This window comes from Streptomyces abyssalis, assembly GCF_001751365.1.
GTDB lineage: Bacteria > Actinomycetota > Actinomycetes > Streptomycetales > Streptomycetaceae > Streptomyces > Streptomyces abyssalis.
This window is the reverse complement of sequence record NZ_LJGT01000040.1, coordinates 115,080-171,696: the sequence shown is the minus strand read 5'-3', so window position 1 is coordinate 171,696 and position 56,617 is coordinate 115,080. Positions and strand designations below refer to the sequence as shown.

The following is a 56,617-nucleotide window of genomic DNA, read 5'->3' as shown; positions in this document are numbered from 1 at the left end:
CGGGGCTGACCCGGCTCGGCGAGGTCATGGACCGGCTCCGTCCGCAGCTGCGTGTCTTCCGGAGTGAGAGCGGCAGGGAGCTCTTCGACCTGCCCGACGCTCCGCGGCCCGACCCCGGGCTGCCGCTGCCGGCGCGGTTCGTCGCCGAGTACGACAACCTCATCCTGTCCCACGCGGACCGTACGCGTGTGATCAGCGACGCCACCCGCAAGCTCGTCGCGAGCCGCAACGGCCAGGTGCCCGGCACCGTGCTGCTGGACGGCGAGGTGCGCGGAATGTGGAAGGTGGAGCAGCCGCGGAAGGCGGCGGTGACCCTCACCGTCACCCCCTTCCACCGCAAACTGACCGCCGCCGAGGAGCAGGAGCTGGCAGCCGAGGGCGAGCGGCTGATGTCGTTCGCCCTGCACGGCGGCGAGGAGGTGCAAGCGCCGCCCGGCACGGAGGAGTTCACCGTGATCTTCGCGGACGCGGCGGCCTGAGGGGGCGGGGCACGAGGCGGGCCGGGTTCGCGAACTTACTCACAGATCACACACAACGCGTCCATTTCGATGACACCTCCGTCACAGAGAACCCGGATATCACACCGCTATAGGGACGAACTGCCCCATTTCGCCCTTGCGTTCGGGCCAGTAGTCGGAGAACCTACCGACGTCTACGGCCGACGTGCGGTTCATCGAATCGACGGTCGGCGAGCGGGCACGGCCTCACCCACGGGCCGGCGCCCCAGGCGCCGCCCGGACGGCAAACCGAGCTCTCCGTGGAACCGGGCGCCGCCCACCCGCAGTCTCAGTACGGAGCAGCCGACGCCTGCCGCGCCGGGGGGGCGCGGCAGGGACGCAGGAAGTACGACCACACGCAGCCTGCTGCGTTCAGGGGGAATGACCCATGACCTCGACCGGGTCCGGCGACCGACAGCCAGAGTACGTCGGCGACCGACAGCCGGGACACGCCGGCCACCGAGCGCCGGAACACGTGCAGGCCGACGACGACCCGGCACGGACGACGCAGCTGCGCATTCCCGAGCACGTCAGGCAGAGACGGGGCACGCTCGGCCGGGGGCTGCGCTGGACGCCCAAAGAGCTGCCGCGCTACGACTACGAGCACTACAGCCGCCTCGCCGGTCCGCTCCGGCAGCCCGACAAGGACAAGCCCTACCGCGTCCGCTACCGCAGTCTGCTCTCCGACGAGCCCCACCGAATACGCGCCGCCACCCTGCTCTGCTTGGCACCGCTTCTCTCGGCCGGCCTGCTGGTGTGGCTGATGCAGCCCCAGCACTGGACGCGGCGCGACGACGGCGCCGTCTCCGACCTGGTGCTCAAGCTCGACATCGTGATGCTGGTCTCGATCGGCCTCATCGAGCTCTTCCGTACCCTCAACGTCCTCTCCAACGCGCACGCCACGCTCGTGGCGCGCGACCCCGTGCCCGTCGTGCCGGAGTCCGGCACCCGCGTCGCCTTCCTCACCTCCTTCGTTCCCGGCAAGGAACCGATCGAGATGGTGACGAAGACCCTCGAAGCGGCGGTGAAGATACGCCATCGCGGCCTGCTGCACATCTGGCTACTCGACGAGGGCGACGACCCGGAGGTCAAAGAGGTCTGCCGCCGCCTGGGCGTGCACCACTTCACGCGCAAGGGCGTGCCCCGCTGGAACAAGAAGAAGGGCCCGCACCGCGCGAAGACCAAGCACGGCAACTACAACGCCTGGCTCGCCGCGCACGGCGACCACTACGACTACTTCGCGTCCGTGGACACCGACCACGTGCCGCTGCCCAACTACCTGGAGCGGATGCTCGGTTACTTCCGCGACCCGGACGTCGGCTTCGTCATCGGCCCGCAGGTCTACGGCAACTACGACAACTTCGTCACCAAGGCCGCCGAGAGCCAGCAGTTCCTCTTCCACGCGCTCATCCAGCGCGCCGGGAACCGCTACCACGCGCCCATGTTCGTCGGCACCAGCAACGCCGTACGCATCAAGGCCATCAAGGGCATCGGCGGCCTGTACGACTCCATCACGGAGGACATGGCCACCGGCTTCGAGATGCACCGGGCCAGGAACCCGGAGACCGGCCGCAAATGGCGGTCGGTCTACACCCCGGACGTCCTCGCCGTCGGCGAAGGCCCCAACGCCTGGACGGACTTCTTCACACAGCAGCTGCGCTGGTCACGCGGCACGTACGAGACGATACTCAAGCAGTACTGGCGCGGCCTGTTCACACTGCCGCCCGGCAAGCTCTTCAACTACACCATGCTGATGATCTTCTACCCGATCTCGGCGCTCAACTGGATACTGGCGGCGCTGAGTTGTGCGCTCTTCCTGGGCCTGGGCGCCTCCGGTGTGCAGATCGACCCGACCATCTGGATGGCCCTGTACGGCAACGCCTCGGCGCTGCAGATCGGCCTGTACATCTGGAACCGGCGGCACAACGTCTCCCCCCACGAGCCTGAGGGCTCCGGCGGCCTGGCCGGAATGCTGATGTCCGCGCTCTCCGCACCGATCTACGCCCGTTCCCTCTTCGACACCGTGCTGCGCCGCAAGAGCAAGTTCGTGGTGACCCCCAAGGGCGACTCCGCCAGCCCGGACACCCTCTTCGGCACCTTCCGCATCCACCTCTTCTTCATCATCATCTTCGGCGGCTCGCTGGGCGGTTCGTTCTACCTGGGCCACGACCACCCGGCGATGATCACGTGGGCCGCGCTGGCGCTGCTGATCACGGCCGCGCCGATCATCGGCTGGCGCTCCACCGTCCGCGCGGAGAAGAAGAAGCGGAAACAGCGCAGGCACCGGCACCGCCAGGGCGGCCCGTTGCCGCCGCCGCCCGACCCGGCGGACGGGGGCGGCCAGATGCCCGCGACGCAGCAGCCCGTACCACTGCAGACCGCCCCTGGGGGACGTGAAAGATGAAGTACCGACCGAGCCGGCGTACCCGCCGCACAGCGATAGGCGCGGCCGTGGTGCTGGTGATCGCCGGGTTCAACGGGCCCGCGCTCTACGGCATAGCCTCCGAGAAGTACCACGACTACAAGATCAACCAGCCCGAGTACAAGGCGGAGAACGGCCACTGGAAGACCGTCCAGGTCCCGGAGAAGTACCGGATCAACACGATTCACGCCGCGCTGCTGCACACCGGGAAGGTGCTGCTGGTGGCAGGTTCCGGCAACGACGCCAAGCAGTTCAACGCGAAGACGTTCCGTACGGTCCTGTGGGACCCGGTGAAGAACACCTTCAAGAACATCCCCACGCCCAACGACCTCTTCTGCGCCGGGCACACCCAGCTGCCCGACGGCAAGCTGCTCGTGGCGGGCGGCACCCGCCGGTACGAGAAGCTCGGCGGCGACGTGAAGAAGGCCGGCGGCCTGATGATCATCCACAACGAGAACCCGGACCGCGCCAAGACCGTCAAGGCGGGCACCCGCTTCACCGGCCGCAAGAACGGCAAGACCTTCGAGGCCAAGGACGCCGTCCTCGTGCCGCGCGCCAAGAAGAAGACCAACCCCGCCACCGGCAAGGTCGAGGTGACCCCCAGCGTCGCCCGCGTGTACGTGGAGGCCATCAAGCGCGGCAAGAAGTACCAGACCGGCACCGAGGACAACTACCGGCTGAGCGGGCTGCGCGGCGCCGAGCGCAGGAACATCTACGGCATCGCCCAGAAGCTCTCCTTCGACAAGAAGGACTTCCAGGGGATCAAGGACACTTACGAGTTCGACCCGGTCGCCGAGCGCTACCTCAAGACCGACTTCATGGACGAGGCCCGCTGGTACCCGACGCTGACCACCTTGGAGGACGGCAAGGTCCTCTCGGTCTCCGGCCTGGACGACATCGGCCAGGTCGTCCCGGGCAAGAACGAGATCTACGACCCGCAGACGAAGAAGTGGGAGTTCCTGCCCCGCAAGCGGTTCTTCCCCACCTACCCGGCGCTGCATCTCACCGACGACAACAAGATCTTCTACTCCGGTGCCAACGCCGGCTACGGCCCCGCCGACAAGGGCCGCACCCCCGGCCTGTGGAACCTGGAGACCAACGGCTTCCGCAAGATCCCGGGCATGAGCGACCCGGACAAGCTGGAGACGGCGATGTCCGTGCCGCTGCCGCCAACCCAGAGCCGCAAGTTCATGGTCCTCGGGGGCGGCGGCGTCGGCGAGTCGAAGAAGGCCAGCGAGAAGACCCGCATCGTGGACCTGAAGGACCCCGAGCCGCGCTTCCAGGACGGACCCGACCTGTACGCGAAGGCCCGCTACCCCAGCAGCGTCATCCTGCCGAACGACAAGGTGCTGACCACGAACGGCTCTGGCGACTACCGCGGCCGCAGCGAGAGCAACATCCTCAAGGCCGAGATCTACGACCCGGCGGACAACACCAAGAAGCCCGTCGCCGACCCGATCGTCGGGCGCAACTACCACTCCGGCGCACTGCTGCTGCCCGACGGGCGCGTGATGACGTTCGGCTCCGACTCGCTCTTCTCCGACAAGGCCAACACCAAGCCGGGCAAGTTCGAGCAGCAGATCGACATCTACACCCCGCCCTACCTTCACACGAAGGGCGAGCGGCCCGAACTCGAGAACACCGGCCGGGGCGAGCAGACCGTACGGCTGGGCGGCACGGCCTCCTTCAACAGCAAGGACGCCGGTTCCATCAAGAAGATGCGCCTGGTCAGACCGAGTTCGTTCACCCACGTCACCAACGTCGAACAGTCCTCCGTCGCGCTGAAGTTCAAGAAGAGCGCGGACGGCGTGACGGTGAAGCTGCCGGAGGACCCGTCCCTGGTGCCGCCCGGCTGGTGGATGGTGACGGCAGTCGACGACAAGGGGAAGCCGTCGAAGTCGGTGTGGCTGAAGGTACCCCGCACGGCGAGCGCGCAGGCCCCCACGACGACGCCGCTCTCCCCGCCGTAGGAGCCGGTCCGTCCGCTTCACCCGTTCCCGCAGCGGCACTCGGCGGAAGCGGGTGGAGCGGGGGGCGCGTGAGCACCGCTTCGTCACGGAAAGTGATCGTTTCGGAGCGCTCCGAACCACCCGGACGGAGTGTGAGGCGACCCACGATGCCGTCACGCTCATCAGCCAATATCCTGCTATGAACCGCTTCGGGCTCCCGTTCAGCGGAACATCAAGGCCCGATAACGGTCGCATCAACATTCCCAGGTCTCACATCTCGAGTGATCCAAGCCACTTGTGGTGATCGCTGTCCGTGATATGAACTGGCGATCTGGCTTATGCGCGGCCTACTCCAGCACCTCCGGCCGCAGGCTGAAGCCGACCGAACCCCGGCGCTCTGCCCGTCACGACGGCCCAGTGCGTCCAGCTCACTCGTTACCGCTCTATCTGCCGAAGGTGGCCCATGTCACTCGACTCCATGACGCAAGATTTCGACAAGGCGGTGAACGACCTCTTCGACCCGGTCGCCACCTGGCTGAGTGAACTCGTCTTCTACGCGGTGCCCGTGGCCGGCGCCGAGCTGCCGCTCATCGTGGTCTGGCTCGTCGTCGCCGGACTCGTCTTCACGGTGTGGTTCGGCGTGATCCAGTTCCGCAAGTTCAAGCTCGCCCTCCAGGTCGTACGCGGAAAGCACGACGACAACGACTCACCGGGCGAGGTCAACCACTTCCAAGCGCTGACAGCGGCGGTCTCCGGCACGGTCGGCCTCGGCAACATCGCCGGCGTCGGGGTCGCCGTCAGCATCGGTGGCGCGGGCGCCACCTTCTGGATGATCCTCTGCGGGCTCCTCGGCATGGCCACCAAGTTCGTCGAGGTCACCCTCGGCGTGAAGTACCGCGAGGAGCACGCCGACGGCACCGTCTCCGGCGGCCCGATGCACTACCTGCCCAAGGGCCTCGCCGAGCGCTTCGGGCGCAACGGCAAGATCTTCGGATCGGTTCTGGCGGGCCTGGCCTCCGTCATGATCCTCTTCTTCGGTCTTTTCGGCGGCAACCTCTTCCAGATCAACCAGAGCTACGCCCAGCTCAGCTCCACCACCGGCGGCGAGGACAGCTGGCTCGGCTCCTCGGCAGGCGCCCTCTTCTTCGGCGTGCTGATCGCCGCGCTGGTCGGCATCGTCCTCATCGGCGGCATCAAGTCCATCGCCTCGGTCACCAGCCGCCTCGTGCCGGCCATGGCCATCATGTACGTCCTCGCGTGCCTGACCGTCATCCTGTGGAACGTCGACCAGATCCCCAGCGCGTTCGCCGACATCTTCCAGGGCGCCTTCGCTCCGGAAGGCGTTGCGGGCGGCATCATCGGCGCCCTGATCATCGGCTTCCAGCGCGCCGCCTTCTCCAACGAGGCGGGCCTCGGCTCGGCACCCATCGCACACTCCGCCGTGAAGACGAAGCACCCCGCCAGCGAGGGCCTCGTCGGCCTGCTGGAGCCGTTCATCGACACGGTCATCGTGTGCACCATGACCGCGCTGACCATCGTCATTGCCAAGCCTGCCAGCTTTACGAACGCCGGTGAGGAGGTCGAGGGCGTCACCGTCACCTCCGACGCGTTCGAGACCGTGCTGCCCTGGTTCCCGAACCTGCTGACCGTCGCGGTGCTGCTGTTCGCCTTCTCGACCGTGCTGACCTGGGGCTACTACGGCCTCAAGGCGTGGTCCTACCTCTTCGGCAAGAGCAGGACCAGCGAGACCATCTTCAAGATCATCTACAGCGTGTTCGCAGTCGCGGGCTCGCTGCTCTCCCTGGAGTCCCTGATCAGCATGGCTGACGCCGTGCTCTTCATGCTCGCCGTCTTCAACATCATCGGCCTGTACCTGCTCGTGCCCGTCGTCAAGCGTGAACTCAACTCCTTCGTCGCACACGTCCGCGGTGAACGCACCGGGACGGCGAAGGACACGAGCGAGGGCAGTCAGGCCGGCACGCTCAGCTGATCCGACGCTCACGCAGTACCCATACGCGCGGGCCCGCACCGGTGAAACGGTGCGGGCCCGCGTGCTGTTCGCGGCCGGAGCAGCGGCGCCCCGGACGGGCCCCGGGAGGGACCGGCGGTCACGGCACTAGTTGCCGGCGAGCCCCAGCGCGTACTCGGGCCACCACTGGCCGGCCTTCGGGCCGCCCTTGCACTCTCCGTCCGACTCACCGGGACGCTTGATCCACAGATAGCCGTCGACGATCTCGTCGCCCGTCTTCGTCGTCGGTGCCTCACCGAGGGCGCGGCCCTTCGGGTTGCACCACGCCTCCTCGTCGGCGCCCGCGCCCTCTATGGGGCCGTTGCCGTTGCGGCTCGTGTCGATGACGAAGGGCTTGTTGCCGACCATCGGCGAGAACTTCTTGCCGTACGCCTTGTTCGACGCCGTCGTCTGGTAGTTGGAGACGTTCAGCGAGAAGCCGTCGGCTGTGTCGATGCCCGCGCGCTTCATCGGCTCGACGAGCGCGCCCGGGTCGCGCACCCAGTCCGGGTTGCCCGCGTCGAGATAGACCCGGACGTCCGGGAGGCTCTGCAGCTTGCCGACCGCTTCGTTGAGCAACTGGTAACGCTCTTCGGTGTACTTGGCCGGGGTGCAGCCCTTCATCAGCACGTGCGGGATGGCGTCCGGCTCCACGATCACCGTCGCCGGGCGCTTGCCGATACCTTTCATCACCTTCGCCAGCCAGGCCCGGTAGGCGCCGGCGTCGGCGGCGCCGCCCTTGGAGTACTGGCCGCAGTCCCGGTGCGGCAGGTTGTAGAGGACGAGCAGCGCGTCGCGCCCCGCCTTCGCCGCCGCGCTCGTGACCTTCCGCGTCTGCCCCTCCGGGTCGTCGGTGCCGACCCATTCGGCGACCGGCTGGTCCGCGATCTTCCGCATCAGCTTCGCCTGCCGGCTCTTGCCGTCCTTGCGGAAGGCCGCCGCCTCCTTCGCCGCGTTGCTCTCCGGGTCGACCCAGTACGGGGTCACCGACTTCGGCCGCTGCGCGGTCCCGTCGCCGGCTCCGCCGCCTCCGCTGCCGTCGTCCCCGCCCTTACCGGAGTCCGACGAGCATCCGCCCAGCAGCACGCCCGCGAGCGCAAGTGCGCTGCCCGCCGCGACTCCTGAGCGGACGGGTCTGCGACGCGCGCCGTGTCCGCGGCCGTTACCGTGCCCGCGGTCGCCGCTGGTCCCGCGGCCGCCGCCGGCCTCTCGGTCACCAGATCCGCTCTGGAGAACGTAACTGCCCCTGCCGTACATTCACTTCCCCCTCGGTGGGCCTGCTCCTCCAGCAGGCTTGCCCGGAACCGGACGGCCATCGTGTCACAGCGCCCACACCGGCCGCCTCGGTCTCAAGCGGCCGTTACTGTGCCGTTCCACGCGCGTACCCGTACGAACGTGCGCAGTGATGATGTGCCGGGGGCAGGGATACGCGGGATACGCGGGATACGCGGAGGCCTGCCGCGTGCGGTCAGATCCGTTCGACGAGATCCGCGATGGAGTCGACGACACTGGAGGCCCGGTACGGGAAGCGGTCGACCTCGTCCGGCTTGGTCAGCCCCGTCAGCACCAGGAACGTCTCCAGGCCCGCCTCCATGCCGGCCCGTACATCCGTGTCCATCCGGTCGCCGATCATCGCGGACGTCTCCGAATGCGCCCCTATCGCGTTCAGCCCCGCCCGCATCATCAGCGGATTGGGCTTGCCCACGAAGTAGGGCTCCTGGCCGGTCGCCTTGGTGATGAGCGCCGCCACCGATCCCGTGGCCGGCAGCGCGCCCTCCGCCGAGGGCCCGATCTCGTCCGGGTTGGTGGCGATGAAGCGTGCGCCCGAGTTGATGAGCCGGATCGCCTTCGTCAGCGCCTCGAAGCTGTACGTGCGGGTCTCGCCCAGCACCACGTAGTCCGGCTCGGAGTCCGACAGCACATACCCGATGTCGTGCAGCGCCGTGGTCAGCCCTGCCTCACCGATGGCGTACGCGGTGCCGCCGGGCCGCTGGTCGTCCAGGAACTGGGCGGTCGCCAGCGCCGACGTCCAGATGTTCTCGGTCGGCACGTCCAGCCCGATCCGTCCCAGGCGGGCGTGCAGATCACGCGGCGTGTAGATCGAGTTGTTCGTCAGCACGAGGAAGGGCCGCCCGGACTCCTTCAGACGCTTGATGAAGGCGTCCGCCCCCGGGACGGGAACACCCTCGTGCATCAGCACACCGTCCATGTCGGTGAGCCACGACTCGATGGGCTTTCGCTCTGCCACGTGACGGCTCCTGCCAGGCGTCGGGCGGTCTCTCGGAAGGGACGGGACGGGGCGGCGGGCCGGTGCTCCCGGCTGCCACGTTCAGCCTATCGGGCGGTGGCAGGGGCACCCGGGGCACGTCCGAACAGGGGAGCCAGGACGAGCTGGGCGGCACCGTCCGCGACCGTCCGGCTCCCCTCCGGGACGACTTCCACGCTGACGGGACCGCGCGCCGGGCGATTGTCCGAGTCGTGCGCCGCGCCGTGCGCCGGGCCGCTGACGGCGGCGCCGGCGGTACGGGGGGCGCCGGAGGCGGCACGGGGGGTTCCGCCGGCGGCACGCAGCTGGGCGGCGACGCCGTCGGCATAGGTGTCCGGGTCGGCCAGGACCGTACGGCCGCCCAGCAGCACACGGTCGACGTCGAGCAGGCTGACGAGGTTCGCGGCACCCACGCCCAGCAGGCGGGCCGCCTCGTTCGCCCTGCCGTCCCGCACGGCATCCAGGCACAGCGCCTCCAGACAGCCGTTCCGGCCGCAGCGGCAGGGCGGCCCGTCGAGCTGGATCACCTGGTGGCCGAACTCGCCCGCGCCGTTGCGGTTGCCCCGGTGGATGTGACCGTCAAGCACGAGTCCGGCGCCGAGGCCCGTACCGAGGTGGATGTAGGCCAGTGACTCCTTGCCGCGCAGCGCGAGACCCAACGCGGCGGCGTTGGTGTCCTTGTCGACGACGACGGGCATGCCCAGGCGCCTGGCCAGCGCGTCCCGCAGGGGGAAGCCCGCCCACCGCGGAAACCCGGTGACGTGGCCCAGCACTCCCCGTACGTGGTCGAGGGGGCCCGGGGCGGCGACGCCGACGCCGACGACGCTGCCCCAGCGCCCGCCCTCGCCGGGCGGCCCGGCGCCCTCTTCCGCTTCCGGTCCGGTTCCGGCAGCGGGCTCCGTCCCGGCCTCGGCCCGGGGCTCCGGCTCGGTTCCGGACTCGTCCCTGGGTTCGGGCTCGGCGGCTGCCTCTCCCCCGGCTTCGGCCCCGGTCTCCGCTTCCCCTTCCGCCTCGGCCTCCGCTTCCGCCTCGGCCTCCGTCTCGGCAGCGCGTGCCGCGTCCCGCCACAGCTCGCCCTCCTCCGCGACGGCCCGCCGGGCGTCGGCGCCGAGCGCGGCACGCTCCACCTCCGGCACGCCCCCGGCGCCGGCGCCCGCCGCCGGATGCCTGCCCGCCCACACCTCGCCCTCGGAGGCCTGCTGCCACAGCTCCCCGCCGGCGGCCCCCTCCGGGCCCGGTGCCGTGCCGCTCCTCCGCGCGGTCAGGGCCGGCAGCCCTGCGCCGATCAGTCCGTTCACCGCCGACTCGACCGCGTCGAGCAGCGCGTCCGCCCCGGCACCCATGTCCAGCGGCGCGGTACGGCCCGCCACGACCCCGCCGGACAGGTCGACGAGCACCGCCGTCAGCTGGTCCCGGTCCAGCTGTACGCCCACCGCGTGACGCGCGCCGGGCGCCAGCCGCAGCACCGTGCTCGGTTTGCCGCCGGTCGAGGCGCGACGTCCGGCTTCGGTGACCAGACCGTGCGAGCGCAGCCGGGCAGTGATCTTGCTCACGGCCTGCGGGGTGAGCCCGGTGCGCAGCGCCAGCTCGCTGCGGTTCGCCCCGTCCTGCCCGGCGAGCCTCAGCAGACCGAGGACACGGGCGGCGTTCCTGCCGTACGGCACGGCGAGTCCACCTCCGCGGATGAAGGCGGGGTCGCTGCTGAGGGCGGGTTCGCTGCTCATGGGGCCATTGTCCGCGCGGCTTGCGCTTACGCAACCGCGTTGCGAAAGTGGCTCCATGGACCGTACGGCAGCAGCTGCCCCTCCTCCCCTCCGCGTCGGCCTCATCGGATACGGCCTCGCCGGCTCCGTCTTCCACGCACCCCTCATCGCAACCACGGAAGGGCTCACGCTCGACACCGTCGTCACCGCGAACCCCGACCGCCGGGCGCAGGTGCACGCGGAGCACGGCAGCGACATGCGTACGCTCGCCACCGCCGACGAACTCTTCGCACGGGCGGACGGTCTCGACCTCGTCGTCGTCGCGTCCCCCAACCGCACCCACGTCACACTCGCCCGCCGCGCCCTGGAAGCCGGGCTTCCCGTCGTCGTCGACAAGCCGCTCGCCGGCACCTCCGCCGAAGCGCAGCAGCTCGCCTCGCTCGCCGCCGAACGCGGCCTGCTGCTCTCCACGTTCCACAACCGGCGCTGGGACAACGACTTCCGTACGGTCCGCTCGCTCGTCGCCGACGGGGCCCTCGGCGACCGCATCCACCGCTTCGAGTCCCGCTACGAACGCTGGCGCCCCGAACTCAAGGGCGGCTGGCGCGAATCCGGAGACCCGGCCGAAGTGGGCGGTCTCCTCTACGACTTGGGCAGCCACCTCGTCGACCAGGCACTGACCCTCTTCGGCCCGGCCACGGCCGTCTACGCCGAGACCGACGTGCTCCGCCCCGGCGCGCAGGCCGACGACGACGCCTTCGTCGCCCTCACACACGCCAACGGCGTCCGCTCACACCTGTGGATGAGCGCCGTCGCCGCCCAACTCGGGCCGCGCCTGCGAGTGCTGGGCAGCGCGGCCGCCTACGTGAAGGACGGACTCGACCCGCAGGAGGCCGCCCTGCGCGAGGGCGCCCGCCCCACACCGGGCGAACGGTGGGGCGTGGAACCGGAGATCGCCTGGGGCACCCTGGGCGACCTCGACGCGCGGCGCCCCGTACCGACCCTGGACGGCGACTACCCCGCCTACTACGCGGGGATCGTCACGGCTCTCCGCGAAGGCACACCGCCACCGGTCACGGCACACGAAGCCGTGGCCACCATCCGCGTCCTGGAGGCGGCACGCATCTCGGCCGCCGAATCACGCGTGGTGACGACCGACCTGGCGTGACGGGCCACCGCGCGACAGGCGGCGGCAGGAGGCCCTGCCGATCCTCCAAGCGGTGCCGCCTGCGCGCGGGCGCACAGCCCGGCGGGCGCCCAGGCGCAGCCGCGCGCGTACGGTGCGGTCCGCCGCTCACGCCGGGCGGCAGTAGCCCGCAGACGGGAAGGCCACCCGGCCGCAGACCGGAAGCGGCCGGGCCGAGAGCCGCGCTCTGCCGGAAGGCCTACGCACCCCACGCCGGAGACCACCGGGCCCGGAGGCCACCCGGGCCCACGAGGCGGCAGCCCGCACCGGCCACCGCAACCCGCGTCGGCCAAGCACCGGCCGCCAGGCCGGCTACGCCGCGCCGAGCTCCTGCCGCTGCCTGCCCAGGCCGTCGATCTCCAGCTCCACCACGTCACCGGCACGCAGATACGGCTTCGGCTCCGGAAAGCCCATCGCGACCCCCGCCGGCGTACCCGTATTGATGACGTCTCCGGGACGGAGAGTCATGAACTGGCTGAGATACCGCACCACTTCGGCGACCGGGAAGATCTGCTCGGCCGTCGTACCGTCCTGCCGCAGCTCACCGTTCACCCACAGCCGCAGCCCCAGGGCCTGCGGATCGCCGGCCTCGTCCGCCGTCACCAGCCACGGGCCCAGCGGGTTGAACGTCTCGCAGTTCTTGCCCTTGTCCCACTGGCCGCCGCGCTCCAACTGGAAGGCACGCTCGGAGACGTCGTTGGAGACCGCGTACCCGGCGACCGCCGCGAGAGCCTCCTCGTCCGACGAGAGATAGCGGGCCGTGCGGCCGATCACCACCGCCAGCTCCACCTCCCAGTCAGTCTTCTCACTGCCCCGGGGCACCAGCACCGTGTCGTACGGACCGACCACCGTGTCCGGAGCCTTCATGAAGAGGATCGGCTCACCGGGAATCGCACCGCCCGTCTCCCGCGCGTGATCGTGGTAGTTGAGCCCGATGCAGACCACCTTGCCGATACCGGCAAGAGGCGGACCGGTACGCAACCCGTCCGCCTCCAGCGCAGGCAGCTCGCCCGGAGCGGACGCGGCGTCGCGTACACGGCCCAGCGCCGCGTCATCGGCGAGCAGCGCACCGTCCACGTCCGGCACCACACCCGCCAGGTCCCGAAGGACACCGGAATCGTCCAGAAGAGCCGGGCGCTCCGCCCCGACCTGTCCGACGCGCAGCAACTTCACGTCCCACTCCACTCACGAGGTCCGGCCCGGCGGGACCCGGCCCAGCGGACCGGCCACCGAAATGTCTCAAACAGAATGGCCGATCCTCCAAGAGGGCGTTCAGATCCACAACCCGGTGTTCACGTAGTGGACCGCCGCCGCGGCCTGCCCGAACGAGCCGCCGAAGCGGCCGGAACCGCCGAGGCCGGACCAGCCGGCGCCGGGGCCGGCGCCGCATCCGGGTCATCCGGGTGTCCCGCGCGCAGCGCCGCACGCTCCACCGCCGTCCACGTCGTGCTCGTCACCACGTACAGCGCGGCAGCAAGCGGCACCACCGCCACCGTCAGCAGCGTCCCGAACGACAGCAGCGGCAGCATCCGCGTCATCGCAGCTCCCCCCGGCGCCGCCGCGGCGGACGCCGGAGCGGCCGCCATGAGCCTGCGCGTACGCACATACGTCCACGTCGCCACCGCACCGACCAGCACGAACAACCCCGCATACACCAGACCCGGCCCGCCGAGGACGCCGCCCTCCGCCAACGCGCCGAACCACCGCCCGCCCAGCGGCGCACCCAGCAACGTGTGCCCCAGCAGGGCCTCATCGGTCGTGAACAGGTGGTACATCGCGAAGAACACCGGCAGTTGCAGCAGCATCGGCAGACACCCCGCCACCGGCGAAGCTCCCTCCCGCGCCCGCAGCTTCCCCAACTCCCGCCGCAGACGGTCCGGATCGGACCGGTGCCTGCGCTGAAGCTCCGTCAGGCGCGGAGCCAGCCGGGCCCGCACGCGCTCACCCCGTACGGCCGCACGCGCCATCGGATGCAGCACCAGACGCACGCACAAAGTGAACAAGACGATCGCCGCGGCCGTGGCCGAAGCACCGAAGAGCGGATCGAGAGCATCGGACAGCCGCGCCACAAAGGCAGCGAAAAAAGACATGGTTGAGCCCTCCACGGGTCTCGTCGTGCCGGATCGGAAACACCGCGGGCATCAGGCGCCCCGGTGCGCAGAGAGATCGGCGTGACGAACCGCGCAGGCCCAACCACACGACTGGAACCGAGTGGATGAGTGGATCAGACCAGATCAGAGTGGATCAGATCAGTCAGATCTGACGCGAGCGCTGCGCGGCCGTCGCGAAACCGCGGCCCGGCGCTCGCGGACGCGGACGCCCAGCGGCGTCCGGATCACGCTGCGGGAGAAAGGCCGTACGCAGCTCACGGTCCCGCAGCGCCGTACGCACGCGGCCCCGCGGCACCTGCGGCACGGCAGCGGCGACAGCAGCACCGACAGCCGCATGGCACACCAGCAGCACCGCGGCGGACGCGGCGGCGGCAGTCAGCGCCGTGGACAGGCCCGCGCCGGCCAGGAGCACACCCGCGAAAGAGAGCAGGGGGAAGAGCAACGCGGACAGACGCACGCGGCAGGCAGCACCCGTACCGGAATCGATCACGCGCCCTGCCACCTCCCCGATTTCCGCTGTCGCTCGCTACCGGGCCGGACACCCCGACCGGGCACCGGGCGACCGGTCGATCCGTAGCCTTCCCGGCTGTGCGCGGCCGCAACTCGGCCCGCCCGTACGACGATACCCCCCGGCAACCACCGCCACCCCGTCGGCGGACGAACGAGCCGGTGGATAATCGGCCCCATGAGCAGCAGCACCCCATCCCGGCCCGGCCGCCTGGTCCTCGCCACGCGCAACGCCCACAAGGTCACCGAACTCCAGGCCATCCTCACCGACGCCGGCCTCGGCCTCGAACTCGTCGGCGCGGACGCATACCCCGACATCCCCGACGTCGCGGAGACCGGCGTGACCTTCGCCGAGAACGCGCTCCTCAAGGCCCGCACACTCGCCGAAGCCACCGGCCTGCCCGCCGTCGCCGACGACTCCGGCCTCTGCGTCGACGTCCTCGGCGGCGCCCCCGGGATCTTCTCCGCACGCTGGGCCGGACGGCACGGCGACGACAAGGCCAACCTCGACCTGCTGCTCGCCCAGCTCTCCGACATCGACGCCCCACACCGCGCCGCCCACTTCGCCTGCGCGGCCGCGCTCGCCCTCCCCGACGGCACCGAACGCGTCGCCGAGGGCCAGCTCCGCGGCACCCTCCGGCACACACCGTCCGGCACGGGCGGCTTCGGCTACGACCCGGTGCTCCAGCCGGACGGCGACTCCCGTACGTGCGCGGAGCTCACTCCGGAGGAGAAGAACGCGATCAGCCACCGGGGCCGCGCGTTCCGGGCGCTGGCGGGGGAGGTCCGCGAGCTGCTGGGGTGAGCGGTGCGGAACGGACGAGTCCCGCCCCGGTTTCGGGGGCGGGACTCGGATGTGCGCGAGGAGGGACTCGAACCCTCACGCCCTGAGGCACCGGGACCTAAACCCGGCCCGTCTGCCAATTCCGGCACTCGCGCTCGGGGGCGATTCTACTGCTCCCCGGGACGGGTGGATCTCGGTCCCCGACGCCGGTTGCGGCCGCACCACGTGTCCGTGATCGCGTGACAGTTCGGGCACAGATAGCGCAGGTTCTCCTTCCTGTTGTCGCGCCAGTCGCCGTTGATGTGGTCGATCTGCAGCGTCAGCGGCTCCCCCTCCCAGGAACCGGAGTTGGCGCAGCGGGCACACACATACGGCACCCCGACCTCGTCGAGCGCCCTGCGCAGCCGTTCGTGTCGGATGCGGGGCAGGCCGTCAGGGCGGATGCGGAGGACTTCCGGAGCGATCCGCTTCGCAGAAGCAGCAGCCCTCGGACACCTTGCACGCCGGCGGAAGTGGCCGGTGTCCAGCCAGAGCCGGGTGACCCTCCGCTGGACCTTCATACGGTTGGACTCGTTCACCGGCAGGCCCAGTTCCCGCAGTACCGCGGTGTAGGAGGGGCTCCGTTTCACAGCCTCACGGAGACGCGCCTCGGGGATGGCTACGCGTGCGTGGGAGAAGTGTGAGACGTCGATCCCGGCCTCGCGGAGCATCCGTCGCAGCGCGGCACGGTAGCGGCTGTCGTCGGCCACCCCGAGCGCCCCCGCAAGAGCACGGAGGCTCCGGACCGACGGAACGGCTTCCCTCAATTCACCTTCGGTGAAGGGAAGTTCGGGCTGGAATCTGTTCAGCCCGGGGAAGTGGCTCACGTCCAGATCCGCAGCCGCGATGCGGCGCCGGATGTGCGACAGCATCCCGGTCGAGGGCCTGGCACCAAGTTTGCGGACGACCTCCCGCAGCATCGTGGAGGAGGCGACCGCCTGCGCGATCTGATCGTCCGTGTACTTGGCCCACGGGCTGCGGCGCATGAAATGACCGGTGTCCAGCTGGTACTCGGCCGCCGCCACCTGCAACGTACGGCGTCGGCCTCCGCTGACGCGCAGGCCCAGCGCGCGCATCACATCCGTCCAGTTCGAGGCCGCCGCGACCGCCGCCGCCAGCTGCTCCCTCGCGTACTTCTCCCCCACCGTGCCCCGCCCCCGTGTCGCCGCTCCCCGCCGGACTCCGCCCGCACGTCCGTTGCACCCTCGTACAGATCAACGAACGGAACCGGCGGGGGTTACGCCGGGCGGGGCCGGGACAGGGACAGGGACAGGGACAGGGACAGGGACAGGGGGCGGGGCGGCTCAGGTGGCTCAGGCCTCGTTGGCCAGGTCCAGGTCCTTGATCAGCTTGGCGACGTGGCCCGTGGCCTTGACGTTGTAGAGGGCGTGCTCGACCTTGCCGTCGCCGTCGACGATCACGGTGGAGCGGATCACGCCGGTGACGGTCTTCCCGTAGAGCTTCTTCTCGCCGAAGGCTCCATAAGCCTGCATGACCTCCTTGGACGGGTCGCCGACGAGCGTCACCCGGAGGTTCTCCTTGTCCCGGAACTTGGCGAGCTTCTCCGGCTTGTCCGGCGAGACGCCGACCACGTCGTATCCGGCACCGGCGAGAAGGTCGAGGTTGTCGGTGAAGTCGCAGGCCTGCTTGGTGCAGCCGGGCGTCATCGCCGCCGGGTAGAAGTAGACGATGACCTTGCGGCCCTTGTGACCGGCGAGCGAGATCTGCTTGCCGTCCGCGTCCGGCAGGGAGAAGTCGGGGGCGGTGTCGCCGGGCTGCAGTCGCTCACTCATCTGTGCTCCTCGGTGTGGCTGTCGTCCGTCCGAGAGTAGCCGCAGGGGTCCGCATCGGGGGTGCCGCGGGTCGGCGGCCGGTGTGAGCTGACAGACTGTACGGCGGGCTGCCGCCCGGTGCCGCATGCCGGCGGGGCCCGCACGGTCCGGCGGGTGCCGGTCCGTGCGGGGCGAGTTCGGCGTGACCGGTTCGGGGAACGCGGAAGGACAGGCGTGACCGTGCCGCCCGTGGCGGCGACCGGCGCGGGCCGGGCCGTACCCGGCCGGGGCGCCGGGTGAAGGACGCTGAGCGGCGTGTGACACAGCACGGCGTATGAGCGGCGTATGAGCGATGCATGAGCGATGTATGAGCGACGGATCGATCGACGGAGGCGGCGCGGTGCCGGACAGGACTCCCGCGGACATCGAGGCGGACATCATCAGCAGGCGGCGTGAACTCGCCGCCACGCTCGATGAGATCGCCGTACGCGTGCACCCCAGGACGATGGCTGGGGACGCGAAGGCGAAGGCGGCCGCGGCGGTCGACCGGACCGTGGGCCGCGCGTACGTGGCGGCCAACCGCGCCGTGGCGGATGTGCGGTCGCAGTTCGTCGACGAGGAGGGCTCGCCGCGCCTTGAGCGGGTGATCCCGGTGGCCGTCGTCGCCGTGGCCGTCGTGGGCGGGCTGTTCGCGCTCTCGGCGCGACGTCATCGCCGCTGATGCCCTGATATACGGTCTAGCCGTGAGTTCCGAAACGTCTACCGGGCATGCGGCCCCCGGCACGGAAGCCGGCGCGGGCTCGGGCATGCGGCAACACGACAAGCTGCCGATCCGGATGCTGCACGACCGCGTGCTGGTCCGTACGGACATCGAGGAGGGCGAGCGGCGCTCCTCGGGCGGGATCGTGATTCCCGCGACGGCGGCGGTCGGGCGCCGTCTGGCGTGGGCCGAGGTGGTCGCCGTCGGGCAGAACGTCCGTACGGTCGAGCCGGGTGACCGTGTGCTCTTCGATCCGGAGGACCGGGCGGAGGTCGAGGTGCGGGGCGTGGCGTACGTGCTCATGCGGGAGCGCGATCTGCACGCGGTGGCCTCGGAGCGGATTCAGGGTTCGGACGATTCGACGGGGCTCTATCTGTGACTTGGGGCCTCTGAGGGAGTCCGCGTAGTCAACTCGGGGAATCCGCGAGTGAGTTGGCCCGCACGCGCCGTCAGCTGCCGGTGTCCCCTTCCCGTACTTCCCTCATGCGGGCCGCCGAGGCCGGCTGGCCGGTCGTGTTGCCGCCGTTCCAGCCGTTGTTGCCTTCCACCTCGCCGCCCGACTCTCCGCCGGGGCCGCCGCCCGGGCCGCCCGTGTCGCCGCCGACCTGGCCTCCCGTCGGCAGCGTCGGTGAGTCCGTGGGCGGGCCGGTGGGCGGAATGCTGGGTGTGCCGGGGTCGGTGGGCGGTGTCGTCGGTCCGGTGGGCGGCGGTTCCGAGGTGCCGTCGCCCTCGGTGGGCGGTGCGCTCGGGGCGTCGCTGGGCGGCGCGGTGCCGGGGATGTCGGCGTCTCCGTCGGTCTTCAGGTCGAAGTCGCGTACGGGCTCTCCTTCGAGCGCTGCCTTGGTGTAGTCGCCCCAGATCTCGGCGGGGAAGCCGCCGCCGTTGACGCGTTCCACTCCGGCGGCTCCGTAGAGGGGTTTCTGCACGCCGGTCTCGGAGTTCTGCCCCATCACGCTGATGACGGTGGCGAGTTCGGGGGTGTAGCCGGCGAACCAGGCTGCCTTGTCCTCCTCCGCGGTGCCGGTCTTGCCCGCGGCGGGCCGCCCGGCGCTCTGTGCGGCGGTGCCGGTGCCGCCTTGAACGACCTTGCGCAGTACGGCTGTTGTGGAGTCGGCGGCGCTGCGCTCGACCTGTTCGGAGACGTCGCGGTCGGGGAGTTCGATGACTTCGCCGCCGTGTGTGGCCTTTTCGACCAGGCTGTAGTGGCCGCGTTTGCCGTGGTTGGCGAGTGTGGCGTAGGCCTCGGCCATGTCGGTGGTGGAGGCGGTGGCGACGCCGAGGGCGATGGAGCCGTCCTCGGGCATGTTGGGCGTCTCCTTGGGCAGGCCGAGGTCGATGGCGGTCCGCTTGACCTTCTTGGGGCCGACGTCGACGCCCATCTGCGCGAAGACGGAGTTGACGGACTTGTTCATCGCCTGGGAGACGGGGATCTGGCCGTAGGACTTGTCGTCCTCGTTCTCCGGGGCGTAGTCGGTGCCGTTGCCGTCGCTGACGACTTCGCGCTTGTTGGTGCCGTCGTAGACGGTGCTCGCGGTGATGCTGCGGCCGTCCTGCGTCTTGGAGTCGTTCGCCAGGGCGGAGGTGAAGATGAACGGCTTGAAGGTGGAGCCGACCTGGTAGTCGCGGCGGGTGGCGTTGTTGACGTACTGCTCGGTGTAGTCGATGCCGCCGTACATGGCGACGATCTTCCCGGTCTTCGGGTCGACCGAAGTGCCGCCCGCGCGTACGTACTTGTCGACCTTGCGGTCCTTGTCGAGCTTGGACATCAGCCGGTCGTCGACGGCTTCGCGCATGGCCTTCTGCCGCTTCGGGTCGAGCGTCGTGGTGATGCGGAAGCCTCCGGCGGCCAGCCGGCGCTCGTCGATGATCTCGTTGTTGATCAGGTAGTTCTTGACGGCTTCGACGAGGTAGCCGCGCTGGCCGGACATTCCGGTGGAGGGCTTGGCGCGGTCCGGTTCGGGGAACTTCATCCCGTCGCGCTCGGACCGGGTGATCCAGCCCTTCTTGACCATGCCGTCCAGGACGTAGTGCCAGCGCGCCACGGCCCGCTTGCGGTTCTCGGGGTGTGCCTGGGTGTCGTAGGCGTTGGGAGAGTTGACCAGCGCGGCGAGGTAGGCGCCCTCGGAGGTGCTGATCTCGTCGATGTCCTTGCCGTAGTAGGCCTGGGCGGCGGCCTGGATGCCGTATGCGTTGCGGCCGAAGTAGCTGGTGTTGAGGTAGCCCTCGAGGATGTCGCTCTTGCTGACCTCGTTGTCCAGCTTCAGCGCGATGAAGAATTCCTTGGCCTTGCGGGTGAGCGTCTGGTCCTGGCTGAGGTAATAGTTCTTCACGTACTGCTGCGTGATCGTGGAACCGGACTGTTTGCCTCCGCCGGTGACCATGTTCCATCCGGCACGGAGCATGGCTTTGGGGTCGATGGCCGATTCCTGGTAGAACTCGCGGTCCTCCGCCGCCAGTACGGCCTCCTGCACGCTCTTGGGGACCTGGGCGAGGGTGATGTTCTCCCTGTTGACCTCGCCGTCGCGGGCGATCTGGGAGCCGTCGGAGTAGAGGTAGACGTTGGTCTGGGCGGCGGCGGCCTTGTTCGCCGGGGGGATGCTCACGAGGAGATATCCGGCGACGAGTACGCCGCAGCCGAGGACGAGCGCGATCATCGATCCGCCCAGCACCCATCGCCAGGTGGGGATCAGCCTGCGGAGCCCTGTCCTGCCCCCGCCGGCTTTCCCCGTAGCTTTCGGCTCGTCGCTCATCTCTCGTGGGACCCCTCGTCCGAATCCGGGCGACACGGTCATAACGCCCAATAATCCTCAGTGCGCCTGGCTCGATCGTCCTGCTCACCGGGGTCGGTCGTACGCGAGCGCGGCCCCGTCACTGTACGTGCCACCGACCTGTGGCCGTGCACGCGAATATTCGTTGGCTGCCCGCTTCCCCGGTGGGCTAGGCTCCCTCGTTTCCCAATCGTGAGAAAGCTACGAAGAAGCACTACTGGGATAGACGGAGAAAGGCTTCAAAAGGATGCCCCTGCGAGGCGTCTATTTCGCCGTGGCCGCGGGCAGCTTCCGCCGATACGCCACGTACCGTGTCGCCACTGCCGCCGGAGTCTTCACCAACACCGTCTTCGGGTTCATCCTCGCCTGCACGTTCATGGCGCTGTGGAGCGAGCGGCCGCATCTGGGCGGTTACGACGAGTCACAGGCGCTGACCTTCTCCCCCTGACTTCTCCCCCACGCTTCGCGGGGAGGTACCCCCAGGGAGGTGCCCCCAGGACGGGCCAGGCGATGCTCGCGGCCGCGGCGCTGATCGGCGGCGGCTTCCAGGAGGAGCTGCAGGAGCGGATCCGTACGGGGGACGTGGCCGTCGACCTCTACCGGCCAGCCGATCTTCAGCTGTGGTGGCTGGCGGCCGACCTGGGCCGCGCGGCCTTCCATCTGCTGGGCCGCGGGATCGTTCCGGTGGCCTTCGGCGCGTTCTTCTTCGAACTCGCCCTGCCCGTCTCACCGTTGGTGTGGGCGGCGTTCCTGGTGTCGGTCACGCTCGGCATCGTCACGGGTTTCGCGCTGCGTTTTCTGTTCGCGCTGAGTGCGTTCTGGCTGCTGGACGGCAACGGGCTGAACATGCTGAGCACCCTGCTGAGCATGTTCTTCTCGGGGATGCTGCTCCCGCTGACGGTCTTCCCGGGTGCCTTCGGCGAGGTGGTGCGTCTGCTGCCGTGGGCGGCGACCATGCAGGTCCCGGCGGACGTGCTGCTCGGGGAGTACGAGGGGGCGGGGGTGCTGGCGGCCTTCGGCTTCCAGGCGGTGTGGGCGGTGGTCCTGCTGGCGGCGGGCAGGGCGCTGCAGTCGCTGGCCACGCGGAAGGTGGTGGTCCAGGGTGGGTGAGGCGCCGCCGCCGTTCACGGGCGCGGGCGACGGCGCGCTCGCGGGGCTGCACGAGGTGGGCGAGAGCGAGCGGACTCTTGTGGTGGACCTCGAACGCGAACTGCCGCCGATCGAGGGGATCACGGGGGCGCGCACCGTCCGCACGGAGGGCCCGCGCCAGTGGCTGGCGTTCCCGGCGACGGCGAGCGCGGCCCCGCTCGTCTCGCAGATCGCGGCCGGCTATCCGCTGGTGGACCTGTCGGTGCGGGAGCCGGACATCGAGGACGTGGTGGCCCGTATGTACGGGGGGAGTTGAGCGGCGGGCCGCGGCCCGCCGCGGGCGTGCGGCCTGGCGCCCCGCTGCGGGAGGAGGACCCCGGGGAAGGGGCCCGGGGGCCGGGCCTCCTGCACGGCCGCTGGGGATCGAGACCTACGTGGTCAGCTGTTCCCGTGCGTTGCGACCGGAGTTGGCGTGTCCGACGCGGCGTCCGGACTCGCTGATCTCGGCCCAGAGGGCGTCGAGGGAGAGGCCGAGGACATCGGCGATCGCCGCGATGGTCGGGAAGGCAGGGGTCGCCACGCGGCCCGACTCGATCTTCCGGAGGGTCTCCGGTGATACGCGTGCGTCGAGCGCGATGTCGAGCATCGAGCGCTCTCCCCTGGCTCGGCGCAGGAGTGCGCCGAGGCGCTGTCCACGTTCGACCTCTTCGGGGGTGAGCGGCAGTCTGACCATGGCTCCGATTCTAGTACCGGTATAGTATGGCCGGTATAGTTATTGGATGCATCAGAAGGGCGCCGCGTGATCGAGATCCTGAACCCCGCCCTGCTGGCGCGAGCGAGGGACACGGGCGCCCTGGTCGCCGGCATCCTGCAGACGCTCAAGGGCCGCAGCACGGCCGGCACGAACCTTCTGGACATCGACCGGTGGACCGAGGCCATGATCGTCGAGGCCGGAGCGCTGTCCTGTTACGTCGACTACGAGCCGTCCTTCGGACGCGGCCCGTTCGGCCGTCACATCTGCACGGCCGTCAACGACGCCGTGCTCCACGGACGGCCGTACGACCGCGCGCTTGCCGACGGCGATCTGCTGACCCTCGACCTCGCCGTCTCCAGGGACGGAGTCGCCGCGGACGCCGCCATCAGCTTCGTCGTGGGCGAATCGAAGCCCCCGGAGAGCCTCGCGATGATCAGGGCGACCGAACGCGCGCTGGCCGCAGGGATCGCCGCCGCCGGTCCCGGGGCTCGTATCGGCGACGTCTCCCATGCCATCGGCACAGTCCTCAGCGAGGCCGGGTACCAGGTCAACACCCAGTTCGGAGGTCATGGCATCGGGTCAACCATGCACCAGGACCCGCACGTTCCGAACACCGGACGGCCCGGCCGTGGATACGTACTGCGCCCTGGGCTGATGCTGGCGCTGGAGCCGTGGGTCATGGCGGACACCGCCGATCTCGTCGTCGACGCCGACGGGTGGACCCTCCGAAGTGCGACGGGCTGCCGGACAGCACACAGTGAACACACGATCGCTGTCACCGACTACGGAGCCGAGATCCTCACTCTGCCGAAGCAGGCGCAACCGTGAGCTCTGAGCACCCGAGCCCGCACACTGCCCTGCCCTGCTCAAGCCAGCCGCGCCCGGCCGGCAAGGCCTACGTGCGGGCCGGTGAAGCCCCCTTCAGGACCTTCAGGTCGAGCGCTTCGGCCATCGCGCGGTAGCCGTTGTCGCTGGGGTGCAGATGGTCGCCGGAGTCGTACGCGGGGCGCAGCCGGCTGGGGTCGGCCGGGTCGCGCAGGGCCACGTCGAAGTCGACGACCTCGTCGAAGACCTTGCCGGAGCGGATCTCCTCGTTGACCTGCTGGCGGATCGCGTCCAGCCGTGGCTCGTAGCCGCGGTGCCCGCCGAAGGGTGTGAGCGTGCCGCCGATGACTCGCAGGCCGCGCGCGTGTGAGTAGTCGACGAGTTGCCGCAGACCCTCGACGATCTTGCCGGGGTCGCGCTGGCGGGGCGTCTTGATGATGTCGTTGAGGCCCATCTCGATGACGACGGCCTTCACGCCGGAGCGGGAGAGCACGTCGCGCTGCATGCGAGTGAGGCCGCTCGGGCCGTTGTTGGGCGAGTAGCGGGGGCCGTCGACGAGGACGCGGTTGCCGCTGATGCCGCCGTTGAGCACGCTGTAGCGGGGCGCGCCGCGTTCGGTGCGCAGACGTTCGGCGAGGAAGTCGGTCCAGCGCCGGTTGGCGCCGGGGCTGGAGGAGATGCCGTCGGTGATGGAGTCGCCGAGCACGGCGACGGCGCCGCGCGTCTGGTTGCTCCACACGTCCACCGCGGTCAGGTAGCGCCAGTACGGGCTCTGCTGCGTGAAGGCCGTGCCCGAGGTCTCGTCGGCCTTGTCGCCCTCGGCCACGTAGCTGGTCTGCCGCGCGTAGGGGTGGTACGTCACGGGCCCGGAGGGCTTCGGTGAGTAGGTGGTGACGAGGAGGTCCGCGGCGTGCGGGACGTTGAGCCGCACGGAGTCGCTGGTGGCCTTGCGTCCCGGGGGAATCGTCACCGTACGGGAGTTGCCGAAGGTCAGCCGGCGCATGGTGCCGGTCGCGGCGGTCGGGTTGCTGGGGGCCGCGGCGAGGGCGAGGGTCGCGTGGGAGATGGTGAGGGGCTTGGTCCCGTAGAGGTTGGAGAGGGTGATACGGGCCCCGGATCCGCCCACGGAGGTGTGGACGACGTTCCGTATCGACATCCTCGGGTAGCCCTCGCGGGTGTTGGGCTCGGCGGCCACGGCGGGTGCCGACCAGGTCCCGACCCAGTTGCCCGAGGAGGCGGGTGCCGCGTCGTCACGGGTCCCCTGCGTGACGCCGTCCAGACCGCCGTCGTCGCTGCCGACGCCGATGAAGACGGCTGTCGAGACAAGCACGACGATCGCCGCCAGACCGGCCAGCAAGGCATAACCCATGTTTCTGGTCACGCTCGGTCTATCTCCTCGGGCAGGCGGAGCCCGAGGCTCCGAGTGTTCGCGGTGAAATGATCCCACGATCGCGGCGAGGCCTTGTTCCGGGGGCGGCCAGGCCGGGCGGCCTCTGGCCGCCGCAATGACAGACGCCGAATGTGCGGGCTTCGTTCCACCCGTCAGGCACCTTGGGACACTGTAAGGGGGACTGGCCGAACGGTGGAGTGGATGGATCAGGGAAAAGCGGGCGAGGTCGCTGCCGGAAAGCCCGGCGGAGTGAGAGCAATCACAGACGGGAAGGCGGCGGCACGGTCCGAGACCCCGGGCCCCAACGGCCGTACCGGCACCGGGACTTCAGAAACAAGCGCGGGCAAGGGCACGAGCGCGGGCGCACGCGCCGGAGCGGGCGGCGGCCGGCGGCCCCCCAACCCGGGGCCACTGGGCACCTTCACCGCGGCTGACGAGGAACGCAGCCGCGGCGTCCGCAGGATGAAGACCATCGCGACGGGCGCGCTGCTGCTGATGGCGACGGTCTTCGTGCTGGCCAAGTGGGCGCAGCACGAGGGCGCGGGCGCATGGAGCGGTTACGTCGCGGCCGCCGCCGAGGCCGGGATGGTGGGTGCGCTGGCGGACTGGTTCGCGGTGACGGCGCTGTTCCGGCATCCGCTCCGGCTGCCCATTCCCCACACCGCCATCATTCCCACCAAGAAGGATCAACTCGGGCACACGCTCGGGGAGTTCGTCGGCGAGAACTTCCTCTCCAGTGCCGTCGTACGCTCGCGGCTGCAGGCCGTGGGCATCGCCGGCCGCCTCGGTGCGTGGCTGGCGGAGCCTGAGCACGCGGACCGCGTCACCTCGGAACTGTCCACGGCGCTGCGCGGCGCGCTCGCCGTACTGCGCGACTCCGACGTGCAGGCCGTGGTGGGCGAGGCCATCACGCGCCGCGCGGACGCGCAGGAGATCGCGCCGGGTCTCGGTTCGATGCTGGAGCGGGTCGTCGCCGATCAGGGCCACCGGCGCGTGGTGGATCTGGTGTGCGCGCGGGCGGCACAGTGGCTGGAGGAGCACAGCGACTCGGTGATGGAGGCGGTCACCGGCGGTGCGCCGGGCTGGACACCCCGGTTCGTCGACCGTCGCGTCGGCGACCGCGTCTACCGGGAGTTGCTGCGCTTCGTGACGGAGATGCGGGACATGCCGGAGCACCCGGCGCGCGGCGCGATCGACCGTTTCCTGACGGACTTCGCGGCGGATCTGCGGACGGACCCGCAGACGCGTGCGCGCGTGGAGCGGCTCAAGAGCGATGTGCTCGGCCGCGGCGAGGTGCAGGACCTGATCTCCTCGTCCTGGAACTCGGTGCGTTCGATGATCGTCGCCGCGGCGGAGGACGAGCGCAGCGAACTGCGCGTACGGGCAAGGGTGTCGCTGCTGTCGCTGGGGCAGCGGATGGCGTCGGACGGGCGGCTGCGGGGCAAGATCGACGGCTGGATCGAGGATGCCGCCGTCTACGTCGTCACCACGTACCGGGCCGAGATCACGTCGCTCATCACGGAGACCGTCGCCGGCTGGGACGCCGAGCACACATCGAAGAAGATCGAGGCGCACATCGGCCGGGACCTGCAGTTCATCCGTCTCAACGGCACAGTCGTGGGGTCACTGGCGGGACTTGTGATCTATGCGCTGGTGAACCTGGTAACCGGCTGAGCGGCCCGGCAGCGCGACGGGCGGGGCCGGCGGCCCCGCCCGTTACGTACGACCGGAGGAGATCCGGAAGGCACCCGGAGAGCGCCCGGCTGCGGAGCGCCCGGCTGCGTCAGCCGGTGCAGACCTTGGACAGCTCGTCCGCCGCCTTGCCCACGGGACGCACATCCGGCTCGCGCCCCTCGTCGACGGCCTTGCTCGCGTCGTCGACAGCGGTGTTCATGTGGTCCACGGCCTTGTCGACGTCGGAGTCGCCCGTGCTCTCGTCTATCTTCTTCAGGTTCTTCTCGATGCGGTCTATCGACTCCTTGGCCTGCGCCGGGTCCTCGGAGGCGCCGGAGACGGCCTTCTGGAGATCGTCGGCCGCTTCGGCGACGGTCACGGCGGTGTTGGCGCAGCTGACCGCCTTGTCCACCGCGCTGCAGCCCGTCAGTACGGTGCCTGCGAGGGCGGTGGTGCCGAGGACTGCGAGCACGAGGGAACGACGCACGGGAACCTCATCTTCTTTCTCATGTGAGTGGACGGGCCGCACGGTATGACCCGCGCGGCCCGTACCTGTATGGACGCGTAAAGCGCACGCAAAGTTCCACCGCTCCAACTGCCCGCGGTGCGCTGCGCGTTCACCCTGTCGTTCCCTCGGCGTTTCCCGCTGTGCCTGCGCGCTGTGCGTCCGCGCCCCGCTCAGCCGCCGAGTGCCTTCCGCTGCGCGCCGTCGAGCTGGGCGCAGCCCGTCACCGACAGGTCCAGGAGCTCGTCGAGCTTCTCGCGCGAGAACGGCTCGCCCTCGGCGGTGCCCTGGACCTCGACGAAGTGCCCGGTGCCGGTGCAGACCACGTTCATGTCGGTCTCGGCCCGCACGTCCTCCTCGTAACACAGGTCCAGCAGCGGCACGTCGCCGACGATGCCGACGCTGACGGCGGCGACCGTGCCGGTCAGCGGCTGTGCCTTGCTCTTGATGAGCTTCTTCTCCTGCGCCCACCCGACGGCGTCGGCCAGCGCGACGTATGCGCCCGTGATCGCCGCGGTGCGGGTGCCGCCGTCGGCCTGGAGGACGTCGCAGTCGAGCACGACGGTGTTCTCCCCGAGCGCCTTGTAGTCCACAACGGCCCGCAGGGAGCGCCCGATCAGGCGGGAGATCTCGTGTGTACGGCCACCGATCCTGCCTCGTACCGACTCACGGTCGCCGCGGGTGTTGGTGGAGCGCGGCAGCATCGCGTACTCGGCGGTGACCCAGCCCTCGCCGCTTCCCTTGCGCCAGCGCGGCACGCCTTCCGTGACGCTGGCGGTGCACAGCACCCGGGTGTCGCCGAAGCAGATCAGAACGGATCCCTCGGCGTGCTTGCTCCAGCCGCGGTCGATGGTGATGGGACGCAACTGGTCAGCCGTACGGCCGTCGATACGAGTCATGGTGCGAGCCTAGTACCTGGGGCGTGAACGCCCTTTCAGCACAAGGGCCGTTCACGCTGCCGGGGACGCCGTGCGGGCGTCACATCATGTCCTCGATCTCCCCCGCGATCGGGTCGGCGTCGGTGCCGATGACGATCTGTATGGCCGACCCCATCTTCACGACGCCGTGCGCGCCGGCGGCACGCAGAGCGGCCTCGTCGACGAGGGCGGGGTCCGCGACCTCGGTGCGGAGACGTGTGATGCAGCCTTCGATCTCGGAGATGTTGTCGAGCCCGCCGAGCCCCGCGACGATCTTCTCTGCCTTGCTGTCCATGTCTCACTCCTGATCTCCGGCGCCGCCCCGTCCGCCGCGCCCGAAGCACCCGGCGGGACGAGGTCTACACCAGTATGGGTCAACCGGCGGTCCTCGCCTCCCCGGACCGGGCCGGGCACTCCCCGCCGCCGCACCTCCTGGCTCGTACGGGCGCCACCCCGGGCGGGTGACCCCCGGGAGGTACTCCCCGAGCGGGACCCCCGCCCGGCCCAGACAGATGGAGAGACTCCCCACCCCGCCGGGTACATATGCGTGCTTACCAGAGCAAGCTGCGCTTTCCGCACTGCTGCACTCGTGCTACAAGAGGTCTACACCATTAACGGGGTCTGCTCCGTACGGTCCGACCTCCCGCAGACCACTGGAGGAAGTTGATGACCACGGCTACCGAGGCCCGGAACACGGGCCGGGGCTCGGGTGCGATGGCTGTCGCCCAGCGCATCGGCCGCAGCCTCATGCTCCCGATCGCCACCCTGCCCGCAGCGGCGCTCATGGTCCGGCTCGGCCAGCCCGACATGCTCGGGCGGCCGGGCTTCCCGGACTCCATCAACCGCATCGCCCAGTTCCTCGCCAAGGGCGGCGGTGCGCTCATCGACAACATGCCGCTGCTGTTCGCCGTCGGCATCGCCGTGGGATTCGCCCGCAAGTCGGACGGTTCGACGGCTCTGGCGGCCGTCGTCGGCTATCTGGTCTTCAAGAACGTGCTCGGCGCCTTCAAGGACGGGAACCTTCCGAAGGTCGAGAAGGTGATCGACGGCAAGGTCGGCACGGCCGCCCCGCCGGTGGACGCCGGTGTGCTCGGCGGCGTCGTCATCGGCATCGTCGTCGCCCTGCTATACCAGCGCTACTACCGCAAGAAGCTCCCCGACTGGCTGGGCTTCTTCGGCGGACGCCGCCTCGTGCCGATCCTCTCGGCCTTCGCCGGGCTGATCATCGGCGTGATCTTCGGCTACATCTGGCCCGTGCTGGGCACCGGACTGCACGACTTCGGCGCGTGGCTCGTCGGGTCGGGAGCGGCGGGCGCGGGTGTCTACGGTGTCGCCAACCGGGCGCTGATCCCGATCGGCATGCACCACCTGCTCAACTCCTTCCCGTGGTTCCAGGCGGGCTCGTACAAGGGGCAGCACGGCGACATCGCGCGCTTCCTGGCGGGCGACCCCAGCGCCGGGCAGTTCATGACCGGCTTCTTCCCGATCATGATGTTCGCGCTGCCCGCGGCGTGCCTCGCGATGTACCACTGCGCGCGGCCCGAACGGCGCAAGGTCGTCGGCGGGCTGATGATCTCCCTCGCGCTCACCGCGTTCCTCACGGGCGTGACGGAGCCCATCGAGTTCTCGTTCATGTTCATCGCACCCGTGCTGTACGCGATCCACGCCGTGCTGACGGGCGTCTCGATGGCCCTGGTGTGGGCCCTGGGCATGAAGGACGGCTTCGGCTTCTCGGCCGGCGCGATCGACTTCGTGCTGAACCTGGGCATCGCCACGAACCCGTGGGGACTGATGGTCGTCGGCCTGGGCTTCGCCGTCGTCTACTACGTGGTCTTCCGCTTCGCGATCACCAAGTTCGACCTGCCCACACCCGGCCGTGAGGCTCCGGAGCAGGACGAGGAGGAGCGGGAGCGGGAGCGGACGACGAACAAGGGCCAGGTCGCCGAAGGTGTCCCCGTGGGCGTCGCCGTCACCGGCACCGTCAGCGACAAGGCCATGGACAAGCAGGAACGGCCCGACTCCGTGGACAAGGCGGCGCGGAACACGCAGGGCCCCGGGCCGCGGACTTCCCAGCCGCAGGGTGCCCGGCCGCAGGGCTCGGGGCCCGGCCGGGACGACGGGGACGACGACGACCAGGACAAGACACGCGCCCGGATCTGAACGCCGCTCCCGGCCCTGAGGGGGCGGCACAAGGACACCGGGGCGGCCACCGCGCCCGCTGCACGCCGGCAGCGGGCGCGGTGCCGTGCGGGCACGGAGCCGTGCGGAACCGGAATCGTGCGGAACCGGAATCGTGCGGGCAGAGCGCCGCGCGGGCACAGACGGAGCGGCGGGTGGGCCTGGGCCAGGCCCTAGAGCTCGTAGACGGCGCCCGGCCTGGCCAGCTCCACAGGCCCCTCGAAGACGTCCTTCGCGTCCCGCAGATTGACCTTCGCGTCGGTCCACGGCGGTACGTGGGTGAGGACCAGGCGCTCCACGCCCGCGTCCTGGGCGCACTCCCCCGCCTCTCGGCCGTTGAGATGCAGGCCGGGGATGTCTTCCTTGCCGTCCGTGAAGGACGCCTCACACAGGAAGAGGTCCGCGTCACGGGCGAGCTCCGTGAGGGCTCCGCAGGTCCCGGTGTCACCCGAGTAGACGAGCGTCCTGCCGCTTTCGCGGTGGGTCACCCGGAACGCATAGGACTCCACGGGATGCGCGACCTCTTCCGTACGGACGCTGAAGGGCCCCAGTTCGAATGCGCCGCCCGCGGTGAGGGCCCGGAAGTCGAAGACCTCGCTCATGGCGGAGTCGGACGGTGTGTCCCCGTAGGCGACGGTGAGCCGCCGCTCGGTGCCCCGCGGGCCGTAGACGGGGATCGGCTCGCAGCGTCCGCCCTCGTGACGGTAGTAACGCGCCACGAAGTAACCGCACATGTCGATGCAGTGATCGGGGTGGAGGTGGCTGAGCGCGACCGCGTCCAGGTCGTAGAGGCCGCTGTGGCGCTGCAGCTCGCCGAGTGCGCCGTTGCCCATGTCGAGGAGCAGCCGGTATCCGCCGGCCTCGACCAGATAGCTCGAACAGGCCGACTCCGCCGATGGGAACGACCCGGAGCAGCCGACGACGGTGAGCTTCATGAAGCGGGAACCTCCGTGGGCGGCTGTGGGGTTTTTCGAGCGTAAGCCGCTGGGTGCCGCGTTTGGACTCAAGAGCGTGCTGGTGTGGGCGGAATCACCAGCGCGGGGGGTACGGTCGGCAATCTGTGCGGTGCTGCCGCGCGCAGCCGTACGAAGGTCCGGGAGGCGAAGCGGACGTGGACACTTGGTGGTGGCTGGCGCTGGGTGCCGTCGTGGCGCTGTCACTTGTGGCGGCGCTGGTCGACGGGGGTGCGCGGCTCGGCCGCCCCTTCCTCCGGTTCCTCCGGCTCCGCGGCGGCGACCGGCGGCCGAGTGCGCCGCTGCCGGACCGGGGGCCGCGCCCCGGGGAGATCTGGTGGACGCGCGAGCCGCTGATGGTCCTCGTGCTCGCGGTACGCATCGGAAGTGCCCGGGTCGCGCGGGTCAGCGCGGAACGTCCGTACCGCGAAGGGGAGTACCGCCTGCGGGAGCCGTCCGGGGCGAAGCTGGCGCTGCCCCCGGGGACGGTCGCGGACGCACCGGGCCGGGTGACCGCGCTCTGCACCGACGAGGCGTGGGACGTGGCCCTGAGCGAATTCCGGAAGCGGGCCGGTGAGGTGGACCAGGACACCTGGGTGCAGGTGCGTCATCTCTCCGGCGACGAGTGACGCCGCGCGCACCGGCTCCGCGGCCGTACCGGCCCTGTGCGCTTCCGGGTTGAGGTACGTCCGGACCCGGCGGGGCGTGGACGTGAGCCGGGCCGGGGGCCGGGGCGGCCGGGCTCAGGCCCAGAGCTGGCCCTGCAGCGCCTCGACCGCGGCCTCGGTGGACTCCGCGGTGTAGATGCCGGTGGAGAGGTACTTCCAGCCGCCGTCGGCGACGACGAAGACGATGTCGGCGCTCTCGTCCGCCCGTTGGGCCTTGCGTGCGACCCCGGCCGCGGCGTGCAGCGCCGCGCCCGACGAGACGCCCGCGAAGATGCCCTCCTCGGCGAGGAGTTCGCGGGTGCGGCGCACGGCGTCCTCGGAGCCGACGGAGAAGCGGCCCGTGAGCACGGACTCGTCGTAGAGCTCGGGCACGAAGCCCTCGTCCAGGTTGCGCAGGCCGTAGACCAGGTCGTCGTAGCGCGGTTCGGCGGCGATGATCTGGACGCCGGGGCGCTGTTCGCGCAGGAAACGGCCGGCACCCATCAGCGTGCCGGTGGTGCCCAGGCCCGCGACGAAGTGGGTCACCGACGGCAGGTCGGCGAGGATCTCGGGGCCGGTGGAGGCGTAGTGCGCGGCGGAGTTGGCGGGGTTGCCGTACTGATAGAGCATCACCCAGTCCGGGTTCTGCCCGGAGAGCTCCTTGGCGACGCGTACGGCGGTGTTCGAACCGCCTGCCGCCGGTGAGGAGATGATCTCGGCTCCCCACATGGCGAGCAACTGGCGCCGCTCCTCGCTGGTGTTCTCCGGCATCACGCACACGATGCGGTAGCCCTTGAGCCGTGCCGCCATGGCGAGCGAGATGCCGGTGTTGCCGGAGGTCGGCTCCAGAATCGTGCAGCCGGGGGTCAACCGGCCTTCCTTCTCGGCCTGTTCGATCATGTACAGGGCCGGGCGGTCCTTGACGGAGCCCGTCGGGTTGCGGTCCTCCAGCTTCGCCCAGATACGCACGTCCTCGGACGGCGAGAGGCGCGGGAGCCGTACCAGCGGGGTGTCGCCGACCGCGGCGAGCGGGGAGTCGTAGCGCATCAGCGCGTGCCCGCGCGTGCGTGGGTGCCGGCTCCGCCCGCGACGGCCGGGAGGATCGTGACGCTGTCGCCGTCGCTGAGCTTCGTGCTGATGCCGTCGAGGAAGCGGACGTCCTCGTCGTTGAGGTAGACGTTCACGAAGCGGCGCAGCTCACCGCCGTCGACGAGGCGGTCCTGGATGCCGGCGTGGCGGCTCTCCAGGTCGTCGAAGAGCTCCTTGAGCGTGCCGCCCTCCCCCGAGACGGCCTTCTCGCCGTCGGTGTAGGTGCGGAGGATGGTCGGGATGCGGACCTCGATGGCCATGGAAGCTCCTGTGGTCGGAGACGGGCAGGACGGTGTGCGGGCAGGTGCGAGAGGCGCCCTCTTCCCGCGCGTACGGGACGACGAGGGGCCGGGCCGGCGGCCGCGTCAGGCGCGGGCGCGGACGTACGCGCGGCACCGAGGGGTGCCCAGCGCGCTGGCGAGACGGCACAGATCGACGTGGAGGCGGCCGACGAGCAGGGCGCCCCGGGACTTCGGAGAAGCACTCACGTCGTGGACAACCATGGGCTCATCGTAACGATTCCCGGTGCGGTGACCGGACGGCGGTCCCAGGATGTGGACCGAACCGTCTCAGATTCCGTCGTACCGGGCCCGGCCTGCGGAAACGCGTCACCGTCGGACGCCTGGGCTCCCGGAGTCAGGTCGTACCGTCCCCGTCCGTGTCCCTGCCTCCGTCCTCGGCGACGATCTCGACGTCCTCCTCGGTGACCTCACCGTCCACGATGCGGAACGAGCGGAAAGAGAAGGGGCCTTCGTCGTTGCCGCACTCGGCGGTGGAGACGAGCACGTAGTGCGCGCCGGGTTCGTTGGCGTAGCTGATGTCGGTACGCGAGGGGTACGCCTCGGTCGCCGTGTGCGAGTGGTAGATGACGGCCGGTTCCTCGTCCCGTTCGTCCATCTCACGGTAGAGGCGCAGCAGATCGGCCGACTCGAACTCGTAGAACGTCGGCGAGCGCGCCGCGTTCAGCATCGGGATGAAGCGCTCCGGGCGGCCCTTGCCGGCGGGACCGGCGATGACGCCGCACGCCTCGTCCGGGTGGTCCTTGCGGGCGTGGGCGACGATCTTGTCGTGCAGCTCCTGGGTGATGGTCAGCATGACGGGAAGGATATGCGGGCGGCCCCGGCCCTCCTCCTGGGCCCTCCGGGCCCGGGAGGCACCCCCAGGGGGGCGTCGGACCTGGGCCTTCGCGGGCGGTCACGTCCCATCCCGCCGTCGACCTCAGCCGCCCGCGTACGGGAGCGGAGACGGAACGGGCCGCCGCCCGGTGGCCCGCCGCCGGGTGGCGGCCCCTACGGCAGCAGCGTCTCGACGAGGGTCTCCTGCAGCCCGCCCAGCCAGAGATAGGCCATCACCATGGGCTTGCGCGGATCCTCGTCGGGCAGTGAGTACAGCTCGCTGCTGTCGTCGTCGTCCGTGACCTCCAGGCGTGTGCCGATCGCCAGCCGCAGGTCGTTCAGCGCGCCGAGCCACTGCCTGGACTCCTCGGGCTTGAGCGTGAGCACCGCGCCCGCGGTGCCGTCGCCGCCCTGGGGGTGCTTCCCGGGCCCGGAGGGCCCAGGGGGAGGGTCGGGAGTCAGGGAGTCGAGGGCGCGGACGACCGCGAGCCCGTCCTCGCGCTTGCGGGCGCGCAGTTCGTTCTCCGTGAAGCGCCGGAACTCGGCGGAGGCGCTGCGCTCCTCCTCGCCCTCCCCGTCGGGCGGAGCGTCCGGACCGCCGCCGTAGGCGTCGGGGAAGAGCCGCGCCAGGGCAGGATCGTCGGGCGGTTCGCTCGGGCCGTCGGTGAGGATGGCGGTCAGCGGGTCCTCCCCGTCGGCCGGCTCGTCGCCCGGGCCGATGAGTTCCAGCAGCTGGACGCTGAGGCTGCGCAGGATCGAGATCTCGACCTCGTCCAGGGCGATGGCCGCGCCTCCGTCGCCGGTGGCTTCGAAGTGGCCGGCCATCAGCGGTCCTGCTGCAGGGTGGCCCAGAGTCCGTAGCCGTGCATCGCCTGCACGTCGCGCTCCATCTCTTCGCGGCTGCCGGTGGACACGACAGCCCGGCCCTTGTGGTGGACGTCCATCATCAGCTTCTTCGCCTTGTCCTTCGGATAGCCGAAGTAGCTCTGGAAGACGTAGGTCACGTAGCTCATGAGGTTGACCGGGTCGTTGTGCACGATCGTCGCCCACGGCACATCGGGTTCGGGCACCTCGACGGGCGCCTCGGCGGATTCGGGGCGTTCGATCTCGGTGGGGGCAACACTCACGGGTCCCATGCTGCCACTCAGAGGCGTCGGGTGGCCAAACGGCCACGACCGATATCGTCACCCTGACGAAATCTGTTGTACGCTCGGACCCCGCAACACCCCTGTCCAAGGGGCTCGCCGAAGCAAGGAGTTCAAGTGACCGTGGCCGACAGGGGACTGCCGGTGGCCGTGCCGTCGACGGCGCTCTTCACCGATCAGTACGAACTCACCATGCTCCAGGCCGCGCTGCGTGCCGGCACGGCCGAACGCCGGTGCGCCTTCGAGGTGTTCGCGCGGCGGCTGCCGGAGGGCCGGCGCTACGGAGTCGTCGGCGGCACCGGCCGCGTACTGGACGCGGTGGAGAACTTCCGCTTCGACGACCAGGTGCTCGAATACCTGCGCGAGCGGCACATAGTCGACGGGCCCACCCTCGAATGGCTCTCCGGCTACCGCTTCGGCGGCGACATCCTCGGCTACCCAGAGGGTCAGGTCTACTTCCCCGGCTCGCCGGTGATGCGCGTGGAAGGCAGCTTCGCGGAATGCGTACTGCTGGAGACCGTCATCCTCTCGATCCTCAACCACGACTCGGCGGTCGCCGCCGCCGCCTCCCGTATGGCGGTCGCCGCAGGCGGGCGTCCTCTGGTGGAGATGGGCGCCAGGCGCACCCACGAACTGTCCGCCGTGGCGGCATCGCGCGCCGCGTACCTCGGAGGCTTCGACTCCACCTCGGATCTCGCGGCCGGCTTCCGCTACGACATCCCCACCGTCGGGACCAGCGCGCACTCCTTCACGCTGCTACACGACAGCGAGCGCGACGCCTTCACCGCCCAGGTGGACTCACTCGGAAGCGGTACGACCCTGCTCGTCGACACCTATGACGTCTCCGAGGCCGTGCGGAGCGCCGTCGACATCGCGGGGCCCGAACTGGGCGCGGTGCGCATCGACTCCGGCGATCTGCTGCTGCTCGCCCACCGGGTCCGCCACCAACTGGACGAACTGGGCGCGACCGGCACGCGGATCGTCGTCACGAGCGACCTCGACGAGTACGCCATCGCCTCGCTCGCGGCGGCACCGGTCGACGCGTACGGGGTGGGCACCCAGCTCGTCACCGGCAGCGGCCACCCCACCTGCGCGATGGTCTACAAGCTCGTCGCACGAGCCTCCTCCGCCGGGGCGGAGGCACCGCTGCACGCCGTGGCGAAGAAGTCGATGGGCGGCAAGTCCTCGGCCGGCGGCGCGAAATGGGCGGCGCGCCGCCCCGACGAGGCCGGCGTCGCGGCGGCCGAGGTCCTCGGCACCGGCCCCGTCCCCGACGGGCTGAGGGAACATCAGCTCCAGGTCCAGCTCGTACGCGGCGGCGAGACCGTCGCACGAGAGCCGCTGGACGCGGCACGGGACAGGCACAGGCGGGCGCTCGCCGAACTGCCGATGTCGGCGATGCAACTCTCACGCGGCGAACCGGTGTTGCCGACGGAGTACGTGTGACAGCCGTGCGTGGGACCTCCCACGACGGCGGCTGATTCCCTAGGGTCGTGCCGACCGCCCTTCACCGTGATCCCCCCACCCCGAAAGGCATTCGAATGCACCGGGCACTGATCGTCGTAGACGTGCAGAACGACTTCTGTGAAGGGGGAAGCCTCGGGGTCAAAGGGGGGTCGGACGTGGCCGCCGCCATCACCGATCTCATCGGCGACGCCTCCGCCGGATACAACCACGTCGTGGCGACGCGCGACCACCACATCGAGCCGGGCGACCACTTCGCCGAGAACCCCGACTTCGCCCACTCCTGGCCGCCCCACTGCGTCGCCGGGACCGAAGGCGTCGGCTTCCACCCGAACTTCGCACCGGCGGTCGCCGCCGGGTCGATCGACGCGGTGTTCAGCAAGGGCTCCTACTCGGCGGCGTACAGCGGCTTCGAGGGCGCGGACGAGAACGGCACTCCGCTCACGGAGTGGCTGCGGCAGCGGGACGTGGCCGAGGTCGACGTCGTCGGCATCGCCACCGACCACTGTGTACGTGCGACCGCCCTCGACGCGGCCGCCGAGGGGTTCCGCACGCAGGTCCTGCTGAACCTCACGGCGGGCGTCGCACCCGTCACCACGCAGCACGCGCTCGACGAGATGCGCGACGCGGGCGTACGGCTGTCGGGCACGCCGGTCCTCCGCGAGGGGTGACCGCCCGCCGCGGGCCGCTGGCCGCGGGGGCGTGAGCCGCACGTCCGGGTGCGGTGCCGTGAGCCGTCCCCGGGCTCCGCGCCACGGAACGCTGGCCGCCGGGGCGTGAGCAGCACATCCGCGTGCGGGGGCCGCGCGGGCATGCGCCCGCCCCGCTGCGCTGCCGGAGCGTGAGCGGCTGCCCGCCACAGAGGGCCGTGCCGTGCCCCAGGACCGTCGCCACGGCGCGCCCAGCGCTGCGCGCGGCGGCTTCAAGGCCACACGCCTGACCGCGAGCGCGGCCATGAGCCGTGCGTCCGCGGTGCCGCGCGGAGCGGCCTGCCCTGCCGAACTACGCGCCTTCCCGCGGCCCCGCGCCATGGGCCAGGACGGGCGCTGAGTGCCTCGTCCGCCGTCACTGCACGCGGTCGGCCATGCTGCCGGACCCCCGCACGCGGTGGACCCCCACCGTCGCGGCAGCTTGGATCTGCTACGGGTCCCTGTTCAGAGCACTCCGCCGCCGCGGCAGCCTGGACCGGGGGCCACGCCCTCCGCCTGAGCTCTGGATCAGGGACGTGCACCGGCCTCGGGGCAGCTCCCCCAAAGCGGGACGACCGGCCACGCGGGAAGAGGCCGGCGCCGTGACGACGGCCGCAACCCGTCCGTCCAGCCGGAGGACGCTCACCGCACGCGGTGGACCCCCACCGTCGCGGCAGCCTGGACCGGGGGCCACGCCCTCCGTCTGAGCCCCGGGCCGGGGACGTGCCCGGCAACCCGGGCAGCGCTCCCCGGGCGAAGCCAAGGGTGACGACGGTCGTGGACCCGTACGTTCGGCCGAGCCGCCCGCGAGGGCCGGCCCGCACGTTCGGCCGAGCCGCCCGCGAGGGCTAGCCCGTGCGGACGCGGGCCGAGGGGCGCAGCAGGGACTCGATCGGGTGCCACGACTCGCGGTCGTCGCCCGGAGTCGCCCGCCACACCAGACCGTCGGGGTGGTGCAGCACGGCCGTGATCTCGTCGGCGGACGGCGGCTCCGCGTTGCCCCGCAGATAGACCGCCCGCATGCCCAGGTTCCGCAGCCGGGTCAGGGCGCGGGCACGGTTGAGCGAGTGGACCAGCACGCGTACGCGCGGCTCGTCGCCCTGCCACCTGGCAGTGACGGCGCGCACCGTGTGCGCCTCGACCGCATGGGCGGACCAGGGCCGGCGCTCCGGCATCAGACCGTCGTGCGGGCCGCCCCTGCGGCCCTGCCGTACGGGGCCCGGCTGCCGGCCTCCTGTGGCCGGTTCCGGGCCCGCGTCCGTGGTCGCCCCCGTCTCCGGGTCCGGGTGCCTGGGTGCACGCCGGCCCGGAACCGGAAGGGTGAGCGCGACGATCACGCTCCCGTCCGGCAGCTGGACGAATCCGCCTCCAGCCATGATCAACAACACCCCCGCGAGACTGTTCCGGTGGACCTCCGAAGAGGCCCGTACAACGCATCTAAACGCGATCGGCCGCTGCCCGCCAGGGGGTCAACGGCCGATCATGTTTTGACCTGCAACGATGCAAATTAATTTGTGGAAGGTCTCACTTGGAGGGTGATCGTCTTACCCGAGCGGGACTGCTTCACGATCTTGATCTGGGTGTTGGTGTCCGGAACCTTGACACTCTGTGTCGGGTTCGATTCGTACCAGTACGTCCCCTTGCGATCGTCGAAGACGGAAACACCCTTCTTCGGCTTGACCCTCACCGCTTTGCCGTCATTGTGAAGAGTGATCCCCTTCGTGGCGAATTTGCCGAAGGTGGAGTCGTAGGCCTGCATGCGGTTGCGCAGCGGCTTGCCGTCCGACCACTTCTCCGGTTTCGCGTGCGAGTCCACCGGCAGGATCAGGCCCTCGCCCGGGTGCGCGGAGACGTTGTTGTCCAGCTGAGAGGTGTCCCAGAGCCAGACGAGCATCCCCTTCTGGTACGCGTAGCGCTCGACCCAGTCGGGCTTCGTGGAGGCCCAACCGAAGTTGTACGGGCCGTACTTCAGGGCCTTGTCGTACGAGGCGTGGTTGCGGTTCTCAGCGATGTAGAACTGCGGGTAGGCCTTCGTGAAGGACTCCCCGATGCGCGAGAAGCCCTTCTTCTCCCAGCCGTTGTCGTCCTCGCCCTCGGCGCCGTCCTCGAAGACCTTCTCGCCGTCCGCGGTGACGCTCATCGCGTCCGCGGCGAAGCCCTTCTGGGCGACCCCACCATCCGTCAGATAGCGGAAGCGAACATCAATCTTCTTCCCCGCGAACTCGTCGAGGGGGAAGGAGAGATCGCGGTACGACTCCGACACCCCGGTGAGCCCCGGCTGGTCGCTGCCGTCGCGCGGGATGGGCTTGCCGTCGGCCGTGCCGTCGACCGGCCGCCAGTTCTCGCCGCCGTCCTCGGAGACCTCGGTGTAGAGGAAGTCGTAGTTCTCCTCGATGTCCCACCAGCCCCGAAGGTCCAGCGACGCCTTGGACTTGCCCGTCAGATCCACGCTGCGGGAGAGGGTGTTGCGCAGATCGTCGCCACTGCCGCTCCACCACTGCTTCTCGCCCTCCGCGGGCTTGGTGATGGTGGTGGTGACGTCCTTCTCGGGCAACTCGACGATCAGAGCCTGCTTCTTCTTGGTCTGGTACGAGTGCGTGCCCAGCGTGTGCTTCGACTTGGTGGCCGCCTTGGCCTTGTCGTAGTCCAGCCAGCCGAGTTGGAGCTTGTCCCAGGCGTTCATGTCGCCGGCGGAGTCGCCGATGGCGTCCTTGCCCTTGTTGAGCCAGGAGCCCACGGACATGATCGACCAGAAGCCGACGGAGTTCTCACCCCCGCCGGTGGTGTCGTAGTGGTCGGGCAGGCCCAGGTCGTGTCCGTACTCGTGGACGAAGACGCCCAGTCCGCCGTTCTCCGGCTGCGCCGTGTAGTCGCCGACCCAGATGCCGCTGTCGCCGATCTCGGTGCCGCCGGCCTTGTTCTCCTCGGGACCGGTCCTGCCGGCGTCGCTGCCGTACGCGTACCAGCGGTGCGCCCAGATGGCGTCCTCGCCCTGGGCGCCGCCGCCCGCGGACTCGTCCTCACCGGCGTGCACGAACTGGAAGTGGTCGATGTAGCCGTCGGACTCGTTGAAGTCGCCGTCCTCGTCGAAGTCGTAGCGGTCCCACTTGTCGTACTCCGCTACCGCGGCGGCGATCTCCTCCTCGGTCTTGCCGGCGGCCTTCTGCGCCTCGACCCACTTCTCGACGCCGTCGCGGATGGCGTCCCACACGGTCGGGCAGTTGGAGTCGCCGCAGTAGTTGGAGCCGTAACGGGCCTCGTTGTAGTCGACCTTGACCCAGTCGGAGACGGTGCCGTCGACGGAGTAGCGGCCGGAGGACTGCTTCTCGTAGTAGCTCTTGACCGAGTCCTCGGTCCTGTCCGAGAAGTAGAGCTTCTGGAAGTGCTCCCTGTTGAAGTCCTTCTTCCAGAACGTCGAGTTGTCCTTCTTGCGGTCCGGTTTGGGGATCTTGTTGTGTACGGGGCCGGGGTCGCCGCCGTACTCCTCGTCGACCTTGTCGCCGAACTCCACGAGGATGGTGAAGATCTTGTCCGTCTTCTGCCTCGCCAGCTCGACGTACTTGCCGTTGTCGAGCTTGACGACCTCGGAGCCCTTGCGCTGGACCGTCTTGGCGTCACCCTGTGCCAACTGCTGCAGGGCCGCCTGACGTTGCTTGTCCCGCTCCTTGTCGAACGGGCCCGGAAGGTTGTCCTCGCTGTGCCCGTGCGCGCCCCCGGGGGCACCGGGCTGAGCCGCCGCGGACTGCGGTGCGGGGTGTGCCGACTTGGCCGCGGGTGACTGCGCCTGCTGTGCCTGTGCCGCGCTCGCGGGTATGAGTGCGGTCGCACCGAGCGCAGCGACGGCTATCGTCAGCGCTCCTGCCCTCGATCTTTTGGATCTCCGTCTGCCGTTCACCTCTGAGGTGCCCTCCCCTGTGGAGTGTGTGGACAGAGGTATTTGACAGCAGCGGAGTGAGAAAAGACAGACCCTGATACGCAGATTCGTGCTGCGTACGCAACCGGCGGTGTGCCTCTGTCAGTTGGGACGATCAGCCGCTGTGCGTCCGTGCGCCCCCTGTGCGACTTCGACGTGTCCCGGCTCACGCTTACCGTGGTGTCCGTCCGGGAATCCCGGACCGTAGAGTCGTTCGACGGGCACCCGGTGCCTTCGAACCGGCTCGACCGACGGCCCCACCCCCGACACGTCTCCCGAGGACGGATCACGCCATGCCGCGTCCGACCCCCGCACAGCTTGCCTACGGTTCGGCCACCGTCGTCTGCTCGACCCTCGCGATGCTGCTGCTCTCCCGTGTCCAGTCAGGGCCGGGAGTCGCGCTGATCGCCGTGGGCGCACTGGCGGTCGGTGTGCTGGTGGCACTCACGGTTCCAGGATTGCAGACGGCCCGTCGCGTACACGGCGACTCGCGTGCACGCGCGGGAGCGGTGCGGGCACGGACCTCCTCGGCCTCCCGCATCCACGCGCGGCACGACGGTGCCGCGGGGCGGGCCACGAGGCGCGTGGCGGAGCCCTCGCTGCGCTCCTGACCGGCGGCGCGCCGGCGGATTCGCCGGCGCCCGGTTCCCGATTCCCTTCTGTGCGCGGCCCGTCCGTGCTCCGTCCGGTCAGTCGGTGGCGACGACCACGGTCTTCACCGCCTTGTCGTGCAGGCACTGCCGGTAGGGCTTGTCCCACGTGCAGAACAGCACGTTCGCGAGCCAGAAGATGAAGCCGACGCAGGGCACCAGCGGCGGCAAGTGGTAGACGAGCGAGCGGATCCAGGCCGGGGCTCCGCGCGGCACCGTGCCGTCGGCGAGTACGGCCACCCTGATCCGCATCAGCTTCTTGCCCACCGTCTGCCCGGAGTTGCTGAGCATCAGCGCCTCGTAGACGAGGTAGACGAGGGTGTAGACGGCCTGCTGGCCGAACGTACGCCCGCTGTCGTCCGTTGCCCAACCGCCTTGCGCGAACCCCATGATGAGACCGATGGGGATTCCGATCAGCAGCGCGTCGATGATCCGCGCCAGCAGCCGCTTGCCACGGGAGGCGAGCGGCGCCATGCCGGCCAGCGGGTCGGCGGCGCCGGCCATGTCCCCGTACGGGTTCGAGGCGTACGGACCGCTGCCGTACGGACCGCCCGCGCCGCCGTACGGACCGCCGCCGTACGGGTCCTCGCCCTGGCCGCCGGACGGCGGGGGCGGAGTGCCGTACGGACCGGCGGAGTCGCCGTAGGAGGGCGGCTCGTTCCCCTCCCCGGACGGGCCCTGCTTGCGGAACGGGTCGTTGCTCGGCTGATCCGTACTCATGGGCCGAGTGGAACGCGGCCCGCGTCACCTCGCACCCGGCGGGCGTCATCGGGGTGACGGCCGCCGGGCGGGTGCCCGTACTTCCTCGGGGGCTCCTCAGAGGCGGATCTGGCCCGAGTCCTTGGAGACGAAGGTGCCCGCCAGCTTGTCGTGCCAGCACTGGCGCCAGGGCCGGTCGAAGACGCACCACAGGACGTTGAGCACGCCGATCACCAGGGCCGACAGCACGCCGTACGTGAGCCAGCGCAGCAGCGCGCCGCCGAAGCCCGGCTTGTCCTGCTGCTCCATGGTCAGCACCCGCAGCCCGAACAGCTTCTTACCGAGGGTGCGGCCCCACCGTCCGGTCGGGAGCACCTCGTACAGCAGGCCGAAGAGGAGCAGGGCGCCGAGGACGACGGCGAGATAGCCGCCGGTCGTGCCGTCGATCAGCCAGACCGTCTTGGTCTCGCCGGCATCCCGGACGGCGTCGATCTTCGCCTGCACATGATCGACGGCCTTGCCCGCGAACGGGTAGGCGACGGCCACGGCCACGGCCGCGGTGAGCGAGCCGTCGACCAGGCGGGCACCGAAACGCTTGCCCAGGGCGGCGGGCCGCGCCTCCTGGGCGGCCTGGGAGAACGGGTCCGCGCCCGGCGGCGGACGCCAGGGCATCACCGCGTCCGGACCGGGGGCACCGTGCGCGTCCTGGCCGCCTTCGCGGGCGCCACCGCCTGCCAGGTCGTGGACCTGCTGGGCCCACGAGGGCTGCGCGGCACCCGGGGCGGCGGGCTGCTGCTGTGCCGGGGCGCTCTGCTGCGGGACGGCGGGCGGCGCCTGCTGGAACGCATGTGCTGCGCCCCCGCCGGAAGCTCCCTGGCCGGGAGCCTGCGGCTGGACCGGCTGCGCCTGGTCCGGAGCCTGTGGCTGGACCGGGGCCTGCGGCTGCGCGGGCCGGCCCTGGCCGGGCACCGAGGGGGCCGGGGCGGCGGACTGTGCGGGCGGCGCCGAGGGCGCTGACGGGGGCTGTCCGCCCGCGTCCGGCGGTGCCACGTCCGAGCGGCGCAGCCCGACGGTGTGATCGGGCTGCGCCCCGGAGGCGGTGCCGTCCGCACCGCGCGCCTGCTGAGCCGCCTGCCTGAGCGCCTCGGGGCTCATGGCGCGCATCTGGAACGTGCCCTCGCGGGGCGGTGATCCGGGCGAACCCGCGGAGCCCGGTGATCCCGGTGATCCCGTGCCTGCAGCGCCCGCGGCGCCCGCACCGGCGTCCGTACGCCCCTGTGCGCTCTCCTCCTCCGGCCTTCCCCAGCCGCCGCGAGGGTCGGCCGCGGCACCCGGGGCGGCCGCCGGGCTCTCGGGGCCCGGCTCGCCGCCGCTCTCGCCACGGCCCCACGAGATCCGCTCCTCGCTCTGTCCGGCGAAGCCCGTCTGCCGCGAGACGTCGGCCTGCCAGGCGGATGCCGGCTCGGGGCTCTGCCCGTACAGCCTGCTGGGGTCGTCCCAGTCGATGGGCCCGGCGGGCGCGACCTCGCCCCGCGGACGCACCTCGGGAAGCGACGGGTCGCCGCTGCGCGCGGCGGGGACCTGGGCCTCGGGACCGGGTCCGCTCGCCGCCTCCTCGTCGAGGAAGACCGGCCCGGTCTCCTCCGCCGGAGCGGGCTCTTCCCAGGTGGGCGGCGTGACCGCCGAGGAGGCCGCGGCCGCGGACGGCGGCGTGGGCATCTCCTCGCCCTCTTCCGGCTCGGGGCGGCTGGTGCCGGGCACCCACGAGGAGCCGTTCCAGTAGCGGATGTAGCCGGGGATGGACGGATCCGGATAGAAGCCAGGGGCGGGGCTGCCGCCGGAGGATCCAGAGAGGGGCGCGCTCATATTGTCCAGGTCCCGTATCTGTTCGACCGTTGTGTCGTCTTGTGGCTTACGTGCTCCGCGGAGAACCAGAGGGAGCATCCGTGAATCGTAGTGTCCACATCTACCAGACAGGGCCGACAACTTGCCCACCCCACCGGCGCCCACGGGCACTTCGCGGACGAAGAATGACGCGGGGACGCCCGTACCGCGTACCGGCCCACGGCACGGGCCGGGCGGAAAGCGTGAAAAGCCCCTGTCCGCCCGGCGTCCCGGGCGAGGCCCGCCCCCGCGGGCGGGGTGTGCCGGACACGCCCTGACGGACGGCACCGCGCCGGCGTCCGTCCGACTCCCGCGGAGCTACTCGGCAGTTGACCGGCGCGGCGGAACCGTGAGGCGTAGTGTCCACGTCTACCGGGCGGGACGGACGACTCGCCCCCGCAGGACTGGACGCATATGCCCTCTCCGGAGGGAGAATGACGCCATACGCGTAACCGGCCACGGCCTGGGCCCTCTTCAGTGCACGCCACCACAGGCTGCGCGACTGATCACGGGATCACGAAAGGGCGGTCCGATGAACCTCCTCGTCAAATGCGAGCTCGAGATCCGGCTTGTGCTCTCGCCCCAGCACAGCCTGCCCGTGCAGGCCTGCCTCAATTACCGCGCGGAAGATCCCTACGCCGTGCACATCGCCTTCCACGTCGGCCCGGGTGCGCCCGTCACCTGGACCTTCGCGCGTGAACTGCTCGTCGAGGGCGTCTTCCGCCCGTGCGGCGAAGGGGACGTGCGGGTGTGGCCGGCGAAGGTGGGCGACCGCGACGTGATCTGCGTCGCGCTCTCGTCCCCGGACGGCGACGCCCTGCTGGAGACTCCGGCGGGTGCCGTCTCCGGCTGGCTGGAACGCACCCTGCGGGCCGTGCCCGCGGGCGCGGAGGGCGAAGTGCTCGGCATGGACGCGGCGTTGGCGGAACTGCTGAGCGCCGGCCGCGGCGAAGGCGGCGTCTGTCTCACCGATCCCGGACAGCCCGAAGAGGCGGGCGACGCCGAGACGTCAGGCTGATTTTCCCTCCGCCTTTCACCCGATCCGGCGAATCTGCGTCGAGCGTGAACTTCTCCCGCACCGCGCCGAGTTGCGCGGCGGGCCGCCCCGCGACGCACACCGCGCCCGGAGCGGCTCAGAAGAGCTTGCCCGGGTTCAGCAGGCCCAGCGGATCGAAGACTTCCTTGATCCTGCGCTGCAACTCCAGCCCGACCGGGCCGAGTTCGCGGGCAAGCCACTCCTTCTTGAGGACTCCCACACCGTGTTCGCCGGTGATGGTGCCGCCCAGTTCGAGGCCGAGGGCCATGATGGCGTCGAAGGCCTCACGGGCGCGGCGCGTCTCGTCCTCGTCGTCCGGGTCGAAGCAGACGGTGGGGTGGGTGTTTCCGTCGCCGGCGTGTGCGCAGACACCGATCGTCAGCCCGTACTTCTCGCTGATGGCCGCGGTGCCCTCCAGCATTTCGGCCAGCTTCGTACGCGGCACGCACACGTCGTCGATCATCGTCGTGCCCGGCAGGGCCTCCAGGGCCCAGTGGACGCTGCGCCGGGCCTGGAGCAGCAGCTCCGACTCGGCCTTCGTCTCGGCCGGTACGACCTGGCTCGCGCCGGCGGCCTCGCACAGCGCGCCCACGGCGGCGAGGTCGGCGCCGGGGTCGTCGGTGTCGAAGGCGGCGAGCAGGAGCGCCTCGGTGGACTCGGGCAGTCCCATGTCGTTGAGCGCGTTGACCGCGCGCAGCGTCGTGCGGTCCATCAGCTCCAGCAGGGACGGGACGTGGCCGCTCTCCATGATCCGGCTGACGGCCTCGCCGGCCGCGGCCGCGGAGGGGAACTCCGCGGCCAGCGCGAGCTGCCCGGGTGGCTGGGGCTTCAGCGCCAGCACGGCCCGTACGACGATGCCGAGGCTGCCCTCGGAGCCGGTGAACAGCCGCGTCAGGTCGTAACCCGCGACGCCCTTCGCCGTGCGGCGGCCGGTGGACATCAATCGGCCGTCGGCCAGCACGACGTCGAGGCCGAGTACGTACTCGGCGGTGACCCCGTACTTCACGCAGCACAGACCGCCCGCCGCCGTGCCGATGTTGCCGCCGATCGTGCACTGCTCCCAGCTGCTGGGGTCCGGCGGGTAGTGGAGGCCGTGTTCACCCACAGCCCGGGAGAGCGTGGCGTTGACGACGCCCGGCTCGACGACGGCGATGCGGTCGGCGGGGCTGATCTCCAGGATCTTGTCCATGCGGATCAGTGAGAGCACGATGCAGCCGTCGGAGGCGTTCGCGGCGCCCGACAGCCCCGTGCGGGCGCCCTGCGGCACGACGGGGACGCGCAGGGCGGTGGCCGTGCGCATCACGTGCTGCACCTCTTCCACGGTGCGCGGCAGCACGACGACGGCGGGGGTGCCGGCCTCGCAGAAGTCGGCCTGGTCGCGGGCGTAGGAGCCGGTCACGTCGGGGTCGGTGAGTACGGCGCTCCCGGGCAGACCGTCCCTGAGCCGCTGGATCAACTCGCTCATGCAGCAAAGCGTCGCACCTGCCCGCACCGCCGGGAAGGCCGGGCCGTACGGGGGGCGCCGTCGGGGCGGCGCCGAGATATGCGGGGGCGGCTGGCCGCGGGCCCAGGGCTGCGGTGCGGGCCGCGGGCAAGCGCCCGCGGTTCCGGCCGGGGGTCCGGCCCCGGGCGGAGGGCCGCCAGGCGACGCGGACGCAGGCGGCGGGCCGCGCCGGACCCGGCCCGGAACGGCCGACGTGCCGCCCACTGCCGACCGCGGGCCAACGCCCGCGAGGTGACTGGCCGACCGCGGGCCGCGCGCAACGCCCTCCGGGTTCCGGCCGCAGCGGACTGCCGCCAGCCGACGCAGTCGGGGCCGAGTCATACGCGAGCCGCGGGCCGCAGCTCCGGCGCGGGCCGAGGACAAACGTCCGCGGGTCCGGGCCGCGGCATTCCGGCCCCGGACGGACTGCCGTCGCGTCGACTGCCGGCGCCAGGCGACGGGACGCAGACGGCGGGCCACGCCGGGCTTCGGCCCGGGCCGGCCGCGGTGCGGGCCGCCGATAAACGCCCGCGGGTCCGGGCCGCGGCGTTCCGGCCGCGGCGTTCCGGCCCCGGCGTTCCAGCCGACGCGGACTGCCGCCAACCGGCAGGGATGCGGACTGCGGCGGCGCCGGACCCGGCCCGGAACGGCCGACGCCGAGGCGTCGAGGCGTCGAGACGTCGAGGCGTCGAGGCGTCGAGGCGTCGAGGCGTCGAGGCGTCGAGGCGTCGAGGCAAACGAGAGCCGCGAGCCCGCGGGCGCGGTGCGAGCCGCGGGCGAGCGCCCGGGGTCGCTGGCCACGGAACACGCCGCCGCGGCCGACTGCCGTCGGCCGACGGCCGACGGCAGCAAGCGGCAGGCCGCGGACCCCCGACATGGGCGCAGGCGAGCGTGCCAACAGCCGCGACGCACCCAACGGCCGCGCGCAGCCCCCTCCGCCGGGCCCGGCGGGCGGCACGGCGGCAGCGGCCGCGCGCCCGCACAGCCGCACACCCGCACAGCCGCACAGAAAATGCCCGGGGGCGCGGCGCCCGTCGCCGCGCCCCCGGGCGCCCGGCCCGTCGGCCGGGCCACGCCTCAGAGGTTGCCGCGCTTGTCCTGTTCGCGCTCGATCGCCTCGAAGAGGGCCTTGAAGTTGCCCTTGCCGAAGCCCATGGAGCCGTGCCGCTCGATCATCTCGAAGAAGACGGTCGGACGGTCCTGGACCGGCTTGGTGAAGATCTGCAGCAGATAGCCGTCCTCGTCACGGTCGACGAGGATCTTCAGCTCGCGGAGCGTCTCCACGGGCACCCGTGTCTCACCGGCCCACTCGCCGAGGGTGTCGTAGTACGAGTCCGGGGTCTGGAGGAACTGGACGCCGGCGGCGCGCATCTCCCGTACCGTCGCGACGATGTCGTTCGTGGCGAGCGCGATGTGCTGGACGCCCGCGCCGCCGTAGAACTCCAGGTACTCGTCGATCTGCGACTTCTTCTTGGCGACGGCGGGCTCGTTGATCGGGAACTTCACCTTCCGGTGGCCGTCGGCGACGACCTTCGACATCAGCGCGCTGTACTCGGTCGCGATGTCGTCGCCCACGAACTCCTTCATGTTCGTGAAGCCCATGACCTTGTTGTAGAAGGCAACCCACTCGTTCATCTTGCCGAGTTCGACGTTGCCCACGCAGTGGTCGATGGCCTGGAACCTGCGCCTGCCGGGCTCGACCATCGGCTCCGCCGCCACGTAGCCGGGCAGGTACGCGCCCTTGTAGCCGGAGCGCTCGACGAGGGTGTGCCGGGTCTTGCCGTACGTGGCGATGGACGCCAGCACGACGGTGCCGTTCTCGTCCGTCTCCTCGTGCGGCTCGACGAGGCCGGTGGCGCCCTGTGCGACGGCGTACTCGTACGCGGCGCGCGCGTCCGGGACCTCGATGGACAGGTCGACGACTCCGTCGCCGTGCGCCGCGACGTGCTCCGTCAGGAAGCGGCCCCAGTCGGTGGAGGGCTTGATGACGGAGGTGAGGACGAAGCGGGCGCCGCCCGATTCGAGGACGTAACTCGCCGTCTCGCGGCTGCCGTTCTCCGGTCCGGAGTAGGCGACGAGCTTCATGCCGAAGGCCGTGGAGTAGTAGTGGGCCGCCTGCTTGGCGTTGCCGACGGCGAAGACGACCGCGTCCATCCCCTTGACCGGGAAGGGGTCGGCTTCCCGGGCATCCTCGTGAGATGTCGCGCTGGGGGCTGCGTGGGTGGTCTCAGTCATGCCTCAAGGCTCCCCCCGGTTCACAAGGTGCGCAATACTTTGCGTATTCACTGGTCATCTTGCACAGCGTGTACGGCTCCACGCCGGACGATCTGTACAAGGTGCTCAGCAAAACGGTTACTGAAAGGGAACCTGTGGGTATCGACCGGCTCGACGGACGACTGCTCGAACTGCTCGCGGACGAGCCGAGGATCGGCGTGCTGGAGGCGTCCCGCCGGCTCGGCGTCGCCCGCGGCACCGTCCAGGCGCGTCTGGAGCGGCTCAGAACGGCGGGAGTCATCCGCGGCTTCGGCCCGGACGTCGACCCCGCCGCCATCGGATATCCGGTCACGGCCTTCGCCACCCTGGAGATCAAGCAGGGTCAAGGCGCGGACGTACGGGCCCACTTGGGCTCCGTACCGGAAGTGCTGGAGCTGCATACGACGACGGGCCACGGGGATATGCTCTGCCGCCTCGTCGCACGGTCCAACGCGGATCTGCAGCGTGTGATCGACCGCGTGGTGGGCTTCGACGGCATCGTGCGGGCCTCCACGGCCATCGTCATGGAGAACCCGGTGCCGCTGCGAATCGTCCCGCTCGTCCGGCAGGCCGCCGAAGGAGAGGCGTCCGGCGGCGGTCCGCTGTTGTGAACTCGTGACGCGTCATTCCGCCGTCGGCGGGCACAAGAGCACGCGGTGCAGGTGAACGAGGGTCGTCGCCCGCGCGACGAGGACGGGAAGGAAGGACGGGGAGGCTTCGATGACGCGAGGGGTACCGGAGTGAGCTTCTGGGAGTACCTGGGCAACCGCCATACCCAGCTGCTGGCGGATTCCCTCCAGCATGCGAGCGCGGTGTTCCAGTGCATGGTGGCCGCGACCGTCATCGGCGTCGCGATCGCCGTGCTGACGTACCGCAGCGAGTGGGCCGGCGACCTGGCCACAACGGCCGGGGCGACGATCCTGACCGTGCCGTCGCTGGCCCTGATCGGCCTGCTGATCCCCCTCGTCGGCCTCGGGGTGGCCCCCACGGTCCTCGCGCTGACGCTGTACGGGCTGCTGCCGATCGTCCGCAACGCGATCGTCGGCCTGCGGGGCGTCGATCCCGCGCTCGTCGACGCCGCACGCGGCATCGGCATGTCACGCGGCAGGCAGCTGCTGAAGGTCGAACTGCCGCTGGCCTGGCCGCCGATCCTCACCGGGATCCGGGTGTCGACACAGATGCTGATGGGCATCGCCGCCATCGCGGCCTTCGCCTCCGGGCCCGGCCTCGGCAACTCCATCTTCCGCGGCGTGGCCTCGCTCGGCAGCGCCAACGCCCTCAACCAAGTGCTCGCCGGGACTCTCGGCATCGTCGTGCTCGCTCTGCTCTTCGACGGCGCATACGTCGTCGTCGGGCGCCTGACCACCCCGAGGGGGATACGTGCCTGAGACATCCGCAGCATCCGGCTCCGGGGCCAAACGGCAGGCGGCGGAGGGGAGTTCCGGGACACCCCGGCAGCCCGGCGCCTCACCGGAGGGGGACGCACCGCCGACCGCCGCGACCGCCACGGCCGCCACCGGTCCGTCCGGCACGACCGGTCCACCGGAGGCGACCGGCGCCACCATCCGCCTCGAAGGGCTCACCAAGCGCTACGCCGGCTCCCCGGCAGCGGCCGTGGACGACGTCAGCCTGGAGATCAAGGCGGGCGAGACGGTCGTACTCGTCGGCCCGTCCGGATGCGGCAAGTCCACCCTCCTGAAGATGGTCAACCGTCTCATCGAGCCCACCTCGGGCCGCATCCGCATCGACGACGAGGACGTCACCGGCATCGACGCGGTGAAGCTGCGCCGCAAGATCGGTTACGCGATCCAGTCGTCCGGGCTCTTCCCGCACATGACCGTCGCGCAGAACATCGCCCAGGTGCCGAAGATGCTCGGCTGGCCGAAGCCGAAGATCAAGGCGCGCGTCGAGGAGATGCTCGACCTCGTCGGCCTCGACCCCGCCGAGTTCCGCGGGCGCTACCCGCGCCGGCTCTCCGGCGGGCAGCAGCAACGCGTGGGCGTGGCACGGGCGTTGGCGGCCGATCCGCCGGTGCTGCTGATGGACGAGCCGTTCGGCGCCGTCGACCCCATCACGCGCGACCATCTGCAGGACGAACTGATCCGGCTGCAGCACGAGTTGCGCAAGACGATCGTCTTCGTCACGCACGACTTCGACGAGGCCATCAAGCTGGGCGACCGCATCGCCGTGCTGCGCGAGCAGTCGCACATCGCCCAGTTCGACACCCCCGAGGCCATTCTCACCAACCCCGCGGACGACTTCGTCTCCGGCTTCGTCGGCGCGGGCGCCGCGCTGAAGAGGCTCAACCTCACCCGTGTACGGGACGTGGAGATCGTCGGCGTCCCCACCGCCACCGTCGACGAGCCGCTGGAGACGATCTCGGAGATGCTCGGCACCGGCACCACGAACGAGGTGCTGCTGCTCGACCCGAAGCAGCGCCCGTACAAATGGCTGCGGCGCGGGGATCTCACGCATGCCAAGGGCTCGCTGGCCCGCGCGGGCACGCTCGTGCACGACACCGTCACGCGGGACGCGACGCTGCGCGACGCGCTGGAGGCGGTGCTCACCGACAGCGGGGGGCGCGTGGCGGTGACCGGCAGGCGCGGCGAGTACATCGGCGTCGTCGATCTGGAGACGCTGATGAACTGCGTGCACGAACTCCTCGACGCCGACCGGCTGGAGGCCATCGAGCACCGGCACAGCCTGGGCGAGTCGCAGGCCAGGCGCACGTACGCGGCGCAGGAGGGCCTCACATCGTGAGCGGGACGACCAGCGGCACGGCCGGCGGCGACTCCGGCGCGTGGGACGGGGACACCGCCGGGAACACTGGCGGGAACACGGGCGGGACAGCCACCGCGGCGGCGGACGAGCAGCGGCAGCAGCCGGCACCGCAGACCGGGCCGGGGGCCGGGACCGGGACCGGGACCGGCGAGCCGGGGACCACGGCCGTCTACGCCGGCGAACGGCTGCGCGACAGGCTCACCTGGCAGAAGCTGACGATCTTGCCGGGCGTGCTCACGCTCGTACTGCTCGGCACGTGGCTGTGGTTCCGGAGTGCCGAACTCGACACGATCGCCCGCAACTCGCTCGCGGACGGCAATGTCGCCCTGCGCCTGGGCCAGCACATCGAGATGACCGTGATCTCCACGTTCTTCGTGCTGATCATCGCGATACCGCTGGGCATCGCCCTCACCCGTCCGAAGCTGCGCAGGGCGACCCCGGTCGCCATGGCGGCCGCGAACCTGGGTCAGGCCGTGCCCTCCCTCGGGCTCCTGGTGCTGCTGGTGTTCTGGCTGAACATCGGCCAGACCACCGCGATCGTCGGCATGGTCGTCTACGCGGTGCTGCCCGTGCTCGCCAACACCATCACCGGTCTGCGCAACATCGACCCCGGTCTGACCGAGGCCGCCAAGGGCATCGGGATGTCGTCACCCGGTGTGCTGGTGAAGGTGGAACTGCCGCTGGCCGTACCGCTGATCCTCGCCGGCATCCGCAACGCCCTCGTACTCAACGTGGGCACCGCCACTCTCGCCACCTTCATCGGCGGAGGCGGCCTCGGCGACCTGATCTCCTCCGGTATCACCAACCAGCGGATGCCGGTGCTGATGCTCGGCTCGATACTCACCGTCGCGCTGGCGCTGCTGATCGACTGGCTCGCCTCACTCGTCGAACTGCTGCTGCGCCCGCGCGGCTTGGAGGGATCGTCCTGATGCGCAGGCACGGGCGTACGCACGCACTCGCCGCCGGCACGGCGGCCCTGGCGCTCACCGGCACGCTCAGCGGCTGCGGCCTGGTCAGCGGCAGCCCCATGAGCGACAAGGTGAGCCCGGGGAAGGTCGGCGCAGGACAGCCCCTCAAAGGGGCCCAACTGACCGTCACCTCCAAGGAGTTCACCGAACAGGTCATCCTCGGCAAGATCATGGGGCTGGTCTTCCGGGCGGCCGGGGCCGATGTCGTCGACCGCACCGCCGTCCAGGGCTCCATCGGCGCACGCTCGGCCGTCGAGTCCGGCACGGCCGACGGCATGTACGAGTACACCGGCACGTCCTGGATCACCTACCTCGGCCACACCAAGCCCGTGACCGATCCCGTCGAGCAGTGGAAGGCCGTACGCAAGGAGGACCGTGCCAACGGTCTCGAATGGCTGGCGCCCTCCGAGCTCGACAACACCTACGCGCTCGTCATCAGCGACAAGCTGCAGAAGAAGTACGGCATCAGGACGCTCTCCGACGTCGCCGAACTGTCCCGCAAGCAGCCGAACGCGGCCAGCGTGTGCGTGGAGAACGAGTTCGCCTCCAGGCAGGACGGCCTCCCGGGCATGGCGAAGAAGTACGGCATGAGGTTCCCTTCCGGGCAGGTGCACAAGATGGCCGGCGGCGTCGTCTACACCCAGACGGCCAAGGGCAAGCCCTGCACGTTCGGCGCGATCGCCGCGACCGACGGCCGCATTCCCGCGCTGAAACTGAAGATCATCGAGGACGACAGGAAGTTCTTCCCGAACTACAACGTCGCCCCGGAGATGAACGCCGGGACGATGAAGGAGCACCCGGAGATCGCCGGGCTGCTCGCACCCATCACCAAGGCGCTCAACAACAAGATGGCGCAGAAGCTGAACGCCAAGGTGGACGTCGAGGGCCAGGACCCGCACGACGTCGCCAAGGACTGGCTGGTGCGGGAGGGCTTCATCAAGACGGGCTGAAGGAGGGGACGGCCGGGCGGCGGCTGGGACCCGGCCGGCCGGACTGCTCAGCAGGCAGGGACCCGGCCGCCGTCCTTGAGCGCGTTCAGGGCCTTCACGGCGCCCCCGAGCGTGTCGACCGGCACCAGGCGAAGGCCCTTGGGCCGCTCCGCCCGGGCGTCGGCGCACTCGGCGCGCGGCACGAGGAAGACGCTCGCGCCGTCCCGCTTCGCCGCCTTCGTCTTCAGCGGCACACCGCCGACAGGGCCCACCGTGCCGTCCGCCTTGATCGTGCCCGTACCCGCGACGATCCGGCCGCCGGTGAGGCCGCCGCCCCGCCCGGCACCGTCGCCGCCGAGCTTGTCGATGATGCCGAGCGAGAAGAACAGGCCCGCGCTGGGGCCGCCCACGTCGGCGAGGCGCAGCGAGATCTCCACGTCCTCCGGTGACTTGTGCAGCTGCCGCAGGGCCGCCTTGACCGCCGCGCTCTGCGACTTCCGCATCTCGCCCTTGTTGTGCTTCTCGATCTCGTCGAGGCTGTCGCCCACCGGGTAGACGGCCTCGGTCGGCATCGCCGCCCGGTCCGTACGGAACCAGCTCTCCACGACGTCCGGGAGGCGCACCGTCGCGCCCGGCTGCGTCGCGGCGATCGTCGTCATCAGCAGCTTGCCGTCGTCACTGCCCGTCTTCCGGGCCTTCTCACCCGAGATCGTGATGACCGGTTTGTTCTTGCTGTCGCCGATCACGTTCGCGGTGAGGCCGGGCTGCGCGAGCGCGAAGGGCAGCGGCGCGAGGGCCGCTACGGCGAGCAGCGCGGCGAGCGGCATGGCGCAGACAAGAAGCGTGCGCTGCCGCGAGGTGAGCCGGCGCCGCGAGGAGCGAAGCCTGGAGAGCAGCGAGGGCCGGGGTGTGTTCACCCCGGCAACCTAACAATGCGCGCCTCAGCGCAGCGCGTCGGCCACTTCCTGCGCCGCCCGCACCACGCGCTCCCCCACTTGCGGCGGTACGGAGTCCGTCAGCATCACCACTCCCACACTGCCCTCGATCCCCGTGACGCCCAGCACCGGAGCGGCCGCACCGCCGGCACCCGCCTCCAACTCGCCGTGCGTGAGCACGAACCCGGGGCCCAGCTCGTGGTCGGGCCCGCGGCCCGCGAGGATGGCGCGCCCGGCGGCACCCTTGTCGAGGGGGTGCCGGAATCCGGTGCGGTACGCGACGTGGTAGTCCGTCCAGCTCGGCTCGACGACGGCCACGGCGAGCGCCTCCGTACCGTCCACGAGGGTCAGGTGCGCCGTCGCCCCGACCTCCTCGGCCAGCGAGCGCAGCGCGGGCAGGGCCGCCTCCCGTACGAGCGGATGCACCTGCCGGCCCAGCCGCAGCACACCCAGGCCGACGCGGGCACGGCCGCCCAAGTCACGCCGTACGAGGGAGTGCTGCTCCAGCGTGGCGAGCAGCCGGTAGACGACGGTGCGGTTGACGCCGAGCTTGTTGGACAGCTCCGTCACGGTCAGGCCGTGATCCGTGTCGGCGAGCAGCTTGAGGACGCGCAGTCCACGGTCGAGCGTCTGAGAGGTCTCCGCAGTCACGACGCTCCTCTCCTCGGGTCGGTGGGGGGCGGCACCGGGTGGGGGCGTAGCGGTGGGGGGCATAGCCGTGGCCGGGATCGCGTTGTGACCTTGCAACTTAGCGACCGACTCCGCTGACCGGAAGAGTCTGTCCAGAATCCGGTCACGTCCCGGGTCCGGCGGCGGGCGGCGCCGGGTGGCGCCGGGTGGCGCCGATACGCAGTCGGTTCGTGGCGGGTGCCGGGTGCGTGCCGCTCCGGGGTACATGTCCGGACCCATGATTTACCTCCCTGAACCGTCAGCCTGCTTATTCAGCCCTTCATGTGCCGGTCGACAAATCACGGGCAAGCGTCCGGACACGCACCCCTGCGCGTCCCGCCCCCTCCCGTCCGCCGGCGGCTTCCGGTTGGTGGCCACCGGCCGGTTGCCTCGTCCTCCCGTCGGACCTGCTGCCGCTCTCGGACCACTCCAGGATTCAACGGGCCCTTGAACGCGGATGGTTGGAGCCGCAAGGCACGTACACGTGCCGAAAGGTCCGCACGGCAGCGGCCTGCCATCCGTGTGGAGACCACGAGGGGAAAGCCGCTAGGACGACCGGAGGGGGTGGGACGCGGAGGCGGTGGCTCCGGGAAAATCAAGCGCGATTTGCGGACCGGTATATGAAGGGCAGCACGACAGCTCGTACCGGGTTCAGGGAGGTAAATCGTGCCTTCCCGGAGCCGCCGCCGCAGCGGCACGCACCCGGAACCAGAAACCCACCGGAGGCGCACACCAGGCAAGCCGCGCGCCAGCGCAATACGCTCGTCCCACGGATTGACGCCGTCCTCCCGGGTACCCGGCCCACGCCACACCCACATCCCGGACAGCGCGTGACAAGGGGGCCACAGCCGTGTTCGTCGACACCCTGGAGACACGGGGCCTGGGCAACCACAGCTATCTGGCCGGCGGCGCGGACACCGCCGTGGCCGTCGATCCGCCGCGGGACATCGACCGCGTCGTCACCGCCGCCGCCCGCCGCGGCGTACGCATCGCGTACGTGGCGGAGACCCACGTGCACAACGACTACGTCACCGGCGGCCTGCAGCTCGCCCGCCTGACCGGCGCCCGTTACCTGGTGCCCGCGGGGGCGGAGGTCTCCTTCCCCCGTACGCCCGTCGCGGACGGCGACATCCGCACCGTCGAGGGCGGTCCAGGCGCTCTGACGCTGCGCGCCCTGGCCACCCCCGGTCATACGCCGCACCACACCTCGT

Annotated in this window: 49 protein-coding genes, 1 tRNA gene and 4 pseudogenes (2 of these 54 only partly in view); 24 read left to right on the top strand and 30 right to left on the bottom strand. The window is 70.6% G+C overall.

Translation table 11 applies throughout. From position 1 onward, the window contains the following. From AN215_RS30400 to AN215_RS15715, 4 genes and pseudogenes are all read left to right on the top strand, one after another. Positions 1-479 (top strand): annotated as a pseudogene (locus AN215_RS30400) (winged helix DNA-binding domain-containing protein); it begins 665 nt to the left of the window's first position. Between the two features lie 406 nt (positions 480-885). Continuing rightward, on the top strand, positions 886-2,901 hold the full coding sequence (locus AN215_RS15725; protein ID WP_079123094.1) for a glycosyltransferase family 2 protein: 2,016 nt from the start codon (positions 886-888) through the stop codon (positions 2,899-2,901). After that, positions 2,898-4,889, top strand: coding sequence for a radical copper oxidase GlxA (gene glxA / locus AN215_RS15720; protein ID WP_070013621.1), 1,992 nt, complete (start codon positions 2,898-2,900; stop codon positions 4,887-4,889). Before AN215_RS15725 ends, glxA begins: the two co-directional genes overlap by 4 nt. Before the next feature lie 442 nt (positions 4,890-5,331). After that, positions 5,332-6,858 carry an alanine/glycine:cation symporter family protein gene (locus AN215_RS15715; protein WP_070013620.1) on the top strand — a complete coding sequence of 509 codons (1,527 nt, stop codon included), beginning with the start codon at positions 5,332-5,334 and terminating at the stop codon, positions 6,856-6,858. Positions 6,859-6,984: 126 nt separating this feature from the next. Here the strand turns inward: AN215_RS15715 and AN215_RS15710 are convergent, their stop codons facing one another. The 3 genes from AN215_RS15710 to AN215_RS28675 form a co-directional block, all read right to left on the bottom strand. Next, positions 6,985-7,962, bottom strand: coding sequence for a glycoside hydrolase family 6 protein (locus tag AN215_RS15710; RefSeq protein WP_070013619.1), 978 nt, complete (start codon positions 7,960-7,962; stop codon positions 6,985-6,987). A 382-nt stretch (positions 7,963-8,344) separates the two neighbouring features. Continuing rightward, positions 8,345-9,124 carry an HAD-IIA family hydrolase gene (locus tag AN215_RS15705; protein ID WP_070013618.1) on the bottom strand — a complete coding sequence of 260 codons (780 nt, stop codon included), beginning with the start codon at positions 9,122-9,124 and terminating at the stop codon, positions 8,345-8,347. An 86-nt stretch (positions 9,125-9,210) separates the two neighbouring features. After that, entirely contained in the window at positions 9,211-10,485 is a 1,275-nt protein-coding gene (locus AN215_RS28675) for an ROK family protein (protein ID WP_431306310.1), read from the bottom strand. Positions 10,486-10,921: 436 nt separating this feature from the next. Between AN215_RS28675 and AN215_RS15695 the strand changes: the two genes are divergently transcribed. Next, entirely contained in the window at positions 10,922-12,013 is a 1,092-nt protein-coding gene (locus tag AN215_RS15695) for a Gfo/Idh/MocA family oxidoreductase (protein ID WP_070013617.1), read from the top strand. Positions 12,014-12,343: 330 nt separating this feature from the next. On the opposite strand, the gene AN215_RS15690 is transcribed toward AN215_RS15695, so the two are convergent. From AN215_RS15690 to AN215_RS15680, 3 genes are all read right to left on the bottom strand, one after another. Next, positions 12,344-13,204: a fumarylacetoacetate hydrolase family protein gene (locus tag AN215_RS15690; RefSeq protein WP_070013966.1), complete on the bottom strand. Its 861-nt coding sequence runs from the start codon at positions 13,202-13,204 to the stop codon at positions 12,344-12,346. A 119-nt stretch (positions 13,205-13,323) separates the two neighbouring features. Beyond that, the gene (locus AN215_RS15685; protein WP_070013616.1) at positions 13,324-14,121 is read right to left on the bottom strand and encodes a YidC/Oxa1 family membrane protein insertase; all 798 of its coding nucleotides are present in this window, start codon (positions 14,119-14,121) and stop codon (positions 13,324-13,326) included. 163 nt (positions 14,122-14,284) lie between these two features. After that, entirely contained in the window at positions 14,285-14,629 is a 345-nt protein-coding gene (locus AN215_RS15680; protein WP_107374406.1) for a DUF6412 domain-containing protein, read from the bottom strand. Positions 14,630-14,827: 198 nt separating this feature from the next. On the opposite strand from AN215_RS15680, the gene rdgB reads away from it, so the two are divergent. Next, positions 14,828-15,454: an RdgB/HAM1 family non-canonical purine NTP pyrophosphatase gene (gene rdgB / locus AN215_RS15675; protein WP_070013614.1), complete on the top strand. Its 627-nt coding sequence runs from the start codon at positions 14,828-14,830 to the stop codon at positions 15,452-15,454. Positions 15,455-15,506: 52 nt separating this feature from the next. On the opposite strand, the gene AN215_RS15670 is transcribed toward rdgB, so the two are convergent. The 3 genes from AN215_RS15670 to bcp form a co-directional block, all read right to left on the bottom strand. Further along, positions 15,507-15,588 (bottom strand) — tRNA-Leu (locus AN215_RS15670). A 12-nt stretch (positions 15,589-15,600) separates the two neighbouring features. Continuing rightward, the gene (locus tag AN215_RS15665) at positions 15,601-16,617 is read right to left on the bottom strand and encodes an HNH endonuclease signature motif containing protein (protein WP_070013613.1); all 1,017 of its coding nucleotides are present in this window, start codon (positions 16,615-16,617) and stop codon (positions 15,601-15,603) included. Positions 16,618-16,785: 168 nt separating this feature from the next. Continuing rightward, the gene (gene bcp, locus AN215_RS15660; protein WP_070013612.1) at positions 16,786-17,265 is read right to left on the bottom strand and encodes a thioredoxin-dependent thiol peroxidase; all 480 of its coding nucleotides are present in this window, start codon (positions 17,263-17,265) and stop codon (positions 16,786-16,788) included. A 346-nt stretch (positions 17,266-17,611) separates the two neighbouring features. On the opposite strand from bcp, the gene AN215_RS15655 reads away from it, so the two are divergent. Both AN215_RS15655 and AN215_RS15650 read left to right on the top strand, forming a co-directional pair. Beyond that, complete coding sequence (locus AN215_RS15655; RefSeq protein WP_420856226.1) at positions 17,612-17,965, top strand: DUF3618 domain-containing protein; 354 nt, start codon at positions 17,612-17,614, stop codon at positions 17,963-17,965. Between the two features lie 85 nt (positions 17,966-18,050). Then, positions 18,051-18,383 carry a GroES family chaperonin gene (locus tag AN215_RS15650; protein WP_070013611.1) on the top strand — a complete coding sequence of 111 codons (333 nt, stop codon included), beginning with the start codon at positions 18,051-18,053 and terminating at the stop codon, positions 18,381-18,383. Between the two features lie 70 nt (positions 18,384-18,453). On the opposite strand, the gene AN215_RS15645 is transcribed toward AN215_RS15650, so the two are convergent. Then, entirely contained in the window at positions 18,454-20,754 is a 2,301-nt protein-coding gene (locus tag AN215_RS15645) for a transglycosylase domain-containing protein (RefSeq protein ID WP_070013610.1), read from the bottom strand. 265 nt (positions 20,755-21,019) lie between these two features. On the opposite strand from AN215_RS15645, the pseudogene AN215_RS15640 reads away from it, so the two are divergent. Both AN215_RS15640 and AN215_RS15635 read left to right on the top strand, forming a co-directional pair. Then, positions 21,020-21,882, top strand: a pseudogene (locus tag AN215_RS15640) (ABC transporter permease). Between the two features lie 28 nt (positions 21,883-21,910). Continuing rightward, positions 21,911-22,177 (top strand): annotated as a pseudogene (locus AN215_RS15635) (methionine ABC transporter ATP-binding protein); the annotation flags it as partial. Between the two features lie 114 nt (positions 22,178-22,291). On the opposite strand, the gene AN215_RS15630 reads toward AN215_RS15635, so the two are convergent. Then, on the bottom strand, positions 22,292-22,594 hold the full coding sequence (locus AN215_RS15630; RefSeq protein ID WP_070013608.1) for a helix-turn-helix domain-containing protein: 303 nt from the start codon (positions 22,592-22,594) through the stop codon (positions 22,292-22,294). Between the two features lie 66 nt (positions 22,595-22,660). Between AN215_RS15630 and map the strand changes: the two genes are divergently transcribed. After that, complete coding sequence (map, locus tag AN215_RS15625; RefSeq protein ID WP_070013607.1) at positions 22,661-23,443, top strand: type I methionyl aminopeptidase; 783 nt, start codon at positions 22,661-22,663, stop codon at positions 23,441-23,443. Positions 23,444-23,510: 67 nt separating this feature from the next. On the opposite strand, the gene AN215_RS15620 is transcribed toward map, so the two are convergent. Further along, positions 23,511-24,809, bottom strand: a complete 1,299-nt coding sequence (locus AN215_RS15620; protein ID WP_070013606.1) for an SGNH/GDSL hydrolase family protein — start codon at positions 24,807-24,809, stop codon at positions 23,511-23,513. 222 nt (positions 24,810-25,031) lie between these two features. Between AN215_RS15620 and AN215_RS15615 the strand changes: the two genes are divergently transcribed. Beyond that, positions 25,032-26,504 (top strand): DUF445 domain-containing protein, encoded by a 1,473-nt coding sequence (locus AN215_RS15615; RefSeq protein ID WP_079123091.1) that lies wholly within the window; start codon positions 25,032-25,034, stop codon positions 26,502-26,504. A 109-nt stretch (positions 26,505-26,613) separates the two neighbouring features. Here the strand turns inward: AN215_RS15615 and AN215_RS15610 are convergent, their stop codons facing one another. The 3 genes from AN215_RS15610 to AN215_RS15600 all read right to left on the bottom strand — a co-directional run bounded on the left by AN215_RS15610 (position 26,614) and on the right by AN215_RS15600 (position 28,221). Further along, complete coding sequence (locus AN215_RS15610; protein ID WP_070013605.1) at positions 26,614-26,991, bottom strand: hypothetical protein; 378 nt, start codon at positions 26,989-26,991, stop codon at positions 26,614-26,616. 191 nt (positions 26,992-27,182) lie between these two features. After that, positions 27,183-27,908, bottom strand: a complete 726-nt coding sequence (gene rph, locus AN215_RS15605) for a ribonuclease PH (protein WP_070013604.1) — start codon at positions 27,906-27,908, stop codon at positions 27,183-27,185. Between the two features lie 79 nt (positions 27,909-27,987). Then, a complete protein-coding gene (locus AN215_RS15600) occupies positions 27,988-28,221 on the bottom strand; it encodes a PTS sugar transporter subunit IIB (RefSeq protein WP_070013603.1) in 234 nt (77 codons plus the stop codon). A 371-nt stretch (positions 28,222-28,592) separates the two neighbouring features. Here AN215_RS15600 and AN215_RS15595 point away from each other — a divergent pair. Next, a pseudogene (locus tag AN215_RS15595) lies at positions 28,593-29,843 on the top strand (PTS transporter subunit EIIC); the annotation flags it as partial. 434 nt (positions 29,844-30,277) lie between these two features. Here AN215_RS15595 and AN215_RS15590 read toward each other — a convergent pair. Further along, complete coding sequence (locus AN215_RS15590; RefSeq protein ID WP_070013602.1) at positions 30,278-31,039, bottom strand: MBL fold metallo-hydrolase; 762 nt, start codon at positions 31,037-31,039, stop codon at positions 30,278-30,280. Positions 31,040-31,215: 176 nt separating this feature from the next. Here AN215_RS15590 and AN215_RS15585 point away from each other — a divergent pair, with 176 nt between their 5' ends. Continuing rightward, positions 31,216-31,686, top strand: coding sequence for a hypothetical protein (locus tag AN215_RS15585; protein WP_070013963.1), 471 nt, complete (start codon positions 31,216-31,218; stop codon positions 31,684-31,686). Between the two features lie 114 nt (positions 31,687-31,800). Here AN215_RS15585 and AN215_RS15580 read toward each other — a convergent pair whose 3' ends face one another. From AN215_RS15580 to clpS, 6 genes are all read right to left on the bottom strand, one after another. After that, a complete protein-coding gene (locus AN215_RS15580; RefSeq protein ID WP_070013601.1) occupies positions 31,801-32,751 on the bottom strand; it encodes a PLP-dependent cysteine synthase family protein in 951 nt (316 codons plus the stop codon). Beyond that, a complete protein-coding gene (locus AN215_RS15575) occupies positions 32,751-33,053 on the bottom strand; it encodes a MoaD/ThiS family protein (RefSeq protein ID WP_070013600.1) in 303 nt (100 codons plus the stop codon). Before AN215_RS15575 ends, AN215_RS15580 begins: the two co-directional genes overlap by 1 nt. Before the next feature lie 105 nt (positions 33,054-33,158). Beyond that, the gene (locus tag AN215_RS28670) at positions 33,159-33,296 is read right to left on the bottom strand and encodes a putative leader peptide (protein ID WP_338057923.1); all 138 of its coding nucleotides are present in this window, start codon (positions 33,294-33,296) and stop codon (positions 33,159-33,161) included. Between the two features lie 133 nt (positions 33,297-33,429). Further along, on the bottom strand, positions 33,430-33,888 hold the full coding sequence (locus AN215_RS15570; RefSeq protein WP_070013599.1) for a M67 family metallopeptidase: 459 nt from the start codon (positions 33,886-33,888) through the stop codon (positions 33,430-33,432). A 194-nt stretch (positions 33,889-34,082) separates the two neighbouring features. Further along, positions 34,083-34,733 carry a DUF2017 domain-containing protein gene (locus tag AN215_RS15565; protein ID WP_070013598.1) on the bottom strand — a complete coding sequence of 217 codons (651 nt, stop codon included), beginning with the start codon at positions 34,731-34,733 and terminating at the stop codon, positions 34,083-34,085. Continuing rightward, complete coding sequence (gene clpS, locus AN215_RS15560) at positions 34,733-35,044, bottom strand: ATP-dependent Clp protease adapter ClpS (RefSeq protein ID WP_070031194.1); 312 nt, start codon at positions 35,042-35,044, stop codon at positions 34,733-34,735. The genes AN215_RS15565 and clpS overlap by 1 nt, the downstream gene beginning before the upstream one ends. Before the next feature lie 126 nt (positions 35,045-35,170). On the opposite strand from clpS, the gene AN215_RS15555 reads away from it, so the two are divergent. Both AN215_RS15555 and AN215_RS15550 read left to right on the top strand, forming a co-directional pair. Further along, the gene (locus AN215_RS15555; protein ID WP_070013596.1) at positions 35,171-36,499 is read left to right on the top strand and encodes a nicotinate phosphoribosyltransferase; all 1,329 of its coding nucleotides are present in this window, start codon (positions 35,171-35,173) and stop codon (positions 36,497-36,499) included. Between the two features lie 95 nt (positions 36,500-36,594). Beyond that, complete coding sequence (locus AN215_RS15550) at positions 36,595-37,188, top strand: isochorismatase family protein (RefSeq protein ID WP_070013595.1); 594 nt, start codon at positions 36,595-36,597, stop codon at positions 37,186-37,188. A gap of 866 nt (positions 37,189-38,054) precedes the next feature. Here AN215_RS15550 and AN215_RS30395 read toward each other — a convergent pair. Further along, positions 38,055-38,381, bottom strand: coding sequence for a hypothetical protein (locus tag AN215_RS30395; protein ID WP_245694573.1), 327 nt, complete (start codon positions 38,379-38,381; stop codon positions 38,055-38,057). A 332-nt stretch (positions 38,382-38,713) separates the two neighbouring features. Continuing rightward, a complete protein-coding gene (locus tag AN215_RS15540) occupies positions 38,714-41,101 on the bottom strand; it encodes an immune inhibitor A domain-containing protein (protein WP_107374382.1) in 2,388 nt (795 codons plus the stop codon). Positions 41,102-41,412: 311 nt separating this feature from the next. Here AN215_RS15540 and AN215_RS15535 point away from each other — a divergent pair, with 311 nt between their 5' ends. After that, entirely contained in the window at positions 41,413-41,730 is a 318-nt protein-coding gene (locus AN215_RS15535) for a hypothetical protein (RefSeq protein ID WP_070013594.1), read from the top strand. 78 nt (positions 41,731-41,808) lie between these two features. On the opposite strand, the gene AN215_RS15530 is transcribed toward AN215_RS15535, so the two are convergent. Next, complete coding sequence (locus tag AN215_RS15530) at positions 41,809-42,489, bottom strand: RDD family protein (RefSeq protein WP_070013593.1); 681 nt, start codon at positions 42,487-42,489, stop codon at positions 41,809-41,811. A 96-nt stretch (positions 42,490-42,585) separates the two neighbouring features. Next, positions 42,586-44,334 (bottom strand): RDD family protein, encoded by a 1,749-nt coding sequence (locus tag AN215_RS15525; protein ID WP_070031193.1) that lies wholly within the window; start codon positions 44,332-44,334, stop codon positions 42,586-42,588. 550 nt (positions 44,335-44,884) lie between these two features. Here AN215_RS15525 and AN215_RS15520 point away from each other — a divergent pair. Next, positions 44,885-45,370 (top strand): SsgA family sporulation/cell division regulator, encoded by a 486-nt coding sequence (locus AN215_RS15520; RefSeq protein WP_070013591.1) that lies wholly within the window; start codon positions 44,885-44,887, stop codon positions 45,368-45,370. A gap of 115 nt (positions 45,371-45,485) precedes the next feature. On the opposite strand, the gene AN215_RS15515 is transcribed toward AN215_RS15520, so the two are convergent. Continuing rightward, complete coding sequence (locus AN215_RS15515) at positions 45,486-46,853, bottom strand: FAD-binding oxidoreductase (RefSeq protein WP_070013590.1); 1,368 nt, start codon at positions 46,851-46,853, stop codon at positions 45,486-45,488. Positions 46,854-47,948: 1,095 nt separating this feature from the next. Then, positions 47,949-49,106, bottom strand: coding sequence for a 4-hydroxyphenylpyruvate dioxygenase (hppD, locus tag AN215_RS15510; RefSeq protein ID WP_070013589.1), 1,158 nt, complete (start codon positions 49,104-49,106; stop codon positions 47,949-47,951). A 134-nt stretch (positions 49,107-49,240) separates the two neighbouring features. Here hppD and AN215_RS15505 point away from each other — a divergent pair, with 134 nt between their 5' ends. From AN215_RS15505 to AN215_RS15485, 5 genes are all read left to right on the top strand, one after another. Continuing rightward, positions 49,241-49,735: an Lrp/AsnC family transcriptional regulator gene (locus AN215_RS15505; protein WP_070013588.1), complete on the top strand. Its 495-nt coding sequence runs from the start codon at positions 49,241-49,243 to the stop codon at positions 49,733-49,735. A gap of 129 nt (positions 49,736-49,864) precedes the next feature. Continuing rightward, positions 49,865-50,512, top strand: coding sequence for an ABC transporter permease (locus AN215_RS15500; RefSeq protein ID WP_070013587.1), 648 nt, complete (start codon positions 49,865-49,867; stop codon positions 50,510-50,512). Between the two features lie 175 nt (positions 50,513-50,687). After that, complete coding sequence (locus AN215_RS15495; RefSeq protein WP_070013960.1) at positions 50,688-51,884, top strand: betaine/proline/choline family ABC transporter ATP-binding protein; 1,197 nt, start codon at positions 50,688-50,690, stop codon at positions 51,882-51,884. A 206-nt stretch (positions 51,885-52,090) separates the two neighbouring features. Then, positions 52,091-52,834 (top strand): ABC transporter permease, encoded by a 744-nt coding sequence (locus AN215_RS15490; protein WP_107374405.1) that lies wholly within the window; start codon positions 52,091-52,093, stop codon positions 52,832-52,834. Next, the gene (locus AN215_RS15485) at positions 52,834-53,823 is read left to right on the top strand and encodes a glycine betaine ABC transporter substrate-binding protein (RefSeq protein ID WP_070013586.1); all 990 of its coding nucleotides are present in this window, start codon (positions 52,834-52,836) and stop codon (positions 53,821-53,823) included. The genes AN215_RS15490 and AN215_RS15485 overlap by 1 nt, the downstream gene beginning before the upstream one ends. A 47-nt stretch (positions 53,824-53,870) precedes the next feature. On the opposite strand, the gene AN215_RS15480 is transcribed toward AN215_RS15485, so the two are convergent. Further along, complete coding sequence (locus tag AN215_RS15480; RefSeq protein WP_070013585.1) at positions 53,871-54,629, bottom strand: hypothetical protein; 759 nt, start codon at positions 54,627-54,629, stop codon at positions 53,871-53,873. Between the two features lie 114 nt (positions 54,630-54,743). Then, positions 54,744-55,388 (bottom strand): IclR family transcriptional regulator, encoded by a 645-nt coding sequence (locus AN215_RS15475; RefSeq protein WP_070013583.1) that lies wholly within the window; start codon positions 55,386-55,388, stop codon positions 54,744-54,746. 868 nt (positions 55,389-56,256) lie between these two features. On the opposite strand from AN215_RS15475, the gene AN215_RS15470 reads away from it, so the two are divergent. Continuing rightward, positions 56,257-56,617: the start of an MBL fold metallo-hydrolase gene (locus tag AN215_RS15470; protein WP_070013582.1), read on the top strand. It continues 1,046 nt past the right edge of the window; the window shows 361 of its 1,407 coding nt (coding positions 1-361); it begins with the start codon at positions 56,257-56,259; its stop codon lies off the right edge, out of view.

What these genes read in the sequence shown, in the direction of transcription:
- AN215_RS15725 (WP_079123094.1), top strand. Translation starts at nt 886, where the DNA reads ATGACCTCGACCGGGTCCGGCGACCGACAGCCAGAGTACGTCGGCGAC.
- glxA (WP_070013621.1), top strand. Translation starts at nt 2,898, where the DNA reads ATGAAGTACCGACCGAGCCGGCGTACCCGCCGCACAGCGATAGGCGCG.
- AN215_RS15715 (WP_070013620.1), top strand. Translation starts at nt 5,332, where the DNA reads ATGTCACTCGACTCCATGACGCAAGATTTCGACAAGGCGGTGAACGAC.
- AN215_RS28675 (WP_431306310.1), bottom strand. Translation starts at nt 10,485, where the DNA reads ATGGGTGCCGGGGCGGACGCGCTGCTCGACGCGGTCGAGTCGGCGGTG.
- AN215_RS15695 (WP_070013617.1), top strand. Translation starts at nt 10,922, where the DNA reads ATGGACCGTACGGCAGCAGCTGCCCCTCCTCCCCTCCGCGTCGGCCTC.
- AN215_RS15685 (WP_070013616.1), bottom strand. Translation starts at nt 14,121, where the DNA reads ATGTCTTTTTTCGCTGCCTTTGTGGCGCGGCTGTCCGATGCTCTCGAT.
- rdgB (WP_070013614.1), top strand. Translation starts at nt 14,828, where the DNA reads ATGAGCAGCAGCACCCCATCCCGGCCCGGCCGCCTGGTCCTCGCCACG.
- bcp (WP_070013612.1), bottom strand. Translation starts at nt 17,265, where the DNA reads ATGAGTGAGCGACTGCAGCCCGGCGACACCGCCCCCGACTTCTCCCTG.
- AN215_RS15655 (WP_420856226.1), top strand. Translation starts at nt 17,612, where the DNA reads ATGAGCGACGGATCGATCGACGGAGGCGGCGCGGTGCCGGACAGGACT.
- AN215_RS15650 (WP_070013611.1), top strand. Translation starts at nt 18,051, where the DNA reads ATGCGGCAACACGACAAGCTGCCGATCCGGATGCTGCACGACCGCGTG.
- AN215_RS15645 (WP_070013610.1), bottom strand. Translation starts at nt 20,754, where the DNA reads ATGAGCGACGAGCCGAAAGCTACGGGGAAAGCCGGCGGGGGCAGGACA.
- AN215_RS15630 (WP_070013608.1), bottom strand. Translation starts at nt 22,594, where the DNA reads ATGGTCAGACTGCCGCTCACCCCCGAAGAGGTCGAACGTGGACAGCGC.
- AN215_RS15620 (WP_070013606.1), bottom strand. Translation starts at nt 24,809, where the DNA reads ATGGGTTATGCCTTGCTGGCCGGTCTGGCGGCGATCGTCGTGCTTGTC.
- AN215_RS15615 (WP_079123091.1), top strand. Translation starts at nt 25,032, where the DNA reads ATGGATCAGGGAAAAGCGGGCGAGGTCGCTGCCGGAAAGCCCGGCGGA.
- rph (WP_070013604.1), bottom strand. Translation starts at nt 27,908, where the DNA reads ATGACTCGTATCGACGGCCGTACGGCTGACCAGTTGCGTCCCATCACC.
- AN215_RS15600 (WP_070013603.1), bottom strand. Translation starts at nt 28,221, where the DNA reads ATGGACAGCAAGGCAGAGAAGATCGTCGCGGGGCTCGGCGGGCTCGAC.
- AN215_RS15590 (WP_070013602.1), bottom strand. Translation starts at nt 31,039, where the DNA reads ATGAAGCTCACCGTCGTCGGCTGCTCCGGGTCGTTCCCATCGGCGGAG.
- AN215_RS15580 (WP_070013601.1), bottom strand. Translation starts at nt 32,751, where the DNA reads ATGCGCTACGACTCCCCGCTCGCCGCGGTCGGCGACACCCCGCTGGTA.
- AN215_RS15575 (WP_070013600.1), bottom strand. Translation starts at nt 33,053, where the DNA reads ATGGCCATCGAGGTCCGCATCCCGACCATCCTCCGCACCTACACCGAC.
- AN215_RS28670 (WP_338057923.1), bottom strand. Translation starts at nt 33,296, where the DNA reads ATGGTTGTCCACGACGTGAGTGCTTCTCCGAAGTCCCGGGGCGCCCTG.
- AN215_RS15570 (WP_070013599.1), bottom strand. Translation starts at nt 33,888, where the DNA reads ATGCTGACCATCACCCAGGAGCTGCACGACAAGATCGTCGCCCACGCC.
- AN215_RS15565 (WP_070013598.1), bottom strand. Translation starts at nt 34,733, where the DNA reads ATGGCCGGCCACTTCGAAGCCACCGGCGACGGAGGCGCGGCCATCGCC.
- clpS (WP_070031194.1), bottom strand. Translation starts at nt 35,044, where the DNA reads ATGGGACCCGTGAGTGTTGCCCCCACCGAGATCGAACGCCCCGAATCC.
- AN215_RS15550 (WP_070013595.1), top strand. Translation starts at nt 36,595, where the DNA reads ATGCACCGGGCACTGATCGTCGTAGACGTGCAGAACGACTTCTGTGAA.
- AN215_RS30395 (WP_245694573.1), bottom strand. Translation starts at nt 38,381, where the DNA reads ATGCCGGAGCGCCGGCCCTGGTCCGCCCATGCGGTCGAGGCGCACACG.
- AN215_RS15535 (WP_070013594.1), top strand. Translation starts at nt 41,413, where the DNA reads ATGCCGCGTCCGACCCCCGCACAGCTTGCCTACGGTTCGGCCACCGTC.
- AN215_RS15530 (WP_070013593.1), bottom strand. Translation starts at nt 42,489, where the DNA reads ATGAGTACGGATCAGCCGAGCAACGACCCGTTCCGCAAGCAGGGCCCG.
- AN215_RS15525 (WP_070031193.1), bottom strand. Translation starts at nt 44,334, where the DNA reads ATGAGCGCGCCCCTCTCTGGATCCTCCGGCGGCAGCCCCGCCCCTGGC.
- AN215_RS15520 (WP_070013591.1), top strand. Translation starts at nt 44,885, where the DNA reads ATGAACCTCCTCGTCAAATGCGAGCTCGAGATCCGGCTTGTGCTCTCG.
- AN215_RS15515 (WP_070013590.1), bottom strand. Translation starts at nt 46,853, where the DNA reads ATGAGCGAGTTGATCCAGCGGCTCAGGGACGGTCTGCCCGGGAGCGCC.
- hppD (WP_070013589.1), bottom strand. Translation starts at nt 49,106, where the DNA reads ATGACTGAGACCACCCACGCAGCCCCCAGCGCGACATCTCACGAGGAT.
- AN215_RS15485 (WP_070013586.1), top strand. Translation starts at nt 52,834, where the DNA reads ATGCGCAGGCACGGGCGTACGCACGCACTCGCCGCCGGCACGGCGGCC.
- AN215_RS15480 (WP_070013585.1), bottom strand. Translation starts at nt 54,629, where the DNA reads ATGCCGCTCGCCGCGCTGCTCGCCGTAGCGGCCCTCGCGCCGCTGCCC.